The organism is Streptomyces sp. Da 82-17, assembly GCF_046098215.1.
Taxonomy (GTDB): Bacteria; Actinomycetota; Actinomycetes; order Streptomycetales; family Streptomycetaceae; genus Streptomyces.
Genome location: NZ_JBJURH010000013.1, coordinates 89,553 through 145,354 on the forward strand (window position 1 = coordinate 89,553; position 55,802 = coordinate 145,354).

At 72.6% G+C, this 55,802-nt stretch carries 51 protein-coding genes and 2 pseudogenes (2 of these 53 cut by a window edge); 29 read left to right on the forward strand and 24 right to left on the reverse strand.

Translation table 11 applies throughout. From position 1 onward, the window contains the following. A protein-coding gene (locus ACIDOF_RS22370) for a LysR family transcriptional regulator substrate-binding protein (RefSeq protein WP_409007783.1) crosses the window boundary here: on the forward strand, positions 1-500 show its 3' portion. It extends 355 nt beyond the left edge of the window; the window shows 500 of its 855 coding nt (coding positions 356-855); the start codon falls outside the window, past its left edge; it ends in the stop codon at positions 498-500. A gap of 350 nt (positions 501-850) precedes the next feature. Here the strand turns inward: ACIDOF_RS22370 and ACIDOF_RS22375 are convergent, their stop codons facing one another. From ACIDOF_RS22375 to ACIDOF_RS22385, 3 genes are all read right to left on the reverse strand, one after another. After that, positions 851-1,516: a maltokinase N-terminal cap-like domain-containing protein gene (locus ACIDOF_RS22375; RefSeq protein ID WP_409007784.1), complete on the reverse strand. Its 666-nt coding sequence runs from the start codon at positions 1,514-1,516 to the stop codon at positions 851-853. Positions 1,517-1,581: 65 nt separating this feature from the next. Further along, on the reverse strand, positions 1,582-2,817 hold the full coding sequence (locus ACIDOF_RS22380) for an alanine--tRNA ligase-related protein (protein WP_409007785.1): 1,236 nt from the start codon (positions 2,815-2,817) through the stop codon (positions 1,582-1,584). Positions 2,818-3,216: 399 nt separating this feature from the next. Continuing rightward, positions 3,217-4,398, reverse strand: a complete 1,182-nt coding sequence (locus ACIDOF_RS22385) for a hypothetical protein (protein WP_409007786.1) — start codon at positions 4,396-4,398, stop codon at positions 3,217-3,219. A gap of 273 nt (positions 4,399-4,671) precedes the next feature. Between ACIDOF_RS22385 and ACIDOF_RS22390 the strand changes: the two genes are divergently transcribed. The 3 genes from ACIDOF_RS22390 to ACIDOF_RS22400 all read left to right on the forward strand — a co-directional run bounded on the left by ACIDOF_RS22390 (position 4,672) and on the right by ACIDOF_RS22400 (position 7,142). Further along, positions 4,672-5,448: a cupin domain-containing protein gene (locus tag ACIDOF_RS22390; protein WP_409007787.1), complete on the forward strand. Its 777-nt coding sequence runs from the start codon at positions 4,672-4,674 to the stop codon at positions 5,446-5,448. A gap of 272 nt (positions 5,449-5,720) precedes the next feature. Beyond that, the gene (locus ACIDOF_RS22395) at positions 5,721-6,923 is read left to right on the forward strand and encodes a cytochrome P450 (protein ID WP_409007788.1); all 1,203 of its coding nucleotides are present in this window, start codon (positions 5,721-5,723) and stop codon (positions 6,921-6,923) included. A 12-nt stretch (positions 6,924-6,935) separates the two neighbouring features. Further along, positions 6,936-7,142, forward strand: a complete 207-nt coding sequence (locus tag ACIDOF_RS22400; protein WP_409007790.1) for a ferredoxin — start codon at positions 6,936-6,938, stop codon at positions 7,140-7,142. 310 nt (positions 7,143-7,452) lie between these two features. Here the strand turns inward: ACIDOF_RS22400 and rbsD are convergent, their stop codons facing one another. From rbsD to ACIDOF_RS22425, 5 genes are all read right to left on the reverse strand, one after another. Beyond that, positions 7,453-7,842, reverse strand: coding sequence for a D-ribose pyranase (gene rbsD / locus ACIDOF_RS22405; protein ID WP_409007792.1), 390 nt, complete (start codon positions 7,840-7,842; stop codon positions 7,453-7,455). Then, entirely contained in the window at positions 7,839-9,800 is a 1,962-nt protein-coding gene (locus ACIDOF_RS22410) for a substrate-binding domain-containing protein (RefSeq protein ID WP_409007793.1), read from the reverse strand. The genes rbsD and ACIDOF_RS22410 overlap by 4 nt, the downstream gene beginning before the upstream one ends. Beyond that, positions 9,790-11,355, reverse strand: a complete 1,566-nt coding sequence (locus ACIDOF_RS22415; RefSeq protein WP_409007794.1) for a sugar ABC transporter ATP-binding protein — start codon at positions 11,353-11,355, stop codon at positions 9,790-9,792. Before ACIDOF_RS22415 ends, ACIDOF_RS22410 begins: the two co-directional genes overlap by 11 nt. After that, the gene (locus ACIDOF_RS22420) at positions 11,352-12,434 is read right to left on the reverse strand and encodes a LacI family DNA-binding transcriptional regulator (protein ID WP_409007795.1); all 1,083 of its coding nucleotides are present in this window, start codon (positions 12,432-12,434) and stop codon (positions 11,352-11,354) included. The genes ACIDOF_RS22415 and ACIDOF_RS22420 overlap by 4 nt, the downstream gene beginning before the upstream one ends. Before the next feature lie 226 nt (positions 12,435-12,660). Further along, on the reverse strand, positions 12,661-13,251 hold the full coding sequence (locus ACIDOF_RS22425) for a TetR/AcrR family transcriptional regulator (protein ID WP_409007796.1): 591 nt from the start codon (positions 13,249-13,251) through the stop codon (positions 12,661-12,663). Between the two features lie 122 nt (positions 13,252-13,373). Between ACIDOF_RS22425 and ACIDOF_RS22430 the strand changes: the two genes are divergently transcribed. Further along, the gene (locus ACIDOF_RS22430) at positions 13,374-14,228 is read left to right on the forward strand and encodes an NAD(P)H-binding protein (RefSeq protein ID WP_409007797.1); all 855 of its coding nucleotides are present in this window, start codon (positions 13,374-13,376) and stop codon (positions 14,226-14,228) included. Here the strand turns inward: ACIDOF_RS22430 and ACIDOF_RS22435 are convergent. Further along, complete coding sequence (locus ACIDOF_RS22435) at positions 14,225-14,986, reverse strand: methyltransferase domain-containing protein (protein ID WP_409007798.1); 762 nt, start codon at positions 14,984-14,986, stop codon at positions 14,225-14,227. The two genes, ACIDOF_RS22430 and ACIDOF_RS22435, sit on opposite strands and share 4 nt — an antisense overlap. Before the next feature lie 116 nt (positions 14,987-15,102). Between ACIDOF_RS22435 and ACIDOF_RS22440 the strand changes: the two genes are divergently transcribed. Further along, positions 15,103-15,597: a hypothetical protein gene (locus tag ACIDOF_RS22440; protein ID WP_409007799.1), complete on the forward strand. Its 495-nt coding sequence runs from the start codon at positions 15,103-15,105 to the stop codon at positions 15,595-15,597. A 55-nt stretch (positions 15,598-15,652) separates the two neighbouring features. On the opposite strand, the gene ACIDOF_RS22445 is transcribed toward ACIDOF_RS22440, so the two are convergent. After that, complete coding sequence (locus tag ACIDOF_RS22445; RefSeq protein WP_409007800.1) at positions 15,653-15,883, reverse strand: hypothetical protein; 231 nt, start codon at positions 15,881-15,883, stop codon at positions 15,653-15,655. 251 nt (positions 15,884-16,134) lie between these two features. Here ACIDOF_RS22445 and ACIDOF_RS22450 point away from each other — a divergent pair, with 251 nt between their 5' ends. From ACIDOF_RS22450 to ACIDOF_RS22460, 3 genes are read left to right on the forward strand one after another with little or no spacing between them, the layout of a single operon-like run. Continuing rightward, positions 16,135-17,109, forward strand: a complete 975-nt coding sequence (locus tag ACIDOF_RS22450; RefSeq protein WP_409007801.1) for a metallophosphoesterase family protein — start codon at positions 16,135-16,137, stop codon at positions 17,107-17,109. A gap of 27 nt (positions 17,110-17,136) precedes the next feature. Continuing rightward, the gene (locus tag ACIDOF_RS22455; protein ID WP_409007802.1) at positions 17,137-18,420 is read left to right on the forward strand and encodes an MFS transporter; all 1,284 of its coding nucleotides are present in this window, start codon (positions 17,137-17,139) and stop codon (positions 18,418-18,420) included. Next, the gene (locus tag ACIDOF_RS22460) at positions 18,417-19,436 is read left to right on the forward strand and encodes a hypothetical protein (protein ID WP_409007804.1); all 1,020 of its coding nucleotides are present in this window, start codon (positions 18,417-18,419) and stop codon (positions 19,434-19,436) included. The genes ACIDOF_RS22455 and ACIDOF_RS22460 overlap by 4 nt, the downstream gene beginning before the upstream one ends. A 54-nt stretch (positions 19,437-19,490) precedes the next feature. On the opposite strand, the gene ACIDOF_RS22465 is transcribed toward ACIDOF_RS22460, so the two are convergent. Next, positions 19,491-21,446, reverse strand: a complete 1,956-nt coding sequence (locus ACIDOF_RS22465) for an alkyl/aryl-sulfatase (protein WP_409007805.1) — start codon at positions 21,444-21,446, stop codon at positions 19,491-19,493. 228 nt (positions 21,447-21,674) lie between these two features. On the opposite strand from ACIDOF_RS22465, the gene ACIDOF_RS22470 reads away from it, so the two are divergent. Beyond that, positions 21,675-22,325: a TetR/AcrR family transcriptional regulator gene (locus ACIDOF_RS22470; RefSeq protein WP_409007806.1), complete on the forward strand. Its 651-nt coding sequence runs from the start codon at positions 21,675-21,677 to the stop codon at positions 22,323-22,325. Here ACIDOF_RS22470 and ACIDOF_RS22475 read toward each other — a convergent pair. Beyond that, positions 22,322-23,662: an AMP-binding protein gene (locus ACIDOF_RS22475; protein WP_409007807.1), complete on the reverse strand. Its 1,341-nt coding sequence runs from the start codon at positions 23,660-23,662 to the stop codon at positions 22,322-22,324. The genes ACIDOF_RS22470 and ACIDOF_RS22475 overlap by 4 nt on opposite strands. 222 nt (positions 23,663-23,884) lie before the next feature. Here ACIDOF_RS22475 and ACIDOF_RS22480 point away from each other — a divergent pair, with 222 nt between their 5' ends. After that, positions 23,885-24,430: a GNAT family N-acetyltransferase gene (locus ACIDOF_RS22480; RefSeq protein ID WP_409007809.1), complete on the forward strand. Its 546-nt coding sequence runs from the start codon at positions 23,885-23,887 to the stop codon at positions 24,428-24,430. A 7-nt stretch (positions 24,431-24,437) separates the two neighbouring features. Here the strand turns inward: ACIDOF_RS22480 and ACIDOF_RS22485 are convergent, their stop codons facing one another. Beyond that, positions 24,438-25,457 carry a LacI family DNA-binding transcriptional regulator gene (locus ACIDOF_RS22485; protein WP_409007810.1) on the reverse strand — a complete coding sequence of 340 codons (1,020 nt, stop codon included), beginning with the start codon at positions 25,455-25,457 and terminating at the stop codon, positions 24,438-24,440. Positions 25,458-25,849: 392 nt separating this feature from the next. Between ACIDOF_RS22485 and ACIDOF_RS22490 the strand changes: the two genes are divergently transcribed. The 6 genes and pseudogenes from ACIDOF_RS22490 to pulA all read left to right on the forward strand — a co-directional run. Then, on the forward strand, positions 25,850-27,124 hold the full coding sequence (locus ACIDOF_RS22490) for an extracellular solute-binding protein (protein WP_409007811.1): 1,275 nt from the start codon (positions 25,850-25,852) through the stop codon (positions 27,122-27,124). Positions 27,125-27,171: 47 nt separating this feature from the next. Next, positions 27,172-28,179: a carbohydrate ABC transporter permease gene (locus tag ACIDOF_RS22495; protein ID WP_409007812.1), complete on the forward strand. Its 1,008-nt coding sequence runs from the start codon at positions 27,172-27,174 to the stop codon at positions 28,177-28,179. Beyond that, on the forward strand, positions 28,176-29,066 hold the full coding sequence (locus ACIDOF_RS22500; protein ID WP_409007813.1) for a sugar ABC transporter permease: 891 nt from the start codon (positions 28,176-28,178) through the stop codon (positions 29,064-29,066). Before ACIDOF_RS22495 ends, ACIDOF_RS22500 begins: the two co-directional genes overlap by 4 nt. Positions 29,067-29,119: 53 nt before the next feature. Further along, positions 29,120-30,778 carry an alpha-amylase family glycosyl hydrolase gene (locus ACIDOF_RS22505; protein WP_409007814.1) on the forward strand — a complete coding sequence of 553 codons (1,659 nt, stop codon included), beginning with the start codon at positions 29,120-29,122 and terminating at the stop codon, positions 30,776-30,778. Further along, positions 30,766-31,830 carry a LacI family DNA-binding transcriptional regulator gene (locus ACIDOF_RS22510; RefSeq protein WP_409007815.1) on the forward strand — a complete coding sequence of 355 codons (1,065 nt, stop codon included), beginning with the start codon at positions 30,766-30,768 and terminating at the stop codon, positions 31,828-31,830. Before ACIDOF_RS22505 ends, ACIDOF_RS22510 begins: the two co-directional genes overlap by 13 nt. A gap of 442 nt (positions 31,831-32,272) precedes the next feature. Further along, positions 32,273-34,858 (forward strand): annotated as a pseudogene (pulA, locus tag ACIDOF_RS22515) (pullulanase-type alpha-1,6-glucosidase); the annotation flags it as partial. A gap of 150 nt (positions 34,859-35,008) precedes the next feature. Here pulA and ACIDOF_RS22520 read toward each other — a convergent pair. From ACIDOF_RS22520 to ACIDOF_RS22530, 3 genes are all read right to left on the reverse strand, one after another. Continuing rightward, complete coding sequence (locus ACIDOF_RS22520; RefSeq protein WP_409007816.1) at positions 35,009-36,268, reverse strand: aminotransferase class I/II-fold pyridoxal phosphate-dependent enzyme; 1,260 nt, start codon at positions 36,266-36,268, stop codon at positions 35,009-35,011. 158 nt (positions 36,269-36,426) lie between these two features. Further along, positions 36,427-37,233: an alpha/beta fold hydrolase gene (locus ACIDOF_RS22525; RefSeq protein WP_409007817.1), complete on the reverse strand. Its 807-nt coding sequence runs from the start codon at positions 37,231-37,233 to the stop codon at positions 36,427-36,429. A gap of 42 nt (positions 37,234-37,275) precedes the next feature. Continuing rightward, entirely contained in the window at positions 37,276-37,845 is a 570-nt protein-coding gene (locus ACIDOF_RS22530; protein WP_409007818.1) for a GNAT family N-acetyltransferase, read from the reverse strand. A gap of 219 nt (positions 37,846-38,064) precedes the next feature. On the opposite strand from ACIDOF_RS22530, the gene ACIDOF_RS22535 reads away from it, so the two are divergent. Together ACIDOF_RS22535 and ACIDOF_RS22540 are read left to right on the forward strand one after the other, a co-directional pair. Beyond that, positions 38,065-38,595 (forward strand): MaoC family dehydratase, encoded by a 531-nt coding sequence (locus tag ACIDOF_RS22535; protein ID WP_409007819.1) that lies wholly within the window; start codon positions 38,065-38,067, stop codon positions 38,593-38,595. A gap of 86 nt (positions 38,596-38,681) precedes the next feature. Continuing rightward, entirely contained in the window at positions 38,682-39,596 is a 915-nt protein-coding gene (locus ACIDOF_RS22540; protein WP_409007820.1) for a hypothetical protein, read from the forward strand. Positions 39,597-39,706: 110 nt separating this feature from the next. Here the strand turns inward: ACIDOF_RS22540 and ACIDOF_RS22545 are convergent, their stop codons facing one another. Beyond that, a complete protein-coding gene (locus tag ACIDOF_RS22545; protein WP_409007821.1) occupies positions 39,707-41,752 on the reverse strand; it encodes a BTAD domain-containing putative transcriptional regulator in 2,046 nt (681 codons plus the stop codon). Positions 41,753-42,008: 256 nt separating this feature from the next. Here ACIDOF_RS22545 and ACIDOF_RS22550 point away from each other — a divergent pair, with 256 nt between their 5' ends. Further along, positions 42,009-42,887 carry an alpha/beta fold hydrolase gene (locus ACIDOF_RS22550; RefSeq protein ID WP_409007905.1) on the forward strand — a complete coding sequence of 293 codons (879 nt, stop codon included), beginning with the start codon at positions 42,009-42,011 and terminating at the stop codon, positions 42,885-42,887. Positions 42,888-43,173: 286 nt separating this feature from the next. Then, positions 43,174-43,812, forward strand: a pseudogene (locus ACIDOF_RS22555) (dioxygenase); the annotation flags it as partial. A gap of 103 nt (positions 43,813-43,915) precedes the next feature. Here the strand turns inward: ACIDOF_RS22555 and ACIDOF_RS22560 are convergent. Continuing rightward, positions 43,916-44,539: a maleylpyruvate isomerase family mycothiol-dependent enzyme gene (locus ACIDOF_RS22560; protein WP_409007822.1), complete on the reverse strand. Its 624-nt coding sequence runs from the start codon at positions 44,537-44,539 to the stop codon at positions 43,916-43,918. Positions 44,540-44,639: 100 nt separating this feature from the next. Here ACIDOF_RS22560 and ACIDOF_RS22565 point away from each other — a divergent pair, with 100 nt between their 5' ends. From ACIDOF_RS22565 to ACIDOF_RS22575, 3 genes are read left to right on the forward strand one after another with little or no spacing between them, the layout of a single operon-like run. Next, the gene (locus ACIDOF_RS22565; RefSeq protein ID WP_409007823.1) at positions 44,640-45,638 is read left to right on the forward strand and encodes a LysR family transcriptional regulator; all 999 of its coding nucleotides are present in this window, start codon (positions 44,640-44,642) and stop codon (positions 45,636-45,638) included. Continuing rightward, positions 45,635-46,057, forward strand: coding sequence for a helix-turn-helix transcriptional regulator (locus ACIDOF_RS22570; RefSeq protein WP_409007824.1), 423 nt, complete (start codon positions 45,635-45,637; stop codon positions 46,055-46,057). Before ACIDOF_RS22565 ends, ACIDOF_RS22570 begins: the two co-directional genes overlap by 4 nt. A gap of 10 nt (positions 46,058-46,067) precedes the next feature. After that, complete coding sequence (locus ACIDOF_RS22575; protein WP_409007825.1) at positions 46,068-46,484, forward strand: VOC family protein; 417 nt, start codon at positions 46,068-46,070, stop codon at positions 46,482-46,484. Between the two features lie 19 nt (positions 46,485-46,503). Here the strand turns inward: ACIDOF_RS22575 and ACIDOF_RS22580 are convergent, their stop codons facing one another. From ACIDOF_RS22580 to ACIDOF_RS22590, 3 genes are all read right to left on the reverse strand, one after another. After that, entirely contained in the window at positions 46,504-47,271 is a 768-nt protein-coding gene (locus ACIDOF_RS22580; protein WP_409007826.1) for a hypothetical protein, read from the reverse strand. A gap of 263 nt (positions 47,272-47,534) precedes the next feature. Then, positions 47,535-48,962, reverse strand: a complete 1,428-nt coding sequence (locus ACIDOF_RS22585; protein WP_409007827.1) for a gluconate:H+ symporter — start codon at positions 48,960-48,962, stop codon at positions 47,535-47,537. A gap of 105 nt (positions 48,963-49,067) precedes the next feature. Then, positions 49,068-49,619 carry a gluconokinase gene (locus ACIDOF_RS22590; RefSeq protein ID WP_409007828.1) on the reverse strand — a complete coding sequence of 184 codons (552 nt, stop codon included), beginning with the start codon at positions 49,617-49,619 and terminating at the stop codon, positions 49,068-49,070. Positions 49,620-49,766: 147 nt separating this feature from the next. Between ACIDOF_RS22590 and ACIDOF_RS22595 the strand changes: the two genes are divergently transcribed. Continuing rightward, positions 49,767-50,468, forward strand: coding sequence for a FadR/GntR family transcriptional regulator (locus ACIDOF_RS22595; protein ID WP_409007829.1), 702 nt, complete (start codon positions 49,767-49,769; stop codon positions 50,466-50,468). Positions 50,469-50,478: 10 nt separating this feature from the next. Here ACIDOF_RS22595 and ACIDOF_RS22600 read toward each other — a convergent pair whose 3' ends face one another. After that, positions 50,479-50,985: a GNAT family N-acetyltransferase gene (locus ACIDOF_RS22600; RefSeq protein WP_409007830.1), complete on the reverse strand. Its 507-nt coding sequence runs from the start codon at positions 50,983-50,985 to the stop codon at positions 50,479-50,481. 99 nt (positions 50,986-51,084) lie between these two features. Between ACIDOF_RS22600 and ACIDOF_RS22605 the strand changes: the two genes are divergently transcribed. From ACIDOF_RS22605 to ACIDOF_RS22620, 4 genes are all read left to right on the forward strand, one after another. After that, positions 51,085-51,669: a TetR family transcriptional regulator gene (locus ACIDOF_RS22605; protein WP_409007831.1), complete on the forward strand. Its 585-nt coding sequence runs from the start codon at positions 51,085-51,087 to the stop codon at positions 51,667-51,669. A gap of 57 nt (positions 51,670-51,726) precedes the next feature. Continuing rightward, positions 51,727-52,323 carry a TetR/AcrR family transcriptional regulator gene (locus ACIDOF_RS22610; RefSeq protein ID WP_409007832.1) on the forward strand — a complete coding sequence of 199 codons (597 nt, stop codon included), beginning with the start codon at positions 51,727-51,729 and terminating at the stop codon, positions 52,321-52,323. Between the two features lie 74 nt (positions 52,324-52,397). Beyond that, entirely contained in the window at positions 52,398-53,330 is a 933-nt protein-coding gene (locus tag ACIDOF_RS22615) for a DMT family transporter (protein ID WP_409007906.1), read from the forward strand. Positions 53,331-53,367: 37 nt separating this feature from the next. Then, positions 53,368-53,718, forward strand: coding sequence for a VOC family protein (locus ACIDOF_RS22620; RefSeq protein ID WP_409007833.1), 351 nt, complete (start codon positions 53,368-53,370; stop codon positions 53,716-53,718). Here the strand turns inward: ACIDOF_RS22620 and ACIDOF_RS22625 are convergent. Both ACIDOF_RS22625 and ACIDOF_RS22630 read right to left on the reverse strand, forming a co-directional pair. Then, positions 53,702-55,687 (reverse strand): DUF2264 domain-containing protein, encoded by a 1,986-nt coding sequence (locus ACIDOF_RS22625; RefSeq protein WP_409007834.1) that lies wholly within the window; start codon positions 55,685-55,687, stop codon positions 53,702-53,704. The genes ACIDOF_RS22620 and ACIDOF_RS22625 overlap by 17 nt on opposite strands. Then, positions 55,684-55,802, reverse strand: partial view of a hydroxyacid dehydrogenase gene (locus tag ACIDOF_RS22630; protein ID WP_409007835.1) — the final stretch only. 928 nt of this gene lie beyond the right edge of the window; 119 of the gene's 1,047 nt are visible here — the last part of the coding sequence; its start codon lies beyond the right edge, outside the window; it ends in the stop codon at positions 55,684-55,686. The genes ACIDOF_RS22625 and ACIDOF_RS22630 overlap by 4 nt, the downstream gene beginning before the upstream one ends.

Sequence of the window (55,802 nt, forward strand, 5' to 3'; positions counted from 1 at the left end):
CGGGGCAGCCCGCGTTCGAGCGGCCCGCGACGACCGCCGACGCGATCGAGCTGGTCGCCGCCGGGATCGGCCTCCTCGTCGTCCCCCAGTCCCTGGCCCGCCTGCACCACCGCAAGGACCTCACGTACCGGACGATCACCGACGTCCCGCAGTCCCAGGTCGCCCTCGCCTGGCCCGAGGAACGCACGACGGACATGGTCGACGACTTCATCGGCATCGTCCGCGGCCGCACGGTCAACAGCACGCGCGGCCGCCGGGGCGGCCAGGAGGAGCGCCGGGACGCCCCGAAGCGCGGTGCCCGGTCCGGCGACGGAAAGTCCCCGCGTACGGGGGCGAAGGCGGGCGGCGCCAAGACCGGCGGCGCACGATCCGGCGGAGCCGCCAGGTCCGGTGGCGGCGCAAGGTCCGGCGGAGGCGCAAGGTCCGGTGGGGCCAGGTCGGGCGGGGCGAAGTCCAGCGGCGCGGCGAAGCGGGGCGGCAAGCCGAAGCGCCGGTCGTAGGCCGGAGGACGGGGCTCCAGGACTGGGCCGGTCGGCCTCCGCCCCCGAACCCGGCGCGGTCTCACTGCGGTTGGAGCGGGGCGTTCACCATCCGGTGCGGGGCTTCGCCGTCCGGCGGGGCGGCAGGTCCGGTGGCGCGGCGGGCTGAAGCGGCGCTCGTAGGGCCCAGGACGGGCCCGGAATCGGTTTGCCCTCCGCCCGCGAACCCTGGGCGGCCTCAACCTCTCCCCCCCCCGAACTCCGCGCCGCCCCACTGCACTTGGAGTCGGGCTCCATGGAAGCTGAGGCGGCGGTCGTACCGTGGGTGGGGTTCGGGGAAGCGGAGGACGGCCCGAACCCCCACCGCGGGCTCACTGCCCCTGGAGCGTGACCTCCACGAAGCGCTCGCGGCCCGTGCCGCCGTCCGGACGGTGCCAGTCGGCGGTGACGTGGCCCTGCGGGGCGGCCGAGGTCGACTCCTTGCCGAGCACCCGGCGCACCCGCAGTTCGACGTGCGCGGCCTGTTCCCCCTCCGTCCGTACGGCGACCCGCGTGCCCTCGGCGTCGTCCGTCGCGCTGAGCGAAGCGACAGCCGTGGCGAAGCCCGTACCGTCGAACTCCGCGGCCACCGAACGGTCCGGCACATCGCTCTCGTTCTGCGCCTGCGCCACCGCGCGCCCCTGCACCAGGGCGAGCAACTCCCCGACGGCGACCGGGTCGTGGGCCGCGTCGTACGCCCAGCGCTTGCCGAGGACGCCGTGCTCCATCGTCGTGACGAGCCCGTCCTCGGCGCCGTCGAGCGGTGCGCCCCGGTAGGTGAGCGGCACGTGGTAGGTGACCGGCTCCGTGCCGGAGGTGTCCGTGACGACGATGAACTCGATGCCGACCTCGCCCTCCGGGTCGTCGATGCGGAACCCGCCGGCCTTGGCGAGCACGGGCGCGGCGCCGGTGCCCGCGTACCAGGGGCGGGTCGGCAGCCAGGCGGTGAGGGCTTCCAACTTGCTGGGCTTGACAGTGGTCTGGTGAATGACAGCCATCACCGATGGATATCACTCGCGCGGCGGCCGCAGCCCGGCGGGGTCACCGACCGCCGCACGCCCCTTCACCAGGTGCCGAGCAGCCCGCCGTCGACGAGTTCGCGCGGCAGACCGTGCGTGTCGTGCAGGTAGAAGTAGTCCTGCTCGCTCAGCGGCCGGCCGCGGAACTCGCGGCGGGCGAGCACACGCCGCCCACGGTCGAGAAGCCGCCCGAACCGCTCTTCCTCGGCGCGGAGTTGGGCCAGTACGGGACCGCTGTCCGTGGACTGCCGGAAGTGCCGCAGCGTCTGCTCGACCAGCTCGACCAGTTCGACGGGAAGGTCGGCGACCGTACGCGAGGGGTCGTCCCGCCACAGCGTCGTGAGCAGCCTGCGGACGAGGCGGCGCAGTACGTAGCCACGGCCGGTGTTGGCCGGCCGCACGCCGTCGCCGAGCACCACCACGGCCGAGCGGAGGTGGTCGCAGACGAGCCGCAGCGAGTCCCCGTCCAGGCCCGGCCACAGCTGCGGTACGAGCCGCATCCAGGGCTCGAACAGGTCGGTCTCGTACACCGATGTACGACCCTGCAACACCGTGACCAGGCGTTCCAGGCCCATGCCCGTGTCGACGGACGGGCGGGCGAGCGGTTCGAGGCTGCCGTCGTCGTGGCGTAGGTGGCGCATGCTGACGTGGTTCCACAGCTCGACCCAGCGCGGGTCGGTCGTCGGCGTGCCCCGGGGCGGTGTGCCGTCGGGGCAGGTCCACACGAAGATCTCCGAGTCGGGTCCGCAGGGCCCCGTGGGGCCGTTGGACCACCAGTTGTCGTCCCGGGTCCGCTCGACGGGCAGGCCCAACTCGCCCCAGATCTCCAGGGAGGGGAGGTCGGGGCCCACCTGCTCGTCGCCGTCGAAGACCGTGGCGTACATCCGCTCGGCGGGGATGCCGAAGCCGTCGTGGAGCAGCTCGAAGCCCCAGCGCAGGCTCTGCCCGTGGTCGTAGTCGCCGAGCGACCAGGAACCGAGCATCTCGAAGACGGTGAGGTGCGAGGAGTCGCCCACTTCGTCGAGGTCGGTGGTGCGCAGGCAGCGCTGCACGTTGACGAGCCGACGGCCGAGCGGATGCGGACGCAGGCCCTCCAGGTAGGGGGTGAGCGGGTGCATGCCGGAGGTCGTGAAGAGAACGGGATCGCCGGGCGGCGGAAGCAGCGAACTCCCGGTCAGGGCACGGTGCCCGCGCTCCTCGAAGAACTCCACGAAGGTACGCAGCGTGCGCTCGGTGCTGATGTTCTTGCCGCTGTTGCTGTCGTCGTGGACGGCGTTCATGGCGGTGGCCTTTCGGGTCGGGGCAGACCGGAAAGGCCACGGGTGCGGCGAAGTGAAGGCGATGCACCGGCGATCCGTTTCCGGTCGCCGGGGGAGGGGGGAGAGGTCAGCCGACGGCAACCGACGAGCGGGGCGCTCGCGCGGTCGCGGAGGTGCGGTGTGTGACCTTCATGCCGTCCACGCTAACGCGGCGGGGGGTCGGGGTCACCCGGATTTTGGGGCGCGCCCCGACAGAGGCGCGGGGAACGGCGCGAACAACCACAACGGCGCCGCAGGCTTTCGGGAAGGGGCGGGGAGGGGAAAAGATCGAGCCCGAAGGGCGAGCAGTCCGTCCCCGGCGGGAGGGAAGGGGCGGCCGCCGGAACCGCCCCCCGACTTCCGCCCCCGACTTCCGCCCCTCTACTTCCGTCCGCCCTTGCGCGAAGCCTCCCGGAACCGGCCGAACGCGTTCGTGAGCGTCGTGCTCAGCGTCGACCCCTCGGGGCGCGGCGCCGGGGACGGGCCCGGAACGCTCGGGAGCGCGCCGGGGTGCGGGGCGGACTCGCCGCGCTCGGCCAGCGCCGCCTGCGCGAGCTCCGCCGCCTCCCGGTAGAGATCCCGTGACTTCGTCATCGCCTCGAGTGCGTCCGCGTACTTCGCGACCAGCTCCCGCGTACGCGCCAGCTCCTCCTCGACCGTCAGGAGGTGCCAGCGCCGCCGCAGCTGCTCGACGGCCTGCTCGGCATCGGCGGTCAGCGGGCGGGGCAGCGCCGCGAAGTCCGTGATCTTCTCGATGAGTTCGGTCGGCTCGGAACCGTCGAGGAACACGCTGCGCACGGCGAACCGCTCCGCGTCGTACCCCGGCATCGGCGGCGACGACGGCAGGACGACGGCGCCGCCGCGCGGCACCCGTACGTCCAGGTCCTTGATGGCCCAGTTGACGATCTCGAACTGCTCGGGCGCCGCCCGGTGTTCGACCACGCGGTGCCGCAGGCTCGGCGGCAGGTGGCGGGCGAGGGGTTCGAGCCCGCGCGCGTCCGGGGTCATCGCCTCGTGCACGACGACATGGATGTTCCAGCTGCTGCGCGTGCAGTTCTTGAGGAGCCGCCGCAGGTCCTTGTCGTCGTCGGCGATCAGCCGGTGCGTGCCGCGCAGGCGCGGGCCCGGCACCACGTCGTGGTCCCACGGCGTGAGCGCGCTGTCGGGCCAGAACACGGTGGCCGGCGAGGGCCACTCCGGGTCCCAGGCCCGCTCGGCCTCGGCGGCGAGCACCCAGGACACGGCGCTGTCGGCGCGCTTGCGGCCCGCCGAGTCGTACGTGGTCAGCTGGGCGCGGACCGTCACCTCGCCGTCGACCCGCCAGCGGGCCTCGAAGAGCCGGCGCGCGGTGGGGGCGGGCGCCGCGGTGTCGTCGTCGGACTCGAACGGGTCGGGCAGTCCGCCCACTTCGGTGGCGGACGAGTCGTCGGGCGCGAGGTCGAGGTAGTCGTCGATCACACCGGCCGACTTGAGCGCGATCAGGTTGCGCCGGACGTCCTGCTCGGGCTCGGGCCCGAGGTGGCGCCCGTGGCCCAGCCATGTCGTGTGGGGGGTGGCGGTCACGGATGAGCTCGTCTTAGGCATGGAGTCGTTCTGTGGGTGGTCGCGTGGAGGGTCCAGTATGGTCCAGTCGCCCGGTCGGCGGTACGGGGAGGGGGCCGACATGCGGTGATCGCATGTATGTCTCACAGTGCGGGCGCCGGGGAGGGGGGCGCGTACGAACCGTTGACCGTCCTCGGTCCACGGCTTACGTTCACGGAGAGTGGAAAGCGCTTGCTCTGGCGCTTCTGCCGCCCCCGAGTGCCGATGGCGCCCACCGGACCCCGAGGAGCACCCGTGGCGACGTCCCCCGAACGGCAAGCAGCCCGCCCGCTCGCGGCCCCCCTGGCGGAAACCGCCGCCCCGCCGGAACCCTTCACCGGACTCCCCGGTTCCGTAGCCGTCTCGCACCTCAGCGTCTACCACTGGCCCGCCGCCGACGGCCGCCGCGGCGGCACCCCGCACATGCATCTGACCTGCAGTGAGGGGTACGTGGTGACGGCGGGCCGCGGAGCCGTGCAGACCTTGACCGCGTCCGGGTACGAGGAGACCCCGCTCGAAGCGGGCACCGTCGCCTGGTTCACGCCCGGCACCATCCACCGCCTCGTCGAGGTGGACGGCCTGCGCATCGTCGTCCTGATGCAGAACAGCGGACTGCCCGAGGCCGGGGACGCGGTGCTCACGCTGCCCCCGGAGTACCTCGCCGACCCCGACACGTACGCCGCCGCGACCACCGTCCCCGAGGGCGCGCCCCGCGAGGAGCAGGCGCGGGCCGCGCGCGCCCGCCGGGACCTGGCCGTCGACGGCTACCGCAGGCTCCGCGCCGCCCGCGACCCGCAGGCCCTCGCCGACTTCCACAGGGCCGCCGCCGCCCTCGTACGACATCGGCTCGGGGACTGGCGGGAGCGGTGGGAGCGGGGTGCGGCGGCAACGGCGGCGGCGACGGGCGAGCACCTCGAACGGCTCGCCGCGGGCGACCTGTCCCACCTCGCCGACGCCACGGTACGGTCCCGACGGCCCGCGGAGCAGGGCAGGTTCGGGATGTGCGGGTACCTGGACGTGTACCGGTTCTGAAACCGCCGGGACGCAAGAAGGGGCCCCTTCACCTGGCGTCTTTCCGGCCCTCACCCGCGCGACGATCAAGCCGACGCACGCCTCGTACGTATGCGCGGAAGCGGTCGTCGTACCGTGCTGACCTGCGGCGACGGGGGCGGCTCCGGGGGCTCGCGGCGGGAATCGGCCAGGCGGGCGGGCCGGGGATCTGGCCGGTGCGAGCGTGGACCTTCTAGATGCCTCGGGCATCGAATGGAGGCAGGCAACGACAGCAGAGCGCTTGCGAGGTCAGCATGACGGAAACGGAAGCAGTCGCCTTCCCGCAGGACCGCACATGCCCGTACCACCCTCCGCACTCCTACCAACCCCTGCGCGACGCCCGGCCCCTGGCCCGCGTCCGCCTCTACGACGGCCGGTCCGTGTGGGCCGTCACCGGGCACGCCGCGGCCCGTCAACTCCTCGCCGACGGACGGCTGTCCAGCGACCGGCTCACCGAGGGCTTCCCCGTGCCCGCCGAGCGCGTCGCCCAGGTGATCAAGAACGACCGGCGGCGCGTCGCCCTGCTCGGCGTCGACGACCCGGTGCACAACACCCAGCGCCGCATGCTGATCCCCAGCTTCTCGGTCAAACGGATCGCGGCGCTGCGGCCCCGCATCCAGGAGACCGTCGACCGGCTCATCGACGCGATGGTCGACCAGGGCCCGCCGGCCGAACTGGTGGAGGCGTTCGCGCTGCCCGTTCCGTCGATGGTGATCTGCGCGCTCCTCGGCGTCCCGTACGCCGACCACGACTTCTTCGAGGAGCAGTCCCGGCGGCTCCTCCGCGGTCCCGAGGCGGCCGACGTGGAGGCGGCGCGGGACGAACTCGACGCGTACTTCCTGCAGTTGATCGACCGGAAGGTGAAGGAGCCGGGCGACGGACTGCTCGACGACCTCGTCGCCCAGCAGCTCGCCGCGGGCACGGTCGACCGGGAGGAACTGGTCGCCATGGCCACGATCCTGCTGATCGCCGGGCACGAGACGACCGCCAACATGATCTCCCTCGGCACGTTCACCCTGCTCCAGCACCCCGAGCAGTTCGCCGCGCTGCGGGCCGACGAGGCGCTGATGCCGGCCGCCGTCGAGGAGTTGCTGCGGTTCCTGTCCATCGCGGACGGCATGCTGCGGGTGGCGAAGGACGACATCGACGTGGACGGGACCACGATCCGTGCCGGGGACGGCGTCGTCTTCTCCACGTCGCTGATCAACCGGGACGCCGACGTGTACGGGGAACCCGAGCAACTCGACTGGAACCGGGGGCCGTTGCACCACCTCGCGTTCGGATTCGGCATCCACCAGTGCCTCGGCCAGAACCTCGCCCGCGCCGAGATGGAGATCGCCCTGAGCACGCTGTTCCGGCGGCTGCCCGGGCTCGCGCTCGCCGTGCCGGCCGAGGAGATCCCGTTCAAGCCGGGCGACACGATCCAGGGCATGCTCGAACTGCCCGTCACCTGGTAGGGGTTGGGGCTCATGACGGAACGTGTACGGGTCGACCGGGACCGCTGCATGGGCGCCGGGATGTGTGCGCTCACCGCGCCGGAGGTGTTCACTCAGGACGATGAGGGGTTGAGTGAGGTGTTGCCGGGGCGCGGGGAGGTCGGGCCCTCCCCGGATCCCCGTGTACGGGAGGCGGTTCGGGCCTGCCCCGTGGGGGCGGTGCGGGTGGAAGTGGTTTAGGGGGGGGGCGCCGCCCCCCCTGCCCCCCCCGCTCCTCAAACGCCGGAGGGGCTCCCAGGCGGGAGCCCCTCCGGGCCTCGTCGTCGGCTGCGGCGCCGCTGTGGCCGATCGCGCAGTTCCCCGCGCCCCTTTCGGGGCACGTCGCCGAGCCCCGCCCGTCCATTTCAGCCTCTCCGGCGTTTGAGGAGCGGGGTCCGGGGCGGAGCCCCGTGGTGGGGTCCAGGGGCGGCAGCCCCGGGCGGGGGTTCGGGGGCGAAGCACCCGTTGCCGCCGACGGCAGTCTTTCGGGAAGGGGCGGGGAGGGGAGAACCTAGAAGAACACCCCGCACCGCAGCAGCACGTTCGCGTACGGGCTCGCCTCGCCCGTGCGGACGACCAGCCGGGCCTCGGACGTGAGGCGTTTCAGGTCGGCGTGCGGGACGTGCGCCAGGTCCGGTACGCGCTCCGCGAGGAGCCCCGCCGCGGCCGGGTTGGCCGCGTGAACCTCGGTCGCCGCCGTACCGCCCTCGACCACCAGCTCGTCGAGGAGCCCGTCCAGGACCTCCGCGAAGGACGGCACCCCGGCCCGGAAGGCCAGGTCGACGACGCGCGGCCCGTCCGGGATGGGCATGCCCGCGTCGCAGACGAGGACCCCGTCGCCATGCCCCAACTCCGCGAGCGCGCCCGCGAGATGACGGTTCAGGATGCCGGACCGCTTCACTCGAAGTCCCCCGCGTTCTTCGCCGTGACGACCTTGACCGGCACCTTCACCGCGTCCGCGACGTCCTTGCCCTGCGCCGCCCGCACCGCGTTCCGCACCGCGATCCGGCCCAGCTGCTCCGGCTGCTGCGCGACCGACGCGTACAGCGTGCCCGCCGCCACCGCCTTGATCCCGTCGGGCGTGCCGTCGAAGCCGACCACGGCCACGGACTTGCCGGCCTTGGACCCGAGGGCCTTGACCGCGCCGAGCGCCATCTCGTCGTTCTCCGCGAACACACCGTCGATGCCGGGGTGCGACTGCATCAGGTTGGTCATCACGTCCAGGCCCTTCGTACGGTCGAAGTCCGCGGGCTGCTTCGCGACGACCTTGATGCCCGGGTACGCCTTGATGCCCTCGGCGAAGCCCTTGCCGCGCTCCCGGCTGGCCGAGGCGCCCGGCGTGCCCTGCAGGGTGACGACCGTGCCCTTGCCGCCGAGCTTCTCGGCGAGCGTCTTCGCCGCCTGCCGGCCGCCCGCCACGTTGTCGGACGCGACGAGCGTGGCCGTCTTCGCCTTGTTGACCCCGCGGTCGGCGGCGATCACCGGGATGTCCGACTTGTTGGCGGCGCGTACGGCCGGGCCCACCGCGTCGGAGTCCACCGGGTTCACGACGATCGACTTCACGCCCTCGCCGGCGAAGTTCTGCAGCTGGTTGGCCTGCTGCGACGGGTCGTTCTGCGCGTCCGTGACCGTCAGGTCGACGCCCGCCTTCTTCGCCTCCGCCTCGGCGCCCTTCCGCATCTGCACGAAGAACGGGTTGTTGAGCGTGGACAGCGACATGCCGACCTTGGTCGTCGTACCGGCCGGGCCGGAGTTGAACAGCGACATCGCGCCGAGGACCGCGGCCACCACGACCGCCGCGAGCGCCAGCTTCAGCGCGCCGCGCTTTCCGCCGTTGCCGCTAGCCCCGCCCGCACCCGCGCCGACGGCACCGGCCGAACCGCCGCCCGCCCGGCGCCGCACCGTGTCGAGCAGCACCGCGAGGGCGATGACGACGCCGATGACGACCTGCTGCCAGAACGCCGACACCGAGAGGAGGTTGAGGCCGTTGCGCAGCACCGCGAGGATCAGCGCGCCGATCAGCGTGCCCGACGCCTTGCCGACACCGCCCGCGAGGCTGGCTCCGCCGATCACGACCGCGGCGATCGCGTCCAGCTCGTACCCCTGCGCGGCCTGCGGCTGCGCCGAGACGAGGCGGGAGGCGAGCACGATGCCCGCGACGGCGGCGAACAGGCCCGACAGGGCGTAGATCACGAGCTTCTGCCGCGGCACCCGCAGACCGGAGAGCCGCGCGGCCTCCTCGTTGCCGCCGATCGCGTACATCGAGCGGCCGATGAACGTACGGCCCAGGATCAGCGCCGTGAGCAGGCCCGCCGCGATCATCACGAGCACGGGCACCGGCAGCCAGCCGCCGAGCGTGTCACCGAGCACCGACACCGAGTCGGGGAACGGGATCGGGCTGCCCTGCGAGATGACGAGCGACAGACCGCGGCCGACCGACAGCATCGCCAACGTCGCGATGAACGGCGGGAGTTTGCCGTACGCGACGAGCGCGCCGTTCACCAGTCCGCACGCGATGCCCGTGCCCACGGCAAGCAGCACCGCAAGCCACACCGGCACGCCCTGCGACGTCGCCGTCCAGGCGAGGACGGTCGCCGACAGGGCGGCGACCGAGCCCACCGACAGGTCGATGCCCGCCGCGACGATCACGAACGTCACACCGAACGCGAGGATCGCCGTCACGGCGGCCTGCACGCCGACGTTGAGGAGGTTCTGCGTGGTCAGGAAGTCGCCGGAGAGCAGCGACATCGCCACCACCAGGACTATCAGCGCGCTCAGGGCGCCGTTCTCGAGCAGGAAGCGGCGGACCGCCCCGGCGCCACCCGCGCCCGTCTTGCTGGTGAGCGTGTCAGCGGCCATCGGAGTCCTCCACGTCGTCGTTGCTCTTTCGAAGGGGGTTTTCTGCGCTGGGCGGGGCGGAGACGGCCAGGGCCATCACCGCGTCCTGGTCGGCCTCTTCGGCGCTGAGCTCGCCCGCGATCCGGCCCTGGGCCATCACCAGGACCCGGTCGCTCATGCCGAGCACCTCCGGCAGGTCGCTGGAGATCATCAGGACGGCGTGCCCGGACGCGGTCAGCTCGTTGATCAGCTGGTAGATCTCGACCTTCGCGCCCACGTCGATGCCGCGGGTCGGCTCGTCCAGGATCAGCACCCGGGACTTGGCGAGCAGCCACTTGCCGATGACGACCTTCTGCTGGTTGCCGCCCGACAGGGTCCGCACATGCTGGTCGATCCCCGCCATGCGCACGCCCAGCTGCTCGGCGACGGCCACGGCCCTGGCCCGCTGCCCCTTCAGGTCCACGAGCCCGGCCCGGGTCGCGGAACGCAGCGTGACCAGGCCCAGGTTCTCCTGCACGGACGCGTCCAGGACGAGCCCCTGGCCCTTGCGGTCCTCCGGTACGAGACCGATGCCCGCGCCCATCGCCGCGTTCACGTCGCCCCGCGGCAGCCGCTCGCCGTGCACGTCGACCCGGCCCTCGTCGTACGGGTCGGCGCCGAACACGGCCCGCGCCACCTCCGTACGACCGGCGCCGACCAGGCCGGCGAGGCCCACGACCTCTCCGGCGCGCACGTCGAAGCTCACGTCATGGAAGACGCCGTTCCGGGTCAGTCCGCGGACCGACAGCAACGGGCGCTCCCCGTCGGCCTCCTGGACCGGTCCGCGCTCGCGCGGGTACTGCTGCTCGATGCTGCGGCCCACCATCAGGCGGACGAGCTCGTCCTCCGGCGTGGACGCGGGCACCTGGTCGATGCTGCGGCCGTCGCGGAGCACCGTGACGCGGTCGCCGAGCGCGGCGATCTCCTCCAGGTGGTGCGTGATGAAGACGATGCCGACGCCGTCCTCGCGCAGCTTCCGCACGATCGCGAACAGCTTGTCGACCTCCTCGGAGGTCAGCACGGCCGTCGGCTCGTCCATGATCAGCACGCGTGCCTTCAGGCTGAGCGCCTTGGCGATCTCCACCATCTGCAGCCGCGCGATGCCCAGTTCACGCACGCGCGCCCGCGGCGACACCTGCACGCCGACCCGCTCGAGCAGCTCGGCGGCCTCGGCCTCCATGCGCTTCCGGTCGACGAGACCGAAGCGGCGCGGCTGGCGGCCCAGGAAGATGTTCTCGGCGACCGTCAGATCGGGCACCAGGTTGAACTCCTGGTAGATCGTGGCGATGCCGAGCGCTTCCGCGTCCTGCGCGCCGTGGATGCGCACCTCGCGCCCCTCGGCCAGGATGCGGCCGCTGTCCGGGCGGTACGCGCCCGACAGCATCTTGATCAGCGTGCTCTTGCCGGCACCGTTCTCGCCGAGCAGCACATGCACTTCGCCGCGGCGCAGGTCGAAGTCGACGGAGTCGAGCGCGACCACGCCGGGAAAGGTTTTGCGTATCCCTTCGATACGCAGCAACTCGTCCGGATGACTCACGGGTTGCTCCTCGGTCGGGGACGGGACGGTGGGGGACTGGTGGGGCCAGTGGGACTGCCGGCTCTGTTCGGCGGTGCCGCTGCGGCGTCCTGCGCGCCGCAGGATCGGCGTACGACGAGCCGCGCGGGCAGCGTCACGGACCGGGCACGGCGGCCCTCGATCACGGCGGTGAGCGCACGCACCGCGGCCCGGCCGAGCTCACGCGTCGGCTGGGCGATCGCCGTGATCGGCGGGTCGGTGTGCACGAACCAGGGAATGTCGTCGAACGCGGCGAGCGCCATCTCGTCGGGCACGCGCAGGCCCCGGGCCCGGATGGCGTCGAGTGCGCCGAGCGCCATCAAGTTGTCGGCGGCGAACACGACTTGGGGCGGCTCGGGCAGGGCGAGGAACGCCTCGGTGACGCGCCGGCCGCTCTCCGCCTGGAAGTCGCCCTGGCCCACGTACGCCTCGGGCAGGTCGAGCCCGTACGCGCCGAGCGCCGCGCGGAAGGCGTCGACGCGCTCGCTGCCGGTCGTGGTGGCGGCGGGGCCCGCGATGATGGCGAGCCTGCGGTGGCCGAGGGCGTTCAGGTGGGCGACCAGGTCACGGACGGCGTCGCGGCCGTCGGCCCGTACGACCGGGACTTCCACGCCCGGGATCCAGCGGTCCACGAACACGGTGGGGGTGCCGGACCGGGCGGCGTCGAGCAGCTGCGGCGAGCCGCCGTCGGTGGGCGAGACGAGCAGGCCGTCGATGCGGCGGTCGAGCAGGGTGCGTACGTGGTCGTCCTGGAGCTCGGGCGACTCGTCGGCGTTGCCGATGATCACGCTGTAGCCGAGGGCCCGCGCCTCCTCCTCGACGGAGCGGGCCAGCTCGGTGAAGTACGGGTTCATCACGTCGCTGATGATCAGGCCGAGGGTGCGGGTCTGGGCGGTGCGCAGCGAGCGGGCGACGGCGTTCGGCCGGTAGCCGAGCTCGTCCACGGCGGCGAGGACCCGCGCGCGGGCGGCCGCGCTGACGGACGGGTGCGCGTTGAGCACACGCGAGACCGTGGCGACGGACACACCCGCCGCGGCCGCGACATCCTTGATGCCCGCCATCTCGGGACCACCTCTTCGTGGGCTCCGTGGAATCGATTACACGGAGGATTGGAAACGATTACACGAGGGTGGGGCAAGAGGGTGTGCGGGAGCGAGATTCAATTGTGATGTCGGGGGCGCAGATGAGCGGCCCGAGTGGTGCCCTCGCGAGCGACAGCCGGGCCAGGGGCGCCGCTGTCGCCCGCCGGGGGTCGCTGTCGTCCGCCGGGGGGGGGGGGGGGCGCCGCTATCGTCCGCCGGAAGTGGAGTGGGGCCCTCGGATTCCGTCCAGGAGGTACAGGGTGCGGCGGTCGTAGTCGTCCCGGGGAGGCCGTCGGCCGTGCTTGAGGGCGAGGGCGTTGTCTGCGACGAGTGCGTGCAGGTCGCCCGCCGTGAACTCCGGCCGCAGAGCGCCGACGGCTTGCGCCGCTGCGACGAACTCCTCGTTGGCCTCGCTTCCGACCCGGCAGATCTCCATCAGCTGCTGCGAGTTCGGATATGTCTGCAACAGCACGTCGTTGAAGGCGGGTTGGCGGTACTGGAGGTCGCGGAGCGCGGTGAGGTAGTACGTGATCCGCTCGCCCGCGTCGTCGATGGCGCGAGCGCGGTCGACGACGGCGGACAGCTCGTTCGCCACGAGCTCCTCGATGACGGCTTCGATGAGGCCGATCCGCCCGCCGAACCGGTTGAAGACCGTGGCCTTGCTCACCCCTGCTGCCTTGGCGACCTCCTCCAGCGGTACCGCCAGGCCCTGCCCGCGGAAGGCGCCGATCGCGGCAGAGCGGATCTGTTCGGAATTGCGCCGGGCATCGGCGCGCAACCGGGATCCCGAAGCCATCGCACTCACCGTCTCTTCCTGCCCGTCGGCACAAGTTGACTCACTGGGTCAGGTTACCTACGGTCGAAGCCAGGGAGAAACTGACCGCAGTGGTCAACTTATGGAACCGAGGGGCCGAGAGCATGATCGTTGTCACCGGAGCGAGCGGCGGGCTGGGCGGCGCAGTCGTCGAGCACCTCCTCGCGCGCATGCCCGCCGACCGGATCGGCGTCAGCGTCCGCGACACCGCCAAGGCGCGGCACTTCGCCGACCGCGGTGTGCGCGTGCGGCAGGGCTCGTACGGGGATCCGGCCGCGCTGCGCGACTCCTTCGCCGGTGCCGAGCAGGTCCTTCTGATATCCGGCAACGACCCGGCTGCCGACCTGGTCGGCCTGCACCGCAAGGCCGTCGAAGCCGCCGTCGAGGCCGGCGCCCGGCGCCTCCTCTACACCAGCCAGCAGGGCGCCGTCCCCGGCAACCCGTACCGGCCGTCGGACATCCACATCGCCACCGAGGCGATCCTCGACGACTCGGGGATCGCCTGGACCGCACTGCGCAACGGCGCCTACGGCCCACTCGACCAGGTGCTCGGCCCGTGGCAGCGCACCGGCGTGATCGCCCGGCCGCAGGACGGCCCCGTCCCCTACACCGACCGTGCCGACATAGCCGAGGCCACCGCTGTCCTCCTCGCCGGTGACCGCTCCTTCGACGGCCCCGTCGACCTCACCGCACCGAACGCCGTCACCTTCGACGACGTGGCCGCACTCGCCTCCGACCTCACCGGTCGCCCTGTGGAGCGCATCGTCGTGGAGGACGAGCAGTGGGTCGCCGACCAGATCGCGATCGGCGTCCCGGAGCAGCTGGCCGGGCTCATGCTCACCTGGTACGAGGCTGCCCGCGCCGGCCACTTCGCCGAGGCCACCCCTCTGCTGGCCGAACTGCTCGGCCGCGCGCCCCGCACTGTCGCCGAACGGCTCGCAGCACAAGAACCTGCCTAGCCCGGCTCCGGCGCCTGCACGACGAAGAACAGGAAGCAGGGCTTCGTCGACAGGTCGTGGAAGCCCTCGGGGAACAGTTCGCGCGCGGCCGGGTCGGGGCGGGGCTCGTGAAGGGCGGTGAGGCGGAATCCGGCGGCGGCGAAGGCGTCCGTCATGGCGTGCAGGGGCTTGCGCCAGAACCGCATCGGCACGGTCTGCCCGCCGAACGACCAGTCGAAGCTGTAGCTGGTGGTCGCGAAGTAGTCGGGCCGCGGCTCCTGGATCGTGTACGCCACGAACGGGTGGTCCACGGACGCGATCAGCCGCCCGCCCGGCTTGAGCACCCGCCGCAGTTCCGCCAGGGCGGGGCCCCAGTCCTCCAGGTAGTGGAGTACGAGGGAGGCCACCACGTCGTCGAAGTCGCCGTCGGGGAAGGGGAGTTGGCCGTCGAGGTCGGCCAGGTGCAGGTCGGCGTCCGGGCCGAGGCGCTGCCGGGCGAGGTCCAGCATTCCGGCGCTCAGGTCGACGCCGCTGACGACGGCGCCGCGCTCGCGCAGTGCGGCCGACAACGGCCCGGAACCGCAGCCCGCGTCCAGAATGCGACGCCCTGTCACGTCCCCGGCCAGGTCGAGGATTCCGGGGCGCGCGTAGTAGGCGTTCACGAGGCTGCGCTCGTTCTCCGCGGAGTACGCCTCGGCGAACCGGTCGTAGTCGTTCACGCGCGGCGAGGCCTGAGCGGGGGCTGCGGAGGTTGCAGTGCATTCGGTCGCTTGGTCCATCGGGGCAGCGTAGGGGCGACGGGCCGGGCGGGACGGTGAGGTCTTCCGTCGACCGGCCGACCGGCGGACGCGCCGCACTGCCGACTGGCCACCCCGTCGTACGGCACGATGGCCGCGTGAGTGACCTGCGCCGGCACGACCCCGAAGTCCGAAGGGCCTTCGACCCCGACCTGACGGGCGCGCTGCCGGACGTGCACGTGCCGGGCGTCTCCGTCGAGGGGTGGCAGGCGGTCCTGGATCTCGTCGTGGAGCGGGGCTGGCCTCACACGTACCTGGAAGGGGAGGTCGTGCTCCCGGTGCCGCGGGCCGCCACGGTCCTGGCGCGTCCGGCGGATGCGGAGTGCCCGCAACTGCGGGTCCGGCCCGACCCCGACGTGCTCGTCATCTTCCGGTTCGCCACGGCCGACGAGATCGACTTCGACGTGGACCTCCGCGAACTCCAGGGGCAGGAGCGCATCGACCTCTTCTGCGATGTCCTCACGTCGATCGGGCGGCGCCTCGGCAGGCCCGTGCTCATGAACCCCGAGGGCGGTGACCGCAGTTGGCCCCTGCTCGGGTTCGACGTCGAGGCCGACCGGGTCGTGCTGATGAGCGGCGCGCGCGAGCGTTGAGGGGGGAGGGGCGGGGGTCGTCCCCCTGCCCCCCAGGGCCCCCGCGTCACACCCCCTACGCCCCCTGCCTGACCCCGCTCTCCTCCATCAGGTCCGCCACCAGTTGGAACAGGCGCTGTTCGTTGCCGGCCAGGCCTGCTGCCGCCAGGGCTCGGTCCGTCTCGGCCATGGGTTCGTGGAGCAAGGGCGGCGCGCCCATGGGATGCGAGGTGTCGTCGAGCGTCGCGCGCACGCCCTTCACGAGCCTCACGTACGCCTGCACCGCCGCGAGTTCCAGGTCCGTCATCGTCCGTCTCCTCCTCCGAGCGTCGGACTCCCAGTCTTGCGTGCACCACTGACAACGGGACGAATCCGGGCCGTCGGTGCACGCGTACGGATCAAGGAGCATCGAGTGAAGACCCGCAACGCGGCCGCAGACGCCCGACGTTGGTGGTAGTAAAGTTTCCTAACAGAATGCGGTTCGGGCTATTGACGCGTACATGCCGCATCGCCAGGATTCCTCGCGACGGCTCCCCCACGCCGACCGAGGAGACTCCCATGTCGCGCAGTCGCAGCACGCGTACGAGCACCCCGAACCGCTCCAACTCCCGCCTCCGGACACGGAAGTTCGCGATTCCCGCCGCGCTCGGCGGGGCCCTCGCCGTGGTCGGGGGCGCGCTGTTCTGGTCGCCCGCCGGGGCCGCCGGCGCCGCGCCCACACCGCAGCCGCGCGCCGGTTTCAGCGCCGTGGCCGTCGGCGACATCGCCGAGCAGTGCACCGCCGACGACAGCGGCTGCGAGCACCCGAAGACCGCCGCGCAGGTCGAGAAGATCGCCCCGGCGTTCGTCCTGACGATGGGTGACAACCAGTACGACGACGCCCGCCTGCAGGACTTCGAGGACTACTACGACACCACCTGGGGCGCGTTCAAGGAGAAGACCCGGCCCGTGCCGGGCAACCACGAGACGTACGACCCGGAGGGCCCGCTCGCCGGGTACAAGGCGTACTTCGGGGACATCGCCTACCCCGACGGCAAGAGCTACTACAGCTACGACCAGGGCAACTGGCACTTCGTCGCCCTCGACTCCAACAGCTTCGACGACGACGCCCAGTTGGACTGGCTGAAGCAGGACCTCGCCGCCAACTCCAAGAAGTGCGTGGCCGCGTACTGGCACCACCCGCTGTTCTCGTCCGGCGAGCACGGCAACGACCCCGTCGGACGGCCCGTGTGGAAGATCCTCGACGACGCCGGGGCCGAACTCGTCCTCAACGGCCACGACCACCACTACGAGCGGTTCGCGCCGCAGGACGCCGACGGCAACGCCGACCCGCAGGGCATCGTCGAGATCCTCGCGGGCACGGGCGGCGCGCACCCGTACCAGATCGAGGAGGTGCAGCCCAACAGCGAGAAGCGGATCACCGACACCTTCGGGGTGGTACGCCTCGACTTCACCGACAACGGGTTCTCCTGGGAACTCGTCGGCAGCGACGGGCAGGCGGAGGACACCAGCCCGTCGTACGAGTGCCACTGACCCGGCGTACGCACGCACAGGCACCGCATGTATCTCGCCACCACGGACGCGGTCGCCACGGCGGGCGGCGCCGCCCGGCGCGGCCGCGTCGCCGCACCCGTCCTCGCGCTCGGCGCGGTCAGCCTGATCACCGACATCTCGTCGGAGATGGTCACGGCCGTCCTGCCGCTCTACTTCGTCCTCCAACTCGGCCTCTCCCCCCTGCAGTTCGGCTTCCTCGACGGGCTCTACAACGCCGTCACCGCCGTCGTGCGGCTCGCGGGCGGGCGCGCCGCCGACCGGGGCGGGCGCCACAAGCTCGTCGCGGGCGGCGGCTACGCCCTGTCCGCCCTCTCCCGCCTCGGCCTGCTCCTCGCGGGCGGCGCCACCCTCGGGATCGGCGCCGCGCTCGCCGCCGACCGGATCGGCAAGGGCGTGCGGACCGCGCCGCGCGACGCCCTGATCTCACTGGCGAGCCCGCCCGGACAGCTGGGTCGCGCCTTCGGCGTGCACCGGGCCATGGACACCACGGGTGCGCTGCTCGGCCCGCTCGCCGCGTTCGCGCTGCTGTGGGCCACTGCGGACGCCTACGACGCGGTGTTCGTCGTCAGCTTCTGCTGCGGGCTGCTCGGCGTGCTCGTGCTCGTCGCGTTCGTGCCGGGGAGACGGGACCTGCCCGTACCGCCCGGCCGGGGTGCCGCCGGGCGCACCCGGGAGGTGCTCGAGGTGCCCGCGTTCCGGCGGGTCCTCGGGGCGGCCGTGGTGCTGGGCGCGGCGACCGTCGGTGACGCGTTCGTGTATCTGCTGCTGCAGCGCCGCATCGGCTTCGCCGAGAGCTGGTTCCCGCTGCTGCCGCTCGGCGCGGCCGCCGTGTACCTGCTGCTCGCCGTGCCCGCCGGCCGCCTGGCCGACCGCATCGGCCGCCGCGTCCCGTTCCTCGCCGGGCATGCCGCACTGGCCGTCGCGTACGCCCTGCTCCTCACCCCGCTCGACGGAACGCCGCTGCTCGTGGGCGTGCTGCTGCTCGTCGGCGTGTTCTACGCGGCCACGGACGGTGTCCTCATGGCGCTCGCCGGGCCGTTCCTGCCGGCACGGCACCGGGCGGGCGGCCTCGCCGTCGTGCAGACCGGCCAGGCCCTGAGCCGCCTCCTCGCGGCCGCGGGCTTCGGCGCCGCCTGGACCTGGTGGGGTACGGGCACTGCGCTGACCGTTGCCGTGGTGCTGTTGGGTGGCGCGGTGGTGGTGGCGGGGGTGCTGTTGCGGGGAGTGCCGCCGGAATCGGTGCTGCCCAACTCGCCGTCCACGGGCGGCCGTTCGGAAGGAGCGTCATGACCCCACGGCTTCCGAGGCCGGCCCTGCGTACGCGCATCGTCGCCGTCGCCCTCGCCGCGGCGGTCCTCGCGGGAGTCGCCGTCACGTACACCGTGCACGCCGTCCGCCGCGCCCAACCCGCCGCCTCCGTCTCGGAGTTCGGGCTCGACCGGGGACATCTGTACGTACGCGACGAGCGCGGGGGAGCGGGGGACGGGCGGGTCGCACGCCTGCCGCTGGACGGGTCCCGGACCGGTGGCAGAACCACGGGCGGCCCGACCTGCGCGCGCTTCCACGCGGCGGGCGGCACCGGGCTCTGTCTGCAGCGCCGCCCCGGCATCCCGCCCAAGTCGTACGCGGTGGTCCTGGACGGGGAGTTGCGGGAGAAGCGGCGGATCGCGCTCACCGGCATCCCCAACCGGGCCCGCGTCTCGGCGTCCGGGCGGATGCTGGCGTGGACCATGTTCGCCACCGGCGATTCGTACGCGGGCTCGTCGTTCTCCACCCGCACCTCGATCCTCGACACCCGCACCGGCTATCTCGTCAAGAACATGGAGGAGATCCCCCTCACGATCGACGGCCGCCGCTACCACTCGCCCGACGTCAACTACTGGGGCGTGACGTTCGCCGCGGACGACAACCGCTTCTACGCCACCGTCTCCACCAAGGGCCGCACCTACCTGGTGCGTGGCGACATGCGGCGCTGGTCCGCCGAGGCGCTCCGCATGAACGTGGAGTGCCCGTCCCTGTCGCCGGACAACACCCGCATCGCCTTCAAGAAGCGGGTGAGGGACGGGAGTTCGGACCCTTGGCGGCTGTACGTGCTCGACCTGCGCACCCTGCGCGAGCACCCCGTCGCCGAGCACCGCAGCGTGGACGACCAGGCCGCGTGGCTCGACGACCACACCCTCGCGTACGGCCTGCCGGGCGCGGACGGGCGCAGGAGCGACGTGTGGACGGTCCCGGCGGACGGCGGGGGCGAGCCCGACTTGCGGGTGAAGGGGGCGAGTTCACCCGCGGGGGTCGGGCGGCGTTGAGCGTACGAGCTTTCCCTGCACGAGCTTCCCTGCACGAGCTTCCCTGTACGAGCCTCACGGGGTGACGATCGGGAAGTTCTTGTCGGGCTTGTCGAGGACGGACAGAAGGGTCGTGAAGAGGCTACGGTCGCCGTCCATGGCGATGCCCTCCGTGCCCTTCCCGGCGAGCAGGGCGAGGAGTTGAGGCTTCGTCAGCGTCATCGTCAGGCCCGCGTCCGGGTCGGGTTCCTCGCTCTCCGTCCAGGTGAGGAGGCCGTGCGCGAGCCGCAGGTGCCAGTAGCCGTCGCCCACGCGCCAGTCGACGGCCAGGCGTACGTCCCACGCCTTCGGGCCGTCGACGCGTACCGCCATGCTGTCGATCAACTGGCCCACGGTCAGGGCGAGATACATGTCCGGGCCGACCGTGGAGCTCTCGCCCGGCGTGACGCCCTCGGTGAGCTCCAGGGCGCCGGTGAGGAAGAAGTTGCGCCACACCGCGTTCTCGCTGCCGTGCCCGAGACGCGTGAACAACGCCGCCAGCTGCCGCTTCGCCGCGGTGTCGTCCGGGTCGTTGAACACGGCGTGGTTGAGCAGGGTCACCGCGAACCGCAGGTCGCCGCGCCGCTCGTACGCGCGGGCCCGCGCCCGCACCGCCGCCTGCCCGCCCAGGCAGTCGACCCAGCGCCGCGCCTCCTCGACCGGAGGGTGCTGCCACAGGTGGGCCGGGTTGCCGTCGAACCAGCCCATGTAGCGCTGGTAGACCGCCTTCACGTTGTGGCTGAGCGAGCCGTAGTAGCCGCGGTTGGCCCACACCTCGCCGATGGCGGGCGGCAGCCGGAACGTCTCGGCGATCTCGGTCCCGGTGCGGCCCTGGTTGATGAGCCGCACGGTCTGGTCGTGCAGGTAGCCGTACAAGTCCCGCTGGTGCGTGAGGAGTTCGACGATCGTGACGTTGCCCCACGTGGGCCAGTGGTGCGAGGCGAACGCGACGTCGGCGCGGCCCTCGTACAGGCCGATGGACTCGGTGAGGTAGCCGGCCCAGGCGTGCGCGTCGCGGACCTGGGCGCCGCGCAGGGTCAGGATGTTGTGCATGGTGTGGGTGGCGTTCTCGGCCATGCAGACGGCACGCAGGTCGGGGAACAGGAAGTTCATCTCCGCGTGCGCCTCGGTGCCCGGCGTCATCTGGAACTCGACCCGGACGCCGTCCAGGGTGAGCTCCTCGCCGGTCCTGGTCACATAGCTGTTCGGTGCGATCAGGCCGACCGTGCCGAGCGACACGGTGAGGCCGAGCCCGCAGCCGAGCTGCGCCTTCGCGCCGGTGGGAAGCTTCGCCCCGTACATGTAGCCCGCGCGGCGTGACATGGCCGGGCCGACGTAGACGTTCTCGGTGACCGCGTGCTCCATGAAGCCCTGCGGCGCGACGATCGGGACGTCCGCGTCCGCCCCGTCGGGGAGGACGCCGCGGCACCCGCCGAAGTGGTCGACGTGCGGATGCGTGTAGATCATCGCCCGGACGGGACGGTCGCCGCGGTGCTCACGGTAGAGGGCGAGCGCGGCGGCCGCGGTCTCGGCGGAGATCAGCGGGTCGATGACGATCACACCGGTGTCGCCCTCGACGATCGTCATGTTCGACAGGTCGAGCCCGCGCACCTGATAGACGCGGTCGCAGACCTTGAACAGGCCCTGCTTCGCGAGGAGTCGGGCCTGCCGCCACAGGCTGGGGTGCGCGCTGTCGGGCGCGTCATCGGACGTGTCGTCGTGCTCCTCCAGGAAGCGGTACGCGTCCGGGTCCCAGGCGATCCGCCCGCTCTTCGTCCTGATGGGGCCGCCGGTGAAGGGCGCGACGAACCCCCGCTCGGCGTCCGCGAAGTCACGGCGGTCGGCGTACGGGAGCGACTCCGGGGCGTCGTCGGGCGCGGGGTCGCGGTTGGCGGCGAGGGCGGTGCTCGCGGACAGCGGGTTGAGGGAGACGGCGGCGGCCGCGGCGCCCGCGGTGGCCGCGACGAAGCCGCGTCGGTTCATCGGGGTCATGGTGAAGTCGCCTTCGGAGTGGGGAAGTTGGTGTGCGCACGTGCGGTGCGTGCCTGTGCGCAGTGCGGTGGGGCGCGCCGACGGTTCCGCCACTATTGCATCCGGACTGCAATACGAGTCAAGGGTCCGGAGTGCGGCTTGTTGCAGTCTTCATGAAACAGGAGCCGTGCAGGTGCGGGCGGCGACCGCTCTTGCCGCAGCCCTGGGCCCGGGTGCGAGGATGGCGCCGTGAGCACACGGGACACACGGGACACGGGCGAGGGCACCGGCACGGACACGGACACCGGCACGGGCAGCGGCTCCGGCAGGCGCTGGCGGCGCGACCCGGAGTGGACGCGCGCGACCCTGGTCGACACGGTTCTGGCACTTATCGCCGAGGGCGCGCGCGAGCCCACCCGCAAGGCCATCGCCGAGCGCGCCGGGGTCTCCGAGCGCACCGTCTTCGTCCACTTCGCCGACCGTGAGGCGCTGTACGTGAGCGCGGCCGAGCGGCAGGCCGAACGGTGGAAGGCGCTGGCGGAGCCGATCCCCCCGGAGTGGGCCGTGGACCGGAAGGTGCGGGGCTTCGTGGCCCAACGGGCGCGCATGTACGAGCTGATGACCCCGATCCGCCGGGTCGGCCTGAGCCTCGAACCGGACTCGCCGGGGCTGCGGCGCGTGATGGCCGAGGGCGACGCCTGGCTGCGCGCCGACCTGGCGACGCTGTTCACGCCCCAGCTCCGCGAGGTGTCCGGCGCCCGCCGCCCCGGCGGCCTCCTCGACGCCCTCGACGCCTCCTCGTCCTGGGCCGCCTGGGACCACCTGCGCACGCGCCGAGGCCTGGACGTGGGGCCCACGGGCGCGGCGGTACGCCGGTCGTTGCGGGCCCTGCTGGGCTAGACGGACCGCCCGGCGCCGGACGCGCCGCGGTCCGCACCCCCACCCACCACCAGGCTCCCCGCCGGGTCCAACCGCCCGCGCACCCCCGTACGGAAGAACCCGTCCGCCGTGAACGTCCGGGCGTTGAAGTCGGGCGCGCGGTAGTGGGCGCGGGGGAGGTACGGGCCCCGGGCCAGGAGTTCGCCCTCCTCGCCGGGCTGCACCGGCAAGCCGTCGGCGTCGACGACGCGGATCTCGTCGTCGGGGGAGAGGGGGCGGCCCTGCGTGGTGAGGATCGTGTCGTGCGGGTCGGAGAGGCGGGTGAGCGTGAGCGGGCCCGCGGGAGTCGCGTGGATCTGCTGCAAGGTGCGGCCCGGCGCGGCGGCGAGGCTCGCGGCGGACGCGTACGGGAGAGGGGCCGGGCCCGTCTGCACCAGGCGCAGGCGCGTCAAGTCCCGCACAGAAGCGCCGAGTCGACCCAGCGCGTCAGCTGCCGTGTCCAGCGACACCACCGTCACCGGCTCCGACGCGGCCTCGCCCGACGCCACCGTCCCGCCCGCCGACAGCGTGCCGAACACCCCGAGCCCGCCGACGACGGACGCCGGCCCCTCCGGGCGGGCCGCGAGATACACGTCGTCCTCGGTGAGCGCGGCCGCCTCGGCGAAGGCCCGCGCCTGGTACGCGAAGTCGTCGTGCGTGCGCGGCACCAGCGTCGCGGAGTCGTCGGCGTACAGCAGGAACGCCACGTCGCCCGCGCTGAGCGGCAACCCCGGCTCGGGCGGCGCGTCGACCGAGGCCAGCGGCGCGTAATGGCATCCCGCCGCGTCCGTGCGGAGCCCGCCGTACGGGGAGGACGTGCCCGGCGCCTCGTACGCGAACACCCGGCGCAGATGGGGCAGTCGGGCCGCCATGGCCTCGGCGGCGGCCGCCCGGCCCACCCCGTCGTACGCCTCGTCCGACGTGTCCGCCGCCGGGTGCACGTACCCCACGGCCTCCGTGAGCCGGACGAGCCGCGACACCTCGCCGTCCGGCAGAGACAGCGGCAGCAGCACGGGCACCGCGCCCGCGCGCAGCAGCGCGAGGACCGTGACCACGTACTCCGGCACGTTCGGGAGCTGCACGACCACCCGCTGCCGGGGCCGCAGTCCGCGCAGCCGGAACCCGGCGGCCATGCGGTCCACGCGCCGGTCGAGGGCGGCGTACGTGAGGCGCGTCGTGCCGTGGACGAGAGCGGTGCGGGGGCCGTGGTCGAGGGCCCAGAGGCGCAGCAGGTTGTCCAGCGTGCAGCCGCGCCAGTGCCCGGCCGACCAGTAGCGGTCGACGTACTCCTCGGGCCAGGGCGTACAGCCGTCCAGCATGAAGCTCCCTCTCCTCGAACCGGCCGCGGTGCCGGGGCGGCTACCCGGGCGATCATCGGCAGTCCAGGCCCCGGGCCCGCCCGCGCGCAAGACGCAGTCCCGACCACCGCAGGCCCCGCCCCTCGGCGGAATCTCCAAGCCACGCCGCTGACCAGTGCAAACGTCCGGTGTTCGGGGAATTTCACTTGCCCCCGCCCCCGCCCCCGCCGAACCATGGACCGCATGACGACCGAACCCGCCGTGCGCGAGATCCGGGCCGAGGAATGGGCCGCCGCCAAGGAACTGCGGCTTGCCGCGCTGCGCGACCCGCTCGCCCCCATCGCGTTCATGGAGACCTACGAGCAGGCCGTGTCCCAGCCCGACGCGTTCTGGAAGGACCGCACGGCGCGCGGTGCCGCCGGGGGGCCGAACCGGCAGTTCGTCGCCGAGGACCCGGCGGGCGGTCCCGGCTTCCTCGGCACGGTCACCGTGATCCTGGAGGAGCCCGGCACCGTGGACTTCATGGGCGAACGGGTCGACCTGCGGCAGGCGCATCTCGTCGCCGCGTTCGTGCGGCCCGAGCACCGGGGCGGGAGCGTGGCCGCCGACCTGTTCCGCGCGGCCGTCGACTGGGCCCGCAGCCGGCCGGACGTGGTCCGCGTACGCCTCCTCGTGCACGTCGACAACGCCCGCGCGCTGGGCTTCTACCGCAAGGCAGGGTTCGTACGCGTCAGGGAGCTGGGGGAGGAGTGCGAGCTGGTTTACGGGGACCGACCGCCCGCGTCCTAGGGCGAGTTCAGCCCTTCGGGCCCGCCCCCGTGGACCCGCGTACCACCAGCTCCGGCAGGAACAGGAACTCGTCGTGCGGGGCCGGAGTGCCGGCGACCTCTTCGAGGAGTGCGCGCACGGCGGCCTGGCCCATCGCGTGCACCGGCTGGCGGACCGTCGTCAGGGGCGGGTCGGTGAAGGCGATCAGCGGGGAGTCGTCGAAGCCGACCACCGAGACGTCGTCCGGGACGCGCAGGCCGGCCTCGCGGGCCGCGCGGATCGCGCCGAGCGCCATCATGTCGCTGGCGCACACGATGCCCGTACAGCCGCGGGCGAGGAGCGTCGCGGCCGCCGCCTGCCCGCCCTCCAGGGTGAACAGGGAGTGCTGGACCAGCTCCGTCGCGCCCGCCTCCGGCACCCCGAGGTGCTCGTACAGGGCCTGCCGGAAGCCCTCGATCTTGCGGATCACCGGCACGAACCTGCGCGGCCCCACGGCGAGCCCGATCCGGGTGTGCCCGAGCGCGGCGAGATGACCGACCGCGAGGCGGGCCGCCGCCCGGTCGTCGGTGGACACGAACGGTGCCGCGACGCCCGGCGCGTGCCCGTTGACCAGGACGAACGGGACGCCTTTGGCGCGCAGCACCTCGTACCGCCCGGTGTCCGCCGTCGTGTCGGCGTGCAGGCCGGAGACGAACACGATGCCGCTGACACCCCGCTCCACCAGCATCTCGGTCAGGTCGTCCTCCGTGGAGCCGCCCGGCGTCTGCGTGGCGAGCACCGGCGTGTAGCCCCTGCGCGTCAGATCCTGCGCGACGACCTGCGCGAACGCCGGGAAGATCGGGTTGTCCAGCTCCGGGGTGATCAGGCCGACGAGGCCCTCGCTGCGGCGGCGCAGCCGCACCGGGCGCTCATAGCCCAGGACGTCGAGAGCGGCGAGGACGGATTCGCGGGTGCTCGCGGCGACGCCGGGCTTGCCGTTGAGGACCCTGCTCACGGTGGCCTCACTGACCCCCGCCTGGGCTGCGATGTCGACGAGCCGTGCGGTCATGGGCGGACTGTACCCGCCATCCGTCGGCTTGCCCACCGCCCTTGCAAGCACTTCCTGACGGCAACTTGCAAGCGACTTGCAGAGCCTCGACGGTCGGATACCGGCCAGTCCCGCGTCCGGTAGTCGCCGTCCGTTATAGACCAACTGCTCCGCGTTCCGGCCGGTTCATTGATCGGGTACGGGGGCCTGTGTGCCCGTACGGGCCGCAATCTGCAGGACACGCGCACGTAACGATCCACGTTCCTTGCAGAAATTTCTCGCAAGGTCTTTCGGCCGCTTTTCATCGCTGTTACGTTCCTGGCAACCCGGCGCCGCCGTCAGGAGCGGCGCACTGGAGATGCCCGGTTACGGGGCGATCTCCCCCTGTTCCGGGATCAGTTGAAGGAGTTCTCATGCGGCGTGGCATAGCGGCGACCGGGCTCATCGCGGCCCTGGCCATGACGGCGACGGCCTGCGGCGGCGACGACACCGCCCAGAGCGGCAGCAGGGGCGGCAAGCTCTCCGGCACCGTCACCTTCTGGGACACCTCGAACGACGCCGAGAAGGCCACGTACGAGAAGCTCGCCAAGGGCTTCGAGAAGCTGCACCCCGGGGTGCAGGTGCGCTACGTCAACGTGCCGTTCGGCGAGGCCAACGCCAAGTTCAAGAACGCCGCGGGCGGCAACTCCGGCGCCCCCGACGTGATGCGCACCGAGGTCGCCTGGACCCAGGACTTCGCCTCCCTGGGCTACCTCGCGCCCCTCGACGACACCGCCGCCCTCGACGGCGAGGACGACTACCTCAAGCAGGCGGCGGCCAGCACCAAGTACCAGGGCAAGACCTACGCCGCGCCGCAGACCATCGACACGCTCGCCCTCTTCTACAACAAGAAGCTCCTGAAGAAGGCCGGCGTCGGCGTCCCCACCTCCGTCGACGACATCAAGTCCGCCGCGAAGAAGATCAAGTCGAAGACCGGCGCCACCGCCCTCTACCTGCGCGGCGACGACCCGTACTACTACCTCCCGTACCTCTACGGCGAGGGCGGCGACCTGCTCGACGCGCAGAACAAGAAGGTCACCGTCGACGACGAGGAGGGCGCCAAGGCGTTCTCCGTGATGAAGGACCTCGTCGACTCCAAGGCCGCCGTCACCGACGCCAGCGACGGCTACAACAACCAGCTCAACGCCTTCAAGGACGGCGACGTCGCCATGGCCCTCGACGGCCCCTGGTCCATCGAGGGCGCCCTGCAGGGCAAGGAGTTCAAGTCCGACAAGGGCAACCTCGGCGTCGCCCCCGTGCCCGCCGGCACCTCCGGCGGCCAGGGCTCCCCGCAGGGCGGCTGGAACCTCGCCGCGTACGCCGGGTCGAAGAACCTCGACGCCTCCTACGAGTTCATCAGGTACATGAGCTCCGCGAAGGTGCAGCAGCAGACCACCGAGAAGCTCAGCCTGCTGCCCACCCGCACCTCCGTCTACGAGCAGCAGTCCGTCAAGGACAACCAGATGGTGCAGTTCTTCAAGCCCGCCGTCGAGAAGTCCGTCGAGCGGCCGTGGATCCCCGAGAGCAACGCCCTGTTCGAGCCGATCCGCCTCCAGCTGGAGAAGGTCCTCAGCGGCAAGGCCAAGCCCGCCGACGGCGCCAAGGGCGTCGGCGACGCCTACCGCAAGCTCCTCAAGGACTACAAGTAACCGGCCCACGCCGACAGAACGCGCAGAACAGGAGGGCTGAACGCCCCATGGCTGTCGACACCGGACGGCCCGTGGTGCGGGCCGCGGACGCGAGCAGCGTCCGCGGCCCCGGCCACCACGGCAAGAAGCAGGGACGGCTGCGCCGCTCGCTGTCCACCCACTGGTACGCGTGGTGCATGGTCGCCCCCGTGGTGGCCGTCATCGGCCTGATCGTCGGATACCCGCTGGTCCGCGGCATCTACCTGTCCACGACGAACGCCAACGAGGCCAACGTCGAACGGCACATCGGCGTCAACCACATCCCCGCCACGTACGAGTCCGTAGGCCTCGACAACTACACGGCGATCCTCTCCGACGGGGTGTTCTGGGACCGGCTCGGCTGGACCGTCGTGTGGACCGTGTCCTGCGTCGCCCTGTCCTTCACGCTCGGCCTGGCCCTCGCCACCCTGCTCAACCGCAAGCTCAAGGGCCGATCCTTCTACCGCATGGCGCTGATCCTGCCCTGGGCGGTCCCGGCCTTCGTGTCCGTCTTCACCTGGCGGCTGCTCTTCAACGAGAAGAAGGGCATCCTCAACCAGCTCCTCGCCGGCGGCGGCATCGACGCGATCCCGTGGCTCAACGACCCCACCTGGGCGAAGCTCTCCGTCATCACCGTCAACGTCTGGCTCGGCGTGCCGTTCATGCTCGTCGCCATGCTCGGCGGCCTGCAGTCCATCCCCAGCGAGCTGTACGAGGCCGCCGAGATGGACGGCGCCAACGCCTGGCAGCGCTTCAGGCACATCACCCTGCCCGGGCTGCGCACCGTCAGCAGCACCGTCGTCCTGATCAGCGGCATCTGGACCTTCAACATGTTCCCGGTGATCTTCCTGCTGACCAGGGGCGGGCCCGGCGACGCCACCGAGATCCTCGTGACGTACGCCTACCGGCTCTCCTTCGTCGTCAGCCCACGGGACTTCTCGGGATCCGCCGCCTGGGGCGTGCTCATCCTGCTGCTCCTGTCGTTCTTCGCGGTGATCTACCGCCGCGCACTCCGCAAGCAGGGAGAGGTGTGGTGACCGTGACCGCCAACCCCCAAGCCAACCCCCGAGCCGACCGTCCCGCCGCCAAGTTCAGGCCGCGCGGCGAACGCGGGCCGCTCGCCTCGACCGCCCTGCACGTGACGCTGCTCGTCGCCTCCGCGATCGCCGTACTGCCGCCGCTGTGGCTGCTCGTCACCTCGTTCAAGCCGAAGAGCGAGGCATTCTCCACGGCCCTGGTGAAGGACTTCACCCTCGGCAACTACGACCACGTCCTCGGCGACACGCACTTCCTCAGCTGGCTCGGCAACTCCCTGCTCGTCGTCGGACTCACCACCGTCATCGGCGTGTTCATCTCCGCGACCACCGGGTACGCCGTGTCCCGCTTCCGGTTCCCCGGCATGCGGCCGCTGATGTGGCTGCTCCTGATCACGCAGATGTTCCCCGTCGCCGTGCTGATCGTGCCGCTCTACAACCTGCTCGCGAGCCTCGGCCTGCTCAACCAGCCCGTCGGCCTCGTCATCACGTACCTGACGATCGCCGTGCCGTTCTGCGCCTGGATGATGAAGGGCTACTTCGACTCCATCCCCGTCGAGATCGACGAGGCGGGGCGGGTCGACGGCCTCAACCCGTTCGGCACGTTCTGGCGGCTCATCGTGCCGCTCGCCAAGCCCGGCCTCGCCGTCACCGGCTTCTACAGCTTCATCACCGGCTGGGCCGAGGTCGCGTACGCCTCCGCGTTCATGACCGGCGAGGAGAACCTGACGCTCGCGGGCGGCCTGCAGACCTTCGTCAACCAGTACACCAGCGACTGGGGTTCGCTGACCGCGGCGGCCGTGATCGTCGCCGTGCCCGCGGCGGTGATCTTCGGATTCGCGCAGCGGCACCTCGTCTCCGGACTCACGGCGGGCGCGATGAAGTCGTGACCCCACCTCACGACGCCGACGCACCGCCCGCCCCACACAAACCCAGGGAAGTCATGACCCAGCATCTCGCTGCCCCTGCCGCCGCCCCCGACACCACCGCCCAGCGGTCCGACTGGTGGCGCCACGCCGTGATCTACCAGGTCTACCCGCGCAGCTTCGCCGACGGCGACGGCGACGGCATGGGCGACCTCGCCGGCATCCGCAGCCGCCTGCCGCACCTGCGCGACCTCGGCGTCGACGCCGTCTGGCTCAGCCCGTTCTACGCGTCCCCGCAGGCCGACGGCGGCTACGACGTGGCCGACTACCGCACCATCGACCCGATGTTCGGCGACCTCCTCGACGCCGACGCGCTGCTCCGCGACGCCCACGACCTGGGCCTGCGCGTCATCGTCGACCTGGTGCCCAACCACTCCTCCGACCGGCACGAGTGGTTCAAGCGCGCCCTCGCCGAGGGCCCCGGCTCCCCGCTGCGCGAGCGCTACCACTTCCGGCCCGGCAAGGGCGTCAGCGGCGAACTCCCGCCCAACGACTGGGAGTCCATCTTCGGCGGCCCCGCCTGGACCCGCGTCGAGGACGGCGAGTGGTACCTGCACCTCTTCGCGCCCGAGCAGCCCGACTTCAACTGGGAACACCCCGCCGTACGCGACGAGTTCCGCTCCATCCTCAGGTTCTGGCTGGACATGGGCGTCGACGGATTCCGCGTCGACGTCGCCCACGGACTCGTCAAGGCCGACGGGCTGCCCGACATCGGCCGCGCCGACCAGCTGAAGCTCCTCGGCAACGACTCCATGCCGTTCTTCGACCAGGACGGCGTGCACGAGATCTACCGCAGCTGGCGCCAGGTCCTCGCCGAATACGCGGGCGATCGGGTCCTCGTCGCCGAGGCATGGACCCCCACCGTCGAGCGGACCGCGCTCTACGTCCGGCCCGACGAGATGCACCAGGCCTTCAACTTCCAGTACCTGGGCACCAGTTGGGACGCAGCCGAACTGCGCGCCGTCATCGACGGCTCGCTCGCCGCGATGCGCCCCGTCGGCGCCCCCACCACCTGGGTGCTCTCCAACCACGACGTCACCCGGCACGCCACCCGCCTCGCCAACCCGCCCGGCGGCGGCACCCAGCTGCGCACCCCCGGCGACCGCGCCCTCGGCCTGCGCCGCGCCCGCGCCGCCACCCTCCTGATGCTGGCCCTGCCCGGCTCCGCCTACCTGTACCAGGGCGAGGAGCTCGGCCTGCCCGACGTCACCGACCTGCCCGACGAGGTGCGCCAGGACCCGTCGTTCCACCGCGCCGACGGCCAGGACGGCTTCCGTGACGGCTGTCGGGTGCCGATCCCGTGGACCGTCGAGGGCTCCTCGTACGGCTTCGGGGCCGGGGGCAGCTGGCTGCCGCAGCCGGACGGCTGGGGCGAGCTGAGCGTCGAGGCGCAGACCGGCGACCCCGACTCCACCCTGGAGCTGTACCGCAGCGCCCTCGCCGTGCGCCGCGCACAGCCCGGGCTCGGCGCCGGCGAGTCGGTCGACTGGCTGGACACGCCCGACGGCGTCCTGGCCTTCGCCCGGCCCGGCTTCGCCTGCACCGTCAACACCACGAGCGAGGCCGTACGTCTGCCCGCGCCCGGCCAAGTCCTGCTCTCCAGCGCCGAGTCGGTCGACGTGGCCGGCGGCGAGGTGCTGCTGCCCGGCGACACCGCCGTCTGGTGGGCGGTGTGACCCTGCCCAAGGCGGAGGCCGTCGTCCGGACCGCCGCGCCGCGGCTCGCCGACATCGCCGTGCAGGCGGGCGTCAGCGAGGCCACGGCGAGCCGGGTGCTCAACGGCCGCGCGGGTGTCGCGGCCGCCACCCGGCACCGGGTCCTGGCCGCGCTCGACGTCCTCGGCTACGAACGCCCCGTACGCCTCAAACGCCGCAGCGCGGGCCTCGTCGGCCTGGTGATCCCGGAGCTGACCAACCCGATCTTCCCGGCGTTCGCGCAGGTCATCGAGCAGGTCCTGGCCGGGCACGGCTACACGCCGATGCTCTGCACGCAGATGCCGGGCGGCGCCACCGAGGACGAGCTCGTCGGCCATCTGGAGGCGCGCGGCGTCAGCGGCATCGTGTTCATGTCGGGCCTGCACGCCGACACGTCCGCGGATCCGACGCGCTACCGCGAACTGGTGCAGCGCGGCACGCCGTTCGTGCTCATCAACGGCTTCAACGAGCAGATCCCGGTCTCCTGCGTCTCCTCCGACGACCGCTCCGCGGTCCGCATGGCCGTACGGCATCTCGTCGACCTCGGCCACGAGCGGATCGGCCTCGCGGTGGGGCCGACGCGGTACGTGCCGTCGCGCCGCAAGGCCGAGGGCTTCGCGGCGGCACTGCACGAGCTGCTCGGCGTCGGCCCCGCCGAGGCCGAACTCCTCGTCGAGCGCACCCTGTTCACCGTCGAGGGCGGCCAGGCGGCCGCGGCCGCACTGCTCGACAAGGGCTGTACGGCGATGGTGTGCGGCAGCGACCTGATGGCGCTCGGCGCGGTCCGCACGGTCCGCGAGCGCGGCCTGTCCGTGCCGGGCGACGTGTCGGTGGTGGGCTTCGACGACTCGCCGCTGATCGCGTTCACCGACCCGCCGCTCACCACGGTCCGCCAGCCGGTGCAGGCGATGGCGACGGCGGCGGTCGGGGCGCTGCTCGAGGAGATCGACGGAAACCCGGTGCAGCGCACCGAGTTCGTCTTCCAGCCGGAGCTGGTCGTACGCGGCTCGACGGCCGGCCGCGCCCGGGCGTGAACCGCCCGTACCGGCATCGGCAGAGGTGACCGGCCCGGCCGGCCGGGCGCGTAGGGCCCCTCGCGGGGCTCTCGGCCGGCCGGACCGGAGTCTCTGCCCCGGGAACGTAACACCGATGCAATGTCTTGCGAAAGAACTTGCACAGCACTTGCGAACAGTACGTGTGAAGTCCCGTCCGTGCGACCGCAGTTGAGCGGGCCGCACCCCACAGACCGGCCGCCCGGCCCATCCATGTCCCCGCATGCCGGGCGGCCGCCCTCCCCCTGCCTCCTGAGTCCACCCCACGACTCCACCCCTTGAGGAGAATCCCGTGACCGGCTCACCCCGTCGTCGCACCGCCGCGACCGTGGCCCTCGCCCTGCTCGCCACGGCCGCGCCCCTCACCCTCACCGCCACCGCGGCCCCGCTCACCGCCCCGGCGGCGGCCACCGCGGCAGCGCCCCTCGACGTGACGAAGTCCGCGGCCCAGTGGATCGACCGCGACACCCTCGCCTGGCAGCCCGCAGGCTCGGCCGACGGCGCCGTGCACGCCCTGCGGTACGCGCCCGACGGCGGCCTGACCGTGCGGGACGGCGCCCTCGAAGGCGCGGCCGAGCGGATCCGCCTGACCCCCGTCGACGGCGGCCTGACGGATGCGCAGCGCGCCAAGTACCCGCACCTGAAGGACTATGCGGCGTTCCGCATCGACCCGCGCGACCAGGACCGGGTGCGCGCCGCGCTCACCGGGCAGCTCGTCGCCACCCGGCACTCCGCCGACGGCGCCCTCGTCGCCGCCACCGGCGTGCAGACCCAGGGCGTCCTCGACGACCTGTACAGCGCCCGCGCCACCCGCGCCACGCTAGGCCCGAGCTTCGCGGCGGGCCGCACCACCCTCGCCGTGTGGGCGCCCACCGCACAGCAGGTCTCCCTGGAGATCGGCGGGCGCACCGTGCCCATGCGCCGCGACGCCGACTCCGGCGTGTGGACCGCCACGGGCCCCGCGAGCTGGACCGGCAAGGCGTACCGGTACGTCGTCAAGGTGTGGGCGCCCAGCGTGCAGAAGGTCGTCACCAACAAGGTCACCGACCCGTACTCCACCGCGCTCACCGCCGACTCCGAGCGCAGCCTCGCCGTCGACCTCGACGACCCGGCGCTCGCCCCGAAGGGCTGGAACACCCTGCACAAGCCCGCCGCCGCCCCGGCCCGCGAGGCGCAGATCCAGGAGCTGCACATCCGCGACTTCTCCGTCGAGGACCCCACCAACCGACACCCGGGCGAATACCGGGCGTTCACCGACGCGGACTCCGACGGCATGAAGCACCTGCGCGCCCTCGCCCGCTCCGGCACCTCGTACGTGCACCTCCTGCCGGCCTTCGACATCGGCACCATCCCCGAGCGCAAGGACCAACAGGCCGCCCCCGACTGCGACTTGGCGTCCTACGGCCCCGACTCCGAGGCCCAGCAGGCCTGCGTCGGCAAGACCGCCGCGAAGGACGCGTACAACTGGGGCTACGACCCGCTGCACTACACCGTGCCGGAGGGCTCGTACGCCTCCGACCCCGACGGGACGCGCCGCACCGTGGAGTTCCGGCAGATGGTGCAGGCCCTCAACGGCTCGGGCCTGCGCACCGTCATGGACGTCGTCTACAACCACACCGTCGCCAGTGGGCAGGCCGACAAGTCGGTGCTCGACAAGATCGTGCCCGGCTACTACCAGCGGCTCCTGGAGGACGGCACCGTCGCCACCTCCACCTGCTGCGCCAACACCGCACCCGAGAACGCCATGATGGGCAAACTCGTCGTCGACTCGCTGGTCACGTGGGCGAAGCAGTACAAGGTCGACGGCTTCCGCTTCGACCTCATGGGCCACCACCCGAAGGCCAACATCCTCGCCGTCCGCAAGGCCCTGGACGAGCTCACCCTGGAGAAGGACGGCGTCGACGGCAAGAAGATCATCCTGTACGGCGAGGGCTGGAACTTCGGCGAGATCGCGAACGACGCCCGGTTCGAGCAGGCCACGCAGCAGAACATGGCGGGCACCGGCGTCGCCACGTTCTCCGACCGCGCGCGTGACGCGGTCCGCGGCGGCGGCCCCTTCGACGCCGACCCCGGAGTGCAGGGCTTCGCCAGCGGACTGTTCACCGACCCCAACTCCTCGCAGGCGAACGGCACTCCGGCCGAACAGAAGGCCCGCCTGCTGCACTACCAGGACCTCATCAAGGTCGGCCTGACCGGCAACCTCGCGGGCTACACGTTCACCGACTCGTCGGGCCGTACGGTCAAGGGCTCCGAGGTCGACTACAACGGCGCGCCCGCCGGGTACGCGGCCGACCCGGGCGACGCCCTCGCCTACGCGGACGCGCACGACAACGAGACCCTGTACGACGCGCTCGCCTTCAAACTGCCCGCCACGACCGGCCCCGCCGACCGCGCCCGCATGCAGGTCCTCGCCATGGCCACGGCGGCCCTGTCCCAGGGCCCGGCCCTCTCCCAGGCGGGCACCGACCTGCTCCGCTCCAAGTCCCTCGACCGCAACTCGTACGACAGCGGCGACTGGTTCAACGCCCTGCACTGGGACTGCCGCGACGGCAACGGCTTCGGGCGCGGGCTGCCGCCTGCGGCGGACAACAAGGACAAGTGGCCGTACGCCAAACCACTGCTCTCCGCCGCCGCGGTCACGCCTGGCTGCGCGGACATCAACGGCACGTCCGCCGCGTACCGGGACCTCCTGAAGATCCGCAGCACGGCACCGGAGTTCAAGCTCGCGACGACGGAAGAGGTGCAGCGCAAGCTGGCCTTCCCGCTGTCCGGCACGACCGCCGAGACGCCCGGGGTGATCACGATGACCCTCGGCGACCTGGTGATCGTCTTCAACGCGACCCCGGAGCAACAGCACCAGCGGGTGTCCTCGGCGACGGGCACCAGCTACACCCTCCACCCCGTCCAGGCGTCCGGCGCCGACAAGACGGTCAAGTCGTCCCGCTACGACGAGAGTTCGGGCACGTTCACGGTGCCGGGCAGGACGGTGGCGGTGTTCCAACGCGGCTGACCTGGCCCGCCGATGCCTATCCGCCCCGTCCGGTGTTGAGGACGTGCGCGGGGAGGGGAACGGAACAAGCCCGTCCGGCGTTTGAGGACGAGCCCGCAGGGCGACTGCGGTGCCCGAGCCGACGGCGCCGGACGGGTCAGGGCTCAAGCCCTACTGCTCCGCGCAAGCGAGCCGCACGCAGACCGTCAACGCCGTGATGGCCTCCTCCAGCTCCTCCAGACTCGGATAGCTGGGCGCGATGCGAATCGTGCTGTCCTGCGGGTCACGCCCGTACGGATGCGAAGCGCCCGCGGGCGTCAGCGCGACCCCGGCCTCCGCGGCGAGCCGCACCACCTCACGGGCCCGCCCGTCCCGGACGTCGAGCGTGACGAAGTACCCGCCCTGCGGCCGCGACCAGGACGCCAGGTCCGTACCGCCGAGCTCCTGCTGCAGGATCCGCTCGACCAGGTCGAACTTGGGGCGGAGCAGCTCGCGGTGGCGGGCCATGTGCGCCCGTACGCCGTCGGTGTCCTTCAGCACCCGCACGTGCCGCAGCTGGTTCAGCTTGTCGGGGCCGATGGTGCGCTTCGCCGCGTGCTTCAGGAACCAGTCCACGTTCGCGGGCGAGGAGCCGAAGAACGCGACGCCCGCACCCGCGAACGTGATCTTCGACGTGGAGCCGAAGACGAACGCCCGGTCCGGGTGGCTCGCGTCGGCGCACGCCGCGAGCAGGTCGGCGACCTCGACCTCCTCCTCGGTGAGGTGGTGCATCGCGTACGCGTTGTCCCAGAAGATCCGGAAGTCCGGCGCGGCCGTCTCCATCTCGGCGAGCCGGCGCACCGTCGCGTCGCTGAAGGTGATGCCCGAGGGGTTGCTGTACTTCGGCACGCACCAGATGCCCTTGATCCGCGGATCGCCGCCGGCCAGCTCGGCCACCACGTCCATGTCGGGGCCCTCGGCCGTCATCGGCACCGGGATCATCTCGATGCCGAACCGCTCGCACAGCGCGAAGTGCCGGTCGTACCCGGGCACGGGGCACAGGAACGCGATGTCCGGCTCGTCGGCCCAGCGGCGCTCCGCGCCCGGCAGCACGCTGAGCAGGGCGTGCACGATCGTGTCGTGCATCAGGGCCAGGCTGGAGTTGTCCATCGCCACGAGCTGCCCGGCCGGCACCTGCAGCGGCCCGGCGAAGATCTCCCGCAGCTCGGGCAGGCCCTGGAGCCCGCCGTAGTTGCGGCAGTCCGTGCCGTCCTCCGCCGTGTGCTCGGACAGGTCGCAGTCGAGCAGCGCTCCGGCCAGGTCCAGCTGGCGCGGGTCGGGCTTGCCGCGGGTCAGGTTCAGCGAGAGTGAACGGTCGAGCAGGGCCGCGTAGTCTGCGGCGGCCCGCTCACGGTCGATGGCCGGGCTGCTGGACTGCGGGAGCGTGGACATGTACTGCTTCCCTCCGGGGTCGGCTTGCGGCGCGAACGATACCCGCAGCGCACCGGTCGGTGGCCAGGTCGTTTCTCACGTGCTGAGACACCCGCCCGGCGCCCCGGCAGGCCACGGCCCGGCCTCCGCCCGCCGCCCGGCCCCAACTCCCTGTGCGCTCAGCCCTCGTAGGCGAGCGCCGCCGCGGTGGCCCGTACGAAACCCTCCGGGTTGTCCAGCATCACGTTGTGCCCGCATTCCGGGACAGCCACCACCGACACCCCGGCCGCGGCGAGCCCGGCCGCGCCCGGCAGGGGCCCGTCCGCCTCGGGGTGCAGATACGCGCGCGGCACGCGCAGGCCGAGCAGCAGCTCCCGCATCGTCGGCGTCGACCCGCGCACCAGGCAGACCGCGCTGCGGTGCAGGGCCCGCCGCCCCGCCAGCCGCATCGTCGACCACCAGTGCTCCCCGGCCCGCTCCCGCACCTCCGCCCAGCCGCCCGCGAGGAACTCCTCCTCGTCGTACGAGGCGATGTCCCGGCTGCCGAGGGCGCCGCGCTCGGGCCGCAGCGGATCGAGGTTGGCGTCGACCAGGACCAGCCGCGACACCAGGTCAGGGTGGCGGGCCGCGAGCACGACGGCCACCGAGCCGCCCATGCTGTGCGCCACGACCTCGGCCCCTTGCGCCGTTCCCGGTGCGCCCGCCGCACCGGCCGCCCGCAGGGCCGCCGCCACGGCGTCCGCGTGTGCCTCCAGGGAGTACGAGAAGTGCTCGGGCCGGTCGCTGATGCCGTGCCCCATCAGGTCGAGCAGCAGCGAGCGCCGCCCGGCGAGCGGGGCACGGCCGGCGACGTCCGCGAAGTACGCGGGGGAGCTGGCGCCCAGCCCGTGCAGGTACACGCGGGCCGGCTCCGTGTGCCCCTGCACGCCCGGCAGTTCGACCCAACGGATGCGGTCGCCCTCGGCGGTCACTTCGGCACTGCGCATGGTGAATCCCGTTTCTGTTCGGCGCTGGATGGTGCGGGTCCGTCAGGTGGTGCTGCGGGCGTGGAAGGCCCGCCAGTCCGGGGCGAGCACGGACCAGATCTCCATGTCGTGCCGCTCACCGCGGTAGAGGTAGTGCTCCCTGAGAACACCGTCACGGCTCATCCCGAGGCGCCGGGCCACGGCGATGCTCGGCGCGTTCGCCGCGACGACCCACCACTCGACGCGGTGCACGCCGCGCTCCTCCACCGCCCAGTCGATCAGCAGCCGCGCCGCCCGCGTCACCAGACCCTGCCCCGCCGCGGCCGGTTCGAGCCAGCAGCCCGCCTCGGCGACGCCCTGCGCCACGTCGAGGGTGCGCAGGATCACCGCGCCGACCAGCTTCCCGTCCGCGAGCCGGATGCCGCAGATCCGCCCGGAGTCGGTACGGGTCTTCTCCGCGTACGCCTGCAGATAGGCCCGGCTCGACGCCAAGTCCGTGACGACGTCCGGGAGTCCGTTGTAGCGGCCGATGAACTCCCGCCCCCGGTCGATGTGTTCGAGGAACTCCCCGGCCTGCCACGGCTCCAGCGGGCACAGCACCGCACCGTCATCCCCCAACGACCTCGTGAACATCCCGCTCCCCACCCCTGGTTCCGGATCAGCGGCCGATCTTCTCACGAGCGGGGAGAGCGCCGGGGCGAGATTGTGACCGCTGCGAGGGTGTCCGGTGCGAGCGTGTCCGGTGCGAGCGTGACCGGTGCGAGCGTGTCCGGTGAGAGACTGCCGCCGTCCGCGTCTCCGACCTCCCGGCCCGCCGCCCCGGGCCGCCAACTCCTCAGGAAGGCAGGCCACATGACGGCTCCGATCCCGCCGGGCGAGGACTTCCCGACGCCCGTCGACGACCGGTACTACGAGGACTACGTCCCCGGATCCACGTACACCTACGGCCGGATCACGCTCAGCGAGGAGGAGATCGTCGACTTCGCCCGGAGCTTCGACCCGCAGGACATCCACGCCGACCCGGACGCCGCCGAGGACGGCCCGTTCAAGGGCCTGATCGCGAGCGGCTGGCACACGTCGGCCGTGATGATGCGGCTGTACGCCGACCACTTCGTGAGCAAGGTGGCCGGCCTCGCCTCGCCCGGCGTCGACGAGCTGCGCTGGGTTCAGCCGGTGCGCCCCGGCGACTCCCTGGCCATCCGTACGACGGTCCTCGACGCCCGCGTCTCCGCCTCCAAGCCCGATCGAGGCGTCGTACGCGTGGGCATCGAGGTGCTCAACCAGCGCGACGAGCCCGTACTCACGCTGACGGCGACCAACTTCTTCCGACGGCGGCCGGTGCAGGGGCGCGCAAACCTCAACTCCCGCACCGCGCAAGGGTGAGGTAATCCCCGTTCTGGGGACGGCGGGCGCATCCGCGTGAGTAGCATCCGCACACGTCTCCAACAACTCGACGAAAGGGAGCCGTTGTGTCTGACGACAACGTCACCTCCTCGGTCCAGGACCGGTACGCCCCGCAGTTCGCGCAGGAGTTGGCCCGTAACGAGCAGGAGCAGAAGGAACTCGAGGCGCGCCTCGCCCAACTCCGCGACGACCACGCGGCGTTGAGCGGCATGCTCGCGGCACTCGGCCACGAGACCACGCCCACACCCACACCCACGCCCACACCCACGGCGGAGCCTCCCGCCTCCACCACCGCGGCGACCGCCGTCGGCGAGTCGGTGCCGCGCCAGCGCCGCCCCCGCAAGAAGCCCGCTTCCTCGACGGGTACGGCGGCGGCGAAGCCGAAGAGTGCGAAGCCGCAGAGCGCGAGGCCGACGAGCGCGAAGCCGAAGAGCGCGAAGAAGGCCGCACCCAAGAGCACGGCCAAGAGCACGGCCAAGAGTGCAGCCAAGCCGGAGTCCAAGGCCGGGGCCAAGGGTGGGGCGAGGTCCGCCACCAAGACCGCGGCGAAGGCTCCGGCCAAGGGCAAGCAGTCCGCCAACCCCGAGGTGGCCGACCCCAAGTCCGCCGCCACCGCCGCGAAGAACGGCGCTGCCCGTACGCCCGGCGGCCCCACCCTGCAGGACGTCATCGCCGGTCTGCTCGGCGTGCACGCCCCGGAGCGGCGCACGGTGCGCGAGATCTTCGACGAGCTGAAGCAGAAGCACCCCGAGCGCGCCTCCAGCACCCAGTCCGTGCGCAACGCCCTCAACGGCCTGCTGCGCAAGGGCGCCATCGAGCGCGAGGAGAAGCAGGGCGCCGTCTGGTTCGGCACCGCGACCGCCGACGCAACCCCGGCCGGCGACGCGACCGCAACCTCCGCAACCTCCGCAACCCCTGCAACCGCGCCTGCTCCCGCCGAGCCGACCGGAGAGAAGGCCAAGGCCGCCGCGGACGCCTGACGCGTACGGTCACGGCCCGGACGGGACCGACGCCCGCACCAACGGGGGACGGGCGCACCCACTCCGGCCCACCCGGCAGCGCAGCACGCGACACCGACCGCGCGCTCCGGTCAGCCCACGCCGGTCTGCCTCAACTCCCCGCTCAGCTCGGCGAGTTGACGCTCCACCGGACCGAAGGTCAGCAACCCGCTGCCCGCGCCCGCGTGCTCGTCCACGGCCGGTGCGAGGTGGGTGTGAGCCCGGCGCATCCACGTACGGTCGCCGACCAGCAGAGCCGCCCGGCCGAGCACGCACCACAACGCCTCCGTCAGCAGATCGCGCGGCGGCGCGGGCGCGGCACGCAAGGCCGCACGCGCCTCGTCGAACCGCCCCAGCTCCGCAAGCAGCAACGGCCGCACCCACGGCTCGTACGGGCCCCACTCCGCGTCCAGGCCGACCGAGGGCTCCGTGCCGTGCAGGACGTCGACGGAGAGCAGCGCCAACGGCGGCAACCCCTCGGCCAGGCCCGGCATCCCGGCGCCTTCGAGGGTGCGGGCGGCCTCGCGGTAGGCGGCGCGGGCCGCGTCGGCAGGCTGCGTCATCGCCGTGCGCAGCGCCCGGTACCAGGTGGTGAACACCGCCACCAGCGGCAGATCGTGGCGCGCGGCCAGGCCGTCGGCCGCCGCGGCATGCCGGTCGGCCCCGGCCAGGTCGGCGAGCGCCGCCCGCGCCTGCACCCGGACCAGGTGGCCGAGCACCTCGTACCGCGGCAGGTCGTGCCGCGCCGACAGCTCGACGATCTCCGCCCCGACCGCGTCCCTGCGCGGCGCGAGCCCGGTCCGCTGGAAGCTCTGCATGAACGTGCCGTTGAGGGCGAACAACAGCAGTGCCGCGTCGCCGAGTTCACGCGCCGACGCCTCCGCCTGACGGGCCGCCTGCAACGGCCGGGAACTCCCCGCGTTCCCTGAGCCGCCGTCCGGGCGGGCGACCGACGAGGGCGGTTCGGGCGAGCGCAGCGGCGGCAGCAACCCCCGCGACTCGACCGCGATCGTGGCGAGCAACCGGCACCGCGCCGCCGCCGTACCGCCGTCCACGGGCAACCGGCGCAGTGTGCGCTCGGCCGCGGCGACCAGACGGCGCGACTGCTCGGGGTCGTCGGACCGCGTCCACAGCGCGGGCACGTCGTACCGCCCGATCACCCGGGCCGTCAGCTCCGGATCGCCCAACTCCTCCGCCGCCGCGACCGCCGCGAGCCGATGCCGCCGCGCCGCCACCAGCCCGCCCCCGCCGGTGACGGCAAGATCCCGCAACAGGCCGACGCTGGACTCGAGTTGGATCCGCGCCCGCGGCGCCACATGGCTCTCGTACGCGCTCGCCGCCCCCGTCCACACCTGCGCCGCCGAGCCCGCCGCGTCCGGGTCGAGATGCTCGGCCTGCCGCAGCACGTCCTCCTCCAGCCGCCGCAGCCGAGGCCCCGGGTCCACGCCGAGCTGCTCCTGCAACAGGGCGCGGGCCCGCCGCAGCACGGCCAGGGCGTCGCCCTGCCGACCCGAGCGGTACAGCGCCAACGCCAGCAGCCGCCAGCCCTCCTCCCGCCACGGATGCTCACCCACATGCGCGTCCAGCTCCGCCACCGCCTGCCCCGGCGCACCGAGCGCGAGGCGCGCCTCGGCCCGCAACTCGACGGCCTGCAACCGCAGTTGGGCCAGGCGACCGCGTTCCGTACGCGCCCACGGCGCCTCGGCGAAGTCCGCGTACGCCGGGCCGCGCCACAGGTCGAGCGCCTCCCCGAGCACACCGACCGCGGCGGCCGGGGGAGTGCCGTCGAGGACCGCGCCCACCGCCTGCTCGAACCGCCACGCGTCCACATCACCGGCCCCGGCCCGCAGCGCGTACCCCGGCCCCTCCGTCACGAGCAGCCGCGCCGGCGCCCGCGGCGGCCGGTCCGGCTCGACGGCACGGCGCAACGCGGCGACGAACGTACGGACCGTGCCCGTCGCGTCCCTCGGCGGCTCCTCCCACAGGCCCTCGACGAGCCGCGCCACGGGGACGACGCGGCGGCGGGCCACGATCAGCCGGGCGAGCACGGCCCGATGCCGCGGCCCTCTCAGCGCGAGCGGCTGCCGCTCCTCGTCCCAGGCGGCGACGGCCCCGAGCACTCCGAAGCTGACGTGCATGCCGGTGAAGGTCCTTCCGTGGTGCGCGAACTCCGACCATCCTCCCGGACAACCGCCCCCGGACGCGTGCAGCGCCAGGCCCCCGCCCCGCGTGCTCGGATCGCTCATCCATCGCTCATCCACGCCACCCAAGCTGACCCTGTCGGCCCTCGTCCGCCCCTCGGCCCACGCGCCGGACCAGCAGAAAGGCACCACGATGCCCCGCACCGGTACGACACCCACGACCCCCACGACCGCGACAACCCCGGCAACCCCGATAACCCCCTCCCTCCCCGGCTTCCGCCACGAACTCGTTCCCGTCGCCGAGGGGGTGCGGCTGGCCGCAGCGGTCGGCGGCGAGGGCCCGCCGGTCGTGCTGCTGCACGGGTTCCCGCAGACGCACCTGATGTGGCGGCACGTCGCCGCCGACCTGGCCGCCGACCACACCGTCATCTGCCCCGACCTGCGCGGATACGGCGCCAGCGACAAACCCGCGGAGGCCGACGAGCACACGTACGCCAAGCGCACCATGGCCCAGGACATCGTGACCCTCGCCCGCGAGCTCGGCCACGAGCGGTTCGCGCTCGCCGGGCACGACCGGGGCGCCCTCGTCGCCTTCCGCGCCGGGCTCGACCACCCGGAGGCCGTGACCCACCTGGCCTGCCTCGACGTACTGCCCACCCTCGAGATGTGGGACGCCCTGCACGGCACCTCGGCGGCCGTCGGCTTCCACCTCTACCTGATGGCGCAGCCGCCCGGCCTGCCGGAGGCGATGATCGAGGCGAGCGCGGACACGTTCTTCGGGCACTTCCTCGACGTCTGGACCCAGGACCCGTCCGCCCTCCCGGACGACGTGCGTGCCGCCTACCTCGCCGCCTCCCGCGCCGCCGTGCCATCGATCGTCGCCGACTACCGGGCCTCCGCCGGCATCGACACCGCCCACGACCGCTCCGACCGCGCAGCAGGCAACCGCCTCACCATGCCCGTCACCGTCCTCCAACAGGACTGGGGCGCCGCCCTCGGCTACGAGGCCGAAGCCCTGTGGGCCGCCTGGGCCGACGACCTCACCCACACCACCGTCACCTGCGGCCACTTCATGGCGGAGGAGTCCCCGAAGGAAGTCGTACGAGCCCTCCGCACCCTCCTCACCCGCTGACTCCCCCCACCCGCTGACCGTCCTCACTCGCTGACCGGCACCACCCGTCCCCGTCTCCTCCCGCGCCCCCATAACCCCGACCCAGGGGGCCACCCGGAATCTGGGCACCCCCGACTCCCACCGGTACGTTCCTCAACAACCCCGAAGCACCAATCGGAGCGCTAATCGGAGCGCCAATCCCGAAGTGCCAATCCCGAAGCTCCGCTCCCGGAGCACCAACCCCGGGGCCACCCCGACGCACCACGCATCCACCGCCCCACGCCCGAGGAATGCGAGGTACCACCCGATGACGCCGCCCCCGCCCCCGCCCTCCAACGACCTCTCCCGCAAAGCGCTGCTCCGGGCCGCCCTGGTCGCCGGGACCGTGCCGTTGCTCGCCTCCGGGGGCACCGCGCTCGCCCGCGACGCTGCCGCCCACGGAGGGCCCCTCGCTCCGACCCCGACCTGCGACGACGGCGACGGGCCGACGCACGAGCAGATGGAAGGCCCGTACTTCAAACCCAACTCGCCGCGGCGCAGCAACCTCGCCGCGCCCGGCACCCCCGGCATCCCGCTCACCGTGCGCGGCTACGTCTTCAGCCGCACCTGCAAGCCGCTGCCCGACGTGCTGCTGGACTTCTGGCAGGCCGACGACAACGGCGCGTACGACCTCGCCGGATACGCCTTCCGCGGCCACCAGTTCACCGACTCCACCGGCGCCTTCGCGCTGACCACGATCGTGCCGGGCCTCTACCCGGGCCGCACCCGGCATCTGCACGTCAAGGCACAGGCGCCCGGGCAGCGCGTCCTCACCACCCAGCTGTACTTCCCGAACGAGCCGCGCAACAACACCGACGCCCTCTTCGACCCGGCGCTCCTCATGACCGTCCAGGACAACGGCACCGACCGCCAGGGCACCTTCGACTTCGTCCTGAACGTGGCCCGCGTCGTCCAGCAGGAGCGCCCTCAACAGCGTTGACCCTGTGGGGGGTTGACCTCGTCCGGGCGGGCCCGCCGACCCGCGCCCGCACACCCGAGGCGCCCGCACCTCAGGCGCGCCCGCCCGTCACGAGCCGCCCCTCCGGCACCCGCCGCCCGTAGGCGTACAGCAGCAGGTCCTGCGCCGCGCCGGTCACCGGGGTGCCGGTGCCGAAGGACCAGTCGAGGTCGTCGGCGCGCAGGCACACCCCGGACAGGTCGGCGCCGAAGAACTTGGCGCTCCTGTACGTGACCTGACCGAGCAGCACCCGCAGCCGCTCCTCCGGCACCCGCCGGTCCAGGCCGAGCGCCACGGTGATGTCGAGGCCGTGCACCACGTCGTGCCCGAGCGCCGCCGCCCGCCCGCCGACCGGCGGGGTCCACGGATGGTGGGCGTTCTCCCGTATCCACGCGGCGAGTTGACGGGGCGAGGCGTCCGCCGCGTCCGCGTGTGCGAGCCGGTCCGTCATCCGGTGCAGACTCCCGCCCGCCCGTATCAGGTGACCGAGCACGCGCGGCACGGAGTAGCGGAACCCCATCGACATGTGCGCCGCGACCTCCCGCACCCGCCAGCCCGCGCACAGGCTCGGCGCGTCCCACTGCTGCCCGGTGAGAGCGTCCAACAGGTCGGCGAACTCCCGCCGTTCGGCCGCGATCATGCCCGGCAGCAGGCTGTTCGGGCTCGTCAGTTCCATGCGTGCGACTCCATGCCCTCCACGATCACCGCCCCCGCCCCAGAAGTCCAAGAGCGGTCTCTTCTCGTACCCATAAGCACCCCTTCTAGAATCAGCCGCCATGGAACTGCGGCAGCTGCGCTACTTCGTCACCGTCGTCGAAGAGTCCTCCTTCACCCGTGCCGCAGCCCGGCTGCACCTCGCCCAGCCCGGCATCAGCGCCCAGATCCGCCAACTGGAGCGGGAGTTGGGGCAGCGACTTCTGCACCGCAGCGGCCGGACCGTCGTGCCGACGGAGGTCGGTGAGGCCGTGCTGCCGTACGCGCGCGCCGCGCTCGCCGCCGTCGACGGACTGCGCGACACCGTCGCCGAGTGCACCGGCCTGCTCCGCGGCCGGGTGCGGATCGGCTTCGTCTCCGGCGCCGCCGCCGACGAACTCGACGTGGCCTCGGTCCTCGCCGACTTCCACGACGCCCACCCCGGCGTGGACATCGCCCTCACCGAGGACACGTCGGAACGCATGCAGGCCGCGCTGACCGACGGCGCCCTCGACATCGCCGTCCTCGGGATCGCCGACGCCGACCTCGGCCCGCACCTCGACCACCAGGTCATCGTCGACATGCCCCTCGTCGTCGCCACCGCCCCCGGCGACCCGCTCCTCGACAGCCCGCCCGCCGCAGGACTGCCCCTCACCGCACTCCGCGACCGCCCTCTGATCAGCCTGCCGCGCGGCACCGGCATCCGCGGCGTCCTCGACCGCGCCTGCACGGCCGCCGGCTTCGCACCCCGCATCGCCTTCGAGGCCGCCGCCCCCGAACTCCTCGCCCGGCTCGCCGCCCGCGGCCTGGGCGTCGCCCTCCTTCCCGAACTCACCGCCGACGAACAACACCGACTCGGGCTGCGCACCCACCCGTTGGCCGACCACACCCTCCGCGGCCGCGTCGCCCTCGCCTGGCGCACGGACGGACCCCACAGCCCCGCGGCCCGTGCCCTCCTCACGCGCCTCCGCACCTCCGTGCCGCTCACACACAGTGACCGTAGCCCAGCCGCGCCCCCGCCCGCCGAGCCTGTGGAAAACCTCCGACGGCCCCGGGAGCCCTGTGGAAAACTGGACGGGTGAGCAACCTCGAGGACCTCGTCCGGCTGCGCAAGGCGCGCGACGTCATGGACCGTGACTACGCGCAGCCGCTGGACGTGCCCGCCCTCGCCCGCGTCGCCCTCATGTCGCCGGGCCACTTCTCCCGCAGCTTCCGCGCCGCGTACGGCGAGACGCCGTACAGCTATCTGATGACCCGCCGCATCGAGCGCGCCAAGGCACTCCTGCGGCGCGGCGACCTGTCGGTGACGGAGGTGTGCTTCGAGGTGGGGTGTACGTCACTCGGCTCGTTCAGCTCCCGCTTCACCGAGTTGGTCGGCGAGAGCCCCAGCGCCTACCGGGCCCGCGACCACGCCGACGGCGCCGCCGTCCCCGCCTGCATCGCGAAGGTCTACACCCGGCCGGTCAGGAACGGAGAAGCGAAGCCCGCGCCGGACGCCTAGCGTGAAACGCATGGACATCAACCTCTCCACCTGCTTCATCGCCGTCGACGACCACGACAAGGCGCTCGCCTTCTACCGGGACGTGCTCGGCCTCGAAGTCCGCAACGACGTCGGCTTCGAGGGCATGCGCTGGGTGACCGTCGGCTCACCCGACCAGCCCGACGTCAACATCGTCCTCGAACCGCCGCTCGCCGACCCGAACGCGTCCCCCGAGGACCGCAAGGCCATGGCCGAACTGCTCGCCAAGGGCCTGCTGCGCGGTGTGATCTTCCAGACGGACGACGTCGACGCCACCTTCGAACGCATCCGCGCCGCCGGCGGCGACGTCCTCCAGGAGCCCGTCGACCAGCCCTACGGCGTCCGCGACTGCGCGTTCCGCGACCCCGCGGGCAACATGCTCCGCTTCAACCAGGCCCCCAAGGGCTGAGCCGCACAAGGGCACGGCCTCACGGAAAGATCTGCTTGCTCCCGTCCCGGATCGCCGCCAACTCCCGCTCGTAGAAGGCGTGCAGCGGCGATCCGGGACGGTACGCGTGGCTCGGCACCGACTGCCGGTCCGGCTGCGAGTGGTACTGCGTGACCACCAGCGCGTCGTCCATCCGGTAGAGCGTCGACGCCCGGAACCCCGGGCACGCCCAGATCTCCACCGCCCCGGCCGGCGCCGCCCCCGCGAGCCGCACACAGTCCGCGACCGCCTCCTGCACCTTCGCCCGTACGTCGTGCTCGGTGTAGACGGGGTGGAACCGCGCGCTCAGCGCCGCCACGCACGCCGGGTCGGTGTGGTCGGCCAGGAAGAACCGCACCTTCGCGCCCGGCCGCCGCACAAGCCGCAGCAACGCCTCGCGGTGCGCGCCGCGCCACGTCGTCGACCAGGCGCCGGACACGTCGAGGGTGCGGGTGCGGGACAGGTGATCGTCCCAGTCGATCAGGTCGAGGTAGTCGGCGCCCACCGCGAGCAGCCCGCTCTGCTCGACGTCGTGCCGCAGCCCGATCGCCTCGGTCAACTCCTGCCGGTCCCGGCGCTTGTTGACGAGGTTCACCAGGACCGCGATCCCCACCGACGTGATCAGCACCTCCCCGGCCAGCGACCGGACCTCGGCCGCCGACGGACCGGTGGACCACAGCAGCGCCGCCCCCGCGGCGAGCGCCACCGTCGCCAGGAACCAGGTGGCGAGACTGTTGAGCTGTCGATGGGGGAGTGCGGGCGCACGCATGGCGGGGGTCCTTCTCCGTACGGGATGGGGGATCGGCACGAGGGGGCCGATGGACGTACGCACGGTAATCAGCGCGTTGCCGGGCGTGGCTCCGCAACGCCGAAGTGGCTTGATCCGCACGGCAGTCGGGACCGAGGGCCGTGCGGATCGGGGCCGAGGGACCGAACAGAGGGGGCGCGTGCCGAACGTGAAAGAGCCCCGCCTCGACGCACGGGGGGAGCGTCGAGGCGGGGCCGGGGTGGCCGGTGGGGGGACCGGCCGGTCTAGATGATCAAGGACAGGAGCAGGACCAGCGCTCCGGCGACGACCGAGATGATCGTCTCCATGGCCGACCAGGTCTTGATGGTCTGGCCGACGTTCATGCCGAAGTACTCCTTCACCAGCCAGAAGCCCGCGTCGTTCACGTGGCTGAAGAACAGCGAGCCGGCGCCGATCGCGAGCACGAGCAGGGCCGTGTGCGTGGTCGACATGTCGGCGGCGAGCGGCGCGACCAGACCGGCGGCGGAGACCGTCGCGACGGTCGCGGAGCCGGTGGCCAGGCGGATGACGACCGCGATCAGCCAGGCGAGCGCCAGACCGGGGATCGCCCAGTCCTTGGAGATCTCCAGGACCATCTCGCCGACGCCCGAGTCGATCAGCGTCTGCTTGAAGCCACCGCCGGCGCCGACGATCAGCAGGATGCCGGCGATCGGGGCGAGCGACTTCTCGACCGTGGCCGTGATCTTGCCCTTGGAGAAGCCGGCGGCCCGGCCGAGGGTGAACATGCCGACGATGACGGCCGCGAGCAGGGCGATCAGCGGGGAGCCGATCACGTCGAACACGCGCTGCACGGTGTGCTCGGGGTTGTCCACGACGATGTCGACGAGCGCCTTGGACAGCATCAGGACGACGGGCAGCAGCACGGTCGCGATGGTGGCGCCGAAGCCGGGCAGCTTGGCGTCCTCCTTGGTGGGGCGGCCGTCCGAGTCGGCGGCGGAGCCCTGCAGGCCCTGCAGCATCTTCTCGGGCACCGGGATGTCGACCCAGCGGGCGGCGAACTTCGAGAACACCGGACCGGCGATGATCACGGTCGGGATGGCGACGAGCACACCGAGGGCCAGCGTGACGCCGAGGTTGGCGTCGACCGCGTCGATGGCGACGAGCGGGCCGGGGTGCGGCGGGATCAGGCCGTGCATCACGGACAGGCCGGCCAGGGCCGGGATGCCGATGCGCATCAGCGAGTAGTTGCCGCGCTTGGCGACCATCAGCACGACCGGGATCAGCAGCACGATGCCGACCTCGAAGAACAGCGGCAGCCCGATGACGCTGGCGATCAGCACGATCGCCCAGGGCATGGAACGCCCGCCGGCCCGGCGCAGGATCGTGTCGACGATCTGGTCCGCGCCGCCGGAGTCGGCGAGCAGCTTGCCGAGGATCGCGCCGAGGGCGATCAGCACGCCGACGCCCGCGACGGTGGAGCCGAGCCCGGTGGTGAAGCTCGTGATGGCCTTGTCGAGGGGCGCGCCGGCGAAGGCCCCGAGCGCGAGCGACCCGATGGTGAGCGCGAGGAACGCGTGCACCTTGAACTTCGTGATGAGCAGGACGATGACGGCGATGCCTGCGAGTACGGCGATCCCGAGCTGGGCGTGGCCCGCGGACGTGATCGGCTCGACGGCATCCGCTGCCAACGTCTCGACGCTGAGACTGGTCACGGTGTTTCCCTTGCAGGAGAGGGGGTTACGGGGGGACAGTCCGCGTCCGCCGGGGGAGTGCGGACGCGACCGGGGGCACCGCCGGGGGGACGGCGGCGCGCAAGGTCACTGCGGGGACGTCGGGGACGGCTCGGGGGAGGAGTCGTTCGCGGAGTCCAGGGTGCGGAGGGCCGCGACGGCGCGTGCGGTGATCTCCTCGGGGGAGCCCGCCACGTCGACCTCGACGCCCGCCTCGTCCGGGCCGAGCGGCTGGAGCGTGGCGAACTGCGAGTCGAGCAGGGCCGTCGGCATGAAGTGGCCCTGGCGGTGCGACATCCGGTCCTCGATCAGCTCACGGGAACCGGTCAGATGCACGAAGACGAGGCCGGGCGCCGCCGAACGCAGCCGGTCGCGGTAGCTCCGCTTCAGCGCCGAACTGCTGACCACCCCACCGAGACCGGCCCTGCCGTGGGCCCACACACCGATGGCATCAAGCCACGGCCACCGGTCGTCGTCGGTCAGCGGAGTGCCGGCCGACATCTTGGCGATGTTCGCCTCGGGGTGGAAGTCGTCGCCCTCGGCGTACGGAACGCCGAGCTGTTCCGCGAGCAGGGGACCGATCGTGGTCTTGCCGGTTCCTGCCACGCCCATGACTACGACCACGTGAGGGGTGTTCATGGCTTGCCTCGCTGTCTTCTTCGACATCTGTTCACACGGCCGAAGTCGTGCGTCACGACACTGAAACCCATTAGGTATGAGGATTTCAAGAGTCTGTGGCTTAAAAGTCAGACTTAACTTCGGGTATTCCCGCCGTAGGCTTGGGCCATGACTGCACAGGTCCGAGGGCTGCACGCCCGCGTACTGGAGACCCTCGGGCCCGCGATCACGGGCGGCGAGTACCCGCCGGGCAGCGTCCTGCGGATCGACGAGCTCTGTAAGGAGTTCGAGGTGTCACGCTCGGTGATGCGCGAGGCGGTGCGCGTCCTGGAGTCCATGCACCTCGTCGAGTCCCGCCGCCGCGTCGGCGTGACGGTACTGCCGACACCGGAGTGGAACGTGTACGACCCGCAGGTGATCCGCTGGCGTCTCGCCGGCGCCGACCGCCCGCGCCAGCTGCGCTCCCTGACCGTCCTCCGCTCCGCCGTCGAGCCGACGGCCGCGGGCCTCGCCGCCCGGAACGCCACGGCCGAGCAGTGCGCGAAGATCACCGAGTGCGCCCTCGGCATGGTCGCCAATTCGCGCGGCCACCGCCTGGAGGACTACCTGCTCCACGACGTCGAGTTCCACCGCACGATCCTGTGCGCCTCCGGCAACGAGATGTTCGCCCGCCTCGGCGACGTGGTGGCGGAGGTCCTCACGGGGCGTACGCACCACCAGGTCATGTTCGAGGACCCGGACCCGGCGGCCGTCACCCTGCACGTCAAGGTCGCGGAGGCGGTCCGCGAGCGGGACGCGGTGCGTGCGGAGGAGCTGACCCGGGAGATCACCCTCGGCGCCCTGGAGGAGCTGGACGTCCTGGCGCCCTGAGTGCGGGACGTCAGAGGTCGAGCGACCAGTTCTGCCCGACCAGGTCGTGCCCGAAGCTGTGGTGCGGGGCCTCGTCCACCAGCGTGAAGCCGTAGGCCTGATAGATCCGGCGGGCCGACACGAGGACGTCGTTGGTCCACAGCGTCATCCGCCGGTACCCGGCCGCCCGCGCGAAGTCCAGGCACTCCTGCACGAGCCGGCTGCCCAGGCCGAGCCCCCGTGCCTTCGGCGTGACGAGCAGCGTCCGCAGCTTCGCCGTGCCCGGCTGCTCGTCCGCCACGAGGAACACGCAGCCCGCCCGCTCGCCGTCGACCTCGGCGATCCACGCCGCCTCGCGCGCGGGGTCGTGCCCGGCCGCGTAGTCGGCGACGATCCGGGCGACCAGCGCCTCGAACTCCCCGTTCCAGCCGAACTGTTCGGCGTACACCTCGCCGTGCGCCAGCACGGCCCAGCCGAGGTCGCCCGGCCGGTCCGCCGGTCGTACGACGACGTGTGCCTGCTGCTCCCGCTCTGCCATGGCGCGCTCCCGTGACCGTGTGGCGCGCGGCTCCGGCGTGTTCCCGAACGGCCTCCGCGTCCACTGACACGACTGTTTCAGTAGCTTTAGGCTAGGCCCATGCCCGAGGACACGACAACCCCCTCCGCCCGTCAGGTCGAACTCCTGGAGGCGGCCTACCGGTACGCGCTGACGCACGGTCTCGCCGACCTCTCGCTCCGCCCCCTGGCCGCGGCCATCGGCTCCAGCCCCCGGGTCCTGATCTTCCTCTTCGGCAGCAAGGACGGGCTCGTCCGCGCCCTGCTCGCCCGCGCCCGCGCCGACGAGCTGGCCCTGCTCGACCGCTTCGAGGCCGCCGAGCGAAGTGAGCCGATCGGTCTCGCGCGGGCCGTCGAGGAGGTGTGGGCGTGGCTGGCCGCCCCCGAGCACCGCCCGCTGCTGCGGCTGTGGGCGGAGGCGTACGCGCGGTCCCTGGTCGAACCGGACGGAGCCTGGGGCGGGTTCGCGCGCCGCACCGTCGAGGACTGGCTCGACGCCCTCGCCGCCTGCCAGCCGCCGGCCGAGCGGAACGGCGAAGCCGGGGCGACCCGGCGCACCCTCGCCCTCGCCGTGCTCCGCGGCGCGCTGCTCGACCTCCTCGCCACGGACGACGAACCCCGCGCCACTGCCGCGGTACGGGTCCACCTGGCGCACCTCGGTGCGTGACCTGGGCGCCATCCGCTAGATTAGGTAGACCTGTCTACCCAATCAGTGAGGTGTGCGATGCCGGAGGCCGGATCGGGGAGCGGGCGGCGCAGGCCCGCCAGGGAGCGGCTGCTCGCCGCCGCCGCGCGGCGGTTCTACGCGGACGGCGTCGCGGCCACCGGGATCGACACGATCACCGCCGAGGCCGGCGTCGCCAAGATGAGCCTCTACAACAACTTCTCCTCCAAGGCCGAACTCGTCGCGGCCTACCTCGACGCCCGCCACGAGGAGTGGCTCGGCCTCTACCGCGCCCGCCTCGCCGAGGCCGACGGCCCCCGCGCGGGCGTGCTCGCGGTGTTCGACGCCTACGCCGACCACGCCGAGTTCGCGTACGAGCACGGCTTCCGCGGCTGCGGGCTGCTCAACGCCGCCGCCGAACTGCCCGCGCGGGACGAGGGGCGGGCCGTCGTGCGGCGGCACAAGGAGGAGGTCGAGCAGCTCGTCGCCGGGCACCTGGCCGAGCTGCTGCCCGAACGGCCCGACGAGGCGCGGGAGTTGGCGGAACACCTCGCCTTCCTCCTCGAAGGCTCCATGGCACGTGCGGGGCTCGAAGGCGACGGCGCCCGCGTGCGGCGCGCCCGCGTTCTCGCCGAGTCGCTCCTGGACGCCCTGTGACCGGGCGCACCGGGCGCGCCCAGCACACCGGCCGCCCCGCCGCGCAGCCCAACGCAGGCCTCGGCGCCCTCTGCGTGCTGGCCGCCTCCGTGTTGTGGGGCACCACCGGCACCGCCGCGACCTTCGCCCCCGGCGTCGGGCCGCTCGCCGTCGGCGCCGTCGCCATGGGGCTCGGCGGGCTCCTGCAGGCGCTGATCGCCGCGCCCCTCACCGCCCGCCACGCCCCCGCACTCCGGGCCCGGCGCGGCACGGTCCTGCTCGGCGCGGTCGCCGTGGCCGTGTACTCGCTCGCGTTCTACAGCTCGATGCGCCTCGCCGGTGTCGCCGTCGGCACCGTCGTCTCCCTCGGCACGGCGCCGCTCGCCTCCGCCGTCATCGAACGCGCCCTGGACCGACGGAACTTGACGCTCCGTTGGAAGATCGGCGCGATCCTCGGCCTCGCCGGGACCGTGCTGCTCTGCCTCGCCGAGTCCGACCACGCCCCCGGCGCCGCCGACGGCCGCACCCTGGCGGGCACCCTCGCCGGTGTGGCCCTCGGCCTGCTCGCCGCCACCACGTACGCCCTCTACGCCTGGGCCGCGCACCGGCTCATCACCCGCGGCGTGCCCTCGCGCGCCGCGATGGGCGCGGTGTTCGGCGTGGGCGGGCTGTTGCTTGTGCCGGTGCTGGTGCTGACCGGCGGCCCGCTCCTCGCGTCCTGGTCCAACGCTGCCGTCGGGGCGTACATGGCGCTCGTGCCGATGTTCGCCGGGTACGTGCTGTTCGGCTGGGGGCTCGCGCGGGTGCCGGTGAGCACGGCCACGACGCTGACGCTGCTCGAACCGGCCGTCGCGGCGGTCCTCGCGGTCCTCGTCGTCGGCGAACGCCTGCCCGCCTCCGGCTGGGCCGGCGTCGCGCTCGTCGTCTCCTGCCTCGCCGTGCTCACCGCGCCCGCGCGCCGCCCGCGCAGGGTGCGTGTGGAGCCGGGGCCGGCGGAGAGAATCAGGGACGCAACCCCGTCGTCGTAGCACCGTCGCCGCAGGCGGTGGACAGGAGTGACCGACCATGACCATCCGCCGGGCCATGCCCGACTTCCGTACGAAGGACATGGAGCAGAACCGGGACTTCTACGGGAAGCTCGGCTTCGAGGAAGTCATGAACCAGGGCTGGATCATGACGCTCGCCTCGCCGTCCGAACCCACCGCGCAGGTCAGCTTCATGACGCACGATCAGTCCGCGCCCGTCGTGCCCGACATCAGCGTCGAGGTCGAGGACGTGGACGCGGTCCACGCGGCGCTGCGCGACAGCGGCGCGGAGATCGTGCACCCGTTGCAGGACGAGGAGTGGGGCGTACGACGGTTCTTCGTACGGGACCCCGACGGGCGCGTGGTGAACGTGCTCACCCATCGGCGCTGACCGGCCTCGGCAGCTGAACCTCCGTCACCACGCCGTCGGGCCACGCGACTTGGACCCTGTGGTCCAGATGCAGGTGGACGGCGGGGTGGTGTGTGGGGGCCTCGCGGGACAGGGTGACTGCAGCCGCGAGGACGGTTCCGGGTGCGGGGACTGCGGCAGACAGCCACGGGATCGCCGTGAACCGGCCGAGCGGGCCGGTCTCCTCCTCCGTGTGCACGCCCGCGTCGTCGAACCCCGCGAGCGCGTGCAGTCGCGAGGCGAGCCGGTCCGTCTTGAGGGTCACGGCGAACGGCGACGTCCCCGTGACAGCCGCGGGCCGTACGTCCGAGGCCAACGGCCAGCCGCCCAGGCGGAGTCGGACCGCAGGCCCCGGTGGGCCCTCGACGTGGACGAGGCGCACCTCGACCCCTTCCCGTACGACCGAGGCGACCGTGACCACCGGGCCCGGGACGGCCGGACCGGTGCGGCCCGAGCCGTGGTCCGGGCCCGTGTCCGCCGACGTGTCCACCCAGTGGACGCGGCCCGAGGAGGCGGCGAACAGGGCGCCGTGCGGGAACTCCCGCGTGCCGAGCGCCTCGAATCCCGTGCGGTGCGAGGCCCGGCCCCGCGCGTCCAGGAGGGCGACCGTGTTGTCCAGCGGGTCCGCGACGGTCGGCCCGGTCGGCGGCGGCAGCGTGGCCGTGGAGTAGCCGATGCGGGCGTAGAGCGGGGCGTCCGCGCGGACCGTGCCGGGCAGGGCGTGGTCCGTGCCGTGGTTGAGGACCGTGACCAGGCCGTCCTCGCGCCGCCCGGACAGCAGCCAGCCCGGCGCCTCGACCGTCCGGAACTGGTCCGCCTCCTCCAGCGGCAGCGGCTCCTCCACCGCCGTCCACACCGGATGGCCGGCGGGCAGCGCGAGCCCGAGCATGCCCTTCGCGGCCCAGTACGGCGACCCCGGACCGGAGTACGACTGCCGCATCGCGGGCCACGCGTGATGCCAGCCCAACGTCAACAGGCCGTCGTCGTCCGGGACTTGACGCCGCGTGAAGTGGTCGAGCATGCCGCTCGCCGCACGGCGCGTGAGCCCCGGCGGCAGTCCGGTCGCGCCGGTCAGGGCGCCGGTCCACAGCGGCGCGGCGGCCGCGTACCGGTAGACCAGGCTCCGCCCCTGCAGCAGCGGCGCACCGTCTACGCCCACCAGGCGGACCGCGTCGTCCAGATACCGGGCCAGGTCGGCCTCCCAGCGGGCCCGCACGTCGGCCGGGCAGAGCGTGCCGGTCACGTCGAAGAGGTGCGTCCACAGCAGCGGGTACGTGTGCAGCGCCCAGCCCACGTAGTGGTCGTAATTGCGCTCCGCGCCGTCCGACAGCCAGCCGCCCGCGCGCCGCATCGACGCGTGGAACGCCAGGTCCTCCTCGACGTCCGCCGCCGACCAGGGCCCGCCCGCCTCCCGCAGGAACGACTCCGTCACGATCCGGAACCACACCCAGTTGTTCCGTACGTACGGTTCACCGACCACCGTCGACAGCCACTCCACCGTCGCCTCGCGCACCCGGTCGTCGAGCCGGTCCCACAGCCACGTCCGGGTCAGCTGGAGGATCAGGGCGAGGGACGCGGCCTCCACCTTGGCCTGCGGCAGCCGGTCGGGGCGCGGCCAGGCCTCCGGGTGGTGCGGGTCGGTGCCCGCGGTGAGGCCGGCCGCGTACCGCTCCAGGACGTTGCCCGGGTCGGCCCCGCCCTCGCCCGCGATCCGGAACCCGGCGAGCAGCAGCGACCGCGCGTACCCCTCCAGGCCGTCGGAGTCCGGGCCGGAGATGCTGGGCGGGCCGGGCAGCAGGATGCGGGCGCCGCCGGGGGAGCGGTGGGCGTCGAGCGCGCCGAGCATCCGGTCGGCGAGCGCGGCCCAGTGCCGCCGCTCCCAGCCGGTGTACGGGGAGAGCGCACTGCTGCCTGAAACCCCGTCAACTGCCTTACGGATCATGGGACTCATGCCTGCACCGCCAGGGCGTCCCGGCTGACCGGGGCGAGTGGGGGACGGCCGCTGGTGAGTCGGTCGAGTTCGGTGAGGGCCATGGCGGTCATCCGGCGCGACTCCGAGCCGAGGG

Excerpts from the sequence above, each read along its gene's own strand:
- ACIDOF_RS22495 (WP_409007812.1), top strand. The coding sequence starts at position 27,172 with ATGGCTGTCGACACCGGACGGCCCGTGGTGCGGGCCGCGGACGCGAGC.
- ACIDOF_RS22525 (WP_409007817.1), bottom strand. The coding sequence starts at position 37,233 with ATGCGCAGTGCCGAAGTGACCGCCGAGGGCGACCGCATCCGTTGGGTC.
- ACIDOF_RS22505 (WP_409007814.1), top strand. The coding sequence starts at position 29,120 with ATGACCCAGCATCTCGCTGCCCCTGCCGCCGCCCCCGACACCACCGCC.
- ACIDOF_RS22395 (WP_409007788.1), top strand. The coding sequence starts at position 5,721 with ATGACGGAAACGGAAGCAGTCGCCTTCCCGCAGGACCGCACATGCCCG.
- ACIDOF_RS22420 (WP_409007795.1), bottom strand. The coding sequence starts at position 12,434 with ATGGCGGGCATCAAGGATGTCGCGGCCGCGGCGGGTGTGTCCGTCGCC.
- ACIDOF_RS22460 (WP_409007804.1), top strand. The coding sequence starts at position 18,417 with ATGACCCCACGGCTTCCGAGGCCGGCCCTGCGTACGCGCATCGTCGCC.
- ACIDOF_RS22590 (WP_409007828.1), bottom strand. The coding sequence starts at position 49,619 with ATGAACACCCCTCACGTGGTCGTAGTCATGGGCGTGGCAGGAACCGGC.
- ACIDOF_RS22575 (WP_409007825.1), top strand. The coding sequence starts at position 46,068 with ATGGACATCAACCTCTCCACCTGCTTCATCGCCGTCGACGACCACGAC.
- ACIDOF_RS22580 (WP_409007826.1), bottom strand. The coding sequence starts at position 47,271 with ATGCGTGCGCCCGCACTCCCCCATCGACAGCTCAACAGTCTCGCCACC.
- ACIDOF_RS22410 (WP_409007793.1), bottom strand. The coding sequence starts at position 9,800 with ATGGCCGCTGACACGCTCACCAGCAAGACGGGCGCGGGTGGCGCCGGG.
- ACIDOF_RS22400 (WP_409007790.1), top strand. The coding sequence starts at position 6,936 with ATGACGGAACGTGTACGGGTCGACCGGGACCGCTGCATGGGCGCCGGG.
- ACIDOF_RS22425 (WP_409007796.1), bottom strand. The coding sequence starts at position 13,251 with ATGGCTTCGGGATCCCGGTTGCGCGCCGATGCCCGGCGCAATTCCGAA.
- ACIDOF_RS22475 (WP_409007807.1), bottom strand. The coding sequence starts at position 23,662 with ATGCTGGACGGCTGTACGCCCTGGCCCGAGGAGTACGTCGACCGCTAC.
- ACIDOF_RS22465 (WP_409007805.1), bottom strand. The coding sequence starts at position 21,446 with ATGACCCCGATGAACCGACGCGGCTTCGTCGCGGCCACCGCGGGCGCC.
- ACIDOF_RS22380 (WP_409007785.1), bottom strand. The coding sequence starts at position 2,817 with ATGAACGCCGTCCACGACGACAGCAACAGCGGCAAGAACATCAGCACC.
- ACIDOF_RS22490 (WP_409007811.1), top strand. The coding sequence starts at position 25,850 with ATGCGGCGTGGCATAGCGGCGACCGGGCTCATCGCGGCCCTGGCCATG.
- ACIDOF_RS22610 (WP_409007832.1), top strand. The coding sequence starts at position 51,727 with ATGCCGGAGGCCGGATCGGGGAGCGGGCGGCGCAGGCCCGCCAGGGAG.
- ACIDOF_RS22455 (WP_409007802.1), top strand. The coding sequence starts at position 17,137 with ATGTATCTCGCCACCACGGACGCGGTCGCCACGGCGGGCGGCGCCGCC.
- ACIDOF_RS22565 (WP_409007823.1), top strand. The coding sequence starts at position 44,640 with ATGGAACTGCGGCAGCTGCGCTACTTCGTCACCGTCGTCGAAGAGTCC.
- ACIDOF_RS22605 (WP_409007831.1), top strand. The coding sequence starts at position 51,085 with ATGCCCGAGGACACGACAACCCCCTCCGCCCGTCAGGTCGAACTCCTG.
- ACIDOF_RS22560 (WP_409007822.1), bottom strand. The coding sequence starts at position 44,539 with ATGGAACTGACGAGCCCGAACAGCCTGCTGCCGGGCATGATCGCGGCC.
- ACIDOF_RS22520 (WP_409007816.1), bottom strand. The coding sequence starts at position 36,268 with ATGTCCACGCTCCCGCAGTCCAGCAGCCCGGCCATCGACCGTGAGCGG.
- ACIDOF_RS22620 (WP_409007833.1), top strand. The coding sequence starts at position 53,368 with ATGACCATCCGCCGGGCCATGCCCGACTTCCGTACGAAGGACATGGAG.
- ACIDOF_RS22430 (WP_409007797.1), top strand. The coding sequence starts at position 13,374 with ATGATCGTTGTCACCGGAGCGAGCGGCGGGCTGGGCGGCGCAGTCGTC.
- ACIDOF_RS22435 (WP_409007798.1), bottom strand. The coding sequence starts at position 14,986 with ATGGACCAAGCGACCGAATGCACTGCAACCTCCGCAGCCCCCGCTCAG.
- ACIDOF_RS22480 (WP_409007809.1), top strand. The coding sequence starts at position 23,885 with ATGACGACCGAACCCGCCGTGCGCGAGATCCGGGCCGAGGAATGGGCC.
- ACIDOF_RS22530 (WP_409007818.1), bottom strand. The coding sequence starts at position 37,845 with ATGTTCACGAGGTCGTTGGGGGATGACGGTGCGGTGCTGTGCCCGCTG.
- ACIDOF_RS22450 (WP_409007801.1), top strand. The coding sequence starts at position 16,135 with ATGTCGCGCAGTCGCAGCACGCGTACGAGCACCCCGAACCGCTCCAAC.
- ACIDOF_RS22445 (WP_409007800.1), bottom strand. The coding sequence starts at position 15,883 with ATGACGGACCTGGAACTCGCGGCGGTGCAGGCGTACGTGAGGCTCGTG.
- ACIDOF_RS22545 (WP_409007821.1), bottom strand. The coding sequence starts at position 41,752 with ATGCACGTCAGCTTCGGAGTGCTCGGGGCCGTCGCCGCCTGGGACGAG.
- ACIDOF_RS22535 (WP_409007819.1), top strand. The coding sequence starts at position 38,065 with ATGACGGCTCCGATCCCGCCGGGCGAGGACTTCCCGACGCCCGTCGAC.
- ACIDOF_RS22600 (WP_409007830.1), bottom strand. The coding sequence starts at position 50,985 with ATGGCAGAGCGGGAGCAGCAGGCACACGTCGTCGTACGACCGGCGGAC.
- ACIDOF_RS22485 (WP_409007810.1), bottom strand. The coding sequence starts at position 25,457 with ATGACCGCACGGCTCGTCGACATCGCAGCCCAGGCGGGGGTCAGTGAG.
- ACIDOF_RS22595 (WP_409007829.1), top strand. The coding sequence starts at position 49,767 with ATGACTGCACAGGTCCGAGGGCTGCACGCCCGCGTACTGGAGACCCTC.
- ACIDOF_RS22625 (WP_409007834.1), bottom strand. The coding sequence starts at position 55,687 with ATGAGTCCCATGATCCGTAAGGCAGTTGACGGGGTTTCAGGCAGCAGT.
- ACIDOF_RS22375 (WP_409007784.1), bottom strand. The coding sequence starts at position 1,516 with ATGGCTGTCATTCACCAGACCACTGTCAAGCCCAGCAAGTTGGAAGCC.